Origin of the sequence: Pseudomonas sp. 22490 (genome assembly GCF_052044465.1) — a bacterium.
In the GTDB taxonomy this organism is placed as follows: Bacteria; Pseudomonadota; Gammaproteobacteria; order Pseudomonadales; family Pseudomonadaceae; genus Pseudomonas; species Pseudomonas aeruginosa.
The window spans coordinates 220773-276628 of record NZ_JBQENS010000005.1 but is presented as its reverse complement, the minus strand read 5'-3'; the positions used below and the strand labels follow the sequence as shown (position 1 = coordinate 276628).

General features: G+C 64.5%; 51 protein-coding genes and 4 tRNA genes (2 of these 55 cut by a window edge). 29 read left to right on the top strand and 26 right to left on the bottom strand.

Translation table 11 applies throughout. From position 1 onward, the window contains the following. Together proB and ACTJJX_RS08160 are read left to right on the top strand one after the other, a co-directional pair. On the top strand, positions 1-346 hold the 3' portion of the coding sequence (gene proB, locus ACTJJX_RS08165; protein WP_003094756.1) for a glutamate 5-kinase. 773 nt of this gene lie to the left of the window's left edge; 346 of the gene's 1119 nt are visible here — the last part of the coding sequence; its start codon lies beyond the left edge, outside the window; its stop codon occupies positions 344-346. An 11-nt stretch (positions 347-357) separates the two neighbouring features. Further along, on the top strand, positions 358-822 hold the full coding sequence (locus ACTJJX_RS08160) for a CreA family protein (RefSeq protein WP_003094746.1): 465 nt from the start codon (positions 358-360) through the stop codon (positions 820-822). Between the two features lie 66 nt (positions 823-888). On the opposite strand, the gene rpsT is transcribed toward ACTJJX_RS08160, so the two are convergent. Then, positions 889-1164 (bottom strand): 30S ribosomal protein S20, encoded by a 276-nt coding sequence (rpsT, locus tag ACTJJX_RS08155; protein ID WP_003094744.1) that lies wholly within the window; start codon positions 1162-1164, stop codon positions 889-891. 283 nt (positions 1165-1447) lie between these two features. On the opposite strand from rpsT, the gene murJ reads away from it, so the two are divergent. From murJ to ispH, 6 genes are all read left to right on the top strand, one after another. Further along, entirely contained in the window at positions 1448-2986 is a 1539-nt protein-coding gene (gene murJ / locus ACTJJX_RS08150; RefSeq protein ID WP_003102622.1) for a murein biosynthesis integral membrane protein MurJ, read from the top strand. A 96-nt stretch (positions 2987-3082) separates the two neighbouring features. Next, entirely contained in the window at positions 3083-4021 is a 939-nt protein-coding gene (gene ribF, locus ACTJJX_RS08145) for a bifunctional riboflavin kinase/FAD synthetase (RefSeq protein ID WP_003102619.1), read from the top strand. Between the two features lie 23 nt (positions 4022-4044). Beyond that, the gene (gene ileS, locus ACTJJX_RS08140; RefSeq protein ID WP_003102617.1) at positions 4045-6876 is read left to right on the top strand and encodes an isoleucine--tRNA ligase; all 2832 of its coding nucleotides are present in this window, start codon (positions 4045-4047) and stop codon (positions 6874-6876) included. After that, positions 6869-7378 carry a signal peptidase II gene (gene lspA / locus ACTJJX_RS08135; protein WP_003094728.1) on the top strand — a complete coding sequence of 170 codons (510 nt, stop codon included), beginning with the start codon at positions 6869-6871 and terminating at the stop codon, positions 7376-7378. The genes ileS and lspA overlap by 8 nt, the downstream gene beginning before the upstream one ends. Further along, a complete protein-coding gene (gene fkpB, locus ACTJJX_RS08130) occupies positions 7371-7811 on the top strand; it encodes an FKBP-type peptidyl-prolyl cis-trans isomerase (protein ID WP_003102613.1) in 441 nt (146 codons plus the stop codon). Before lspA ends, fkpB begins: the two co-directional genes overlap by 8 nt. An 85-nt stretch (positions 7812-7896) precedes the next feature. Then, positions 7897-8841: a 4-hydroxy-3-methylbut-2-enyl diphosphate reductase gene (gene ispH, locus ACTJJX_RS08125; protein ID WP_003094724.1), complete on the top strand. Its 945-nt coding sequence runs from the start codon at positions 7897-7899 to the stop codon at positions 8839-8841. Between the two features lie 46 nt (positions 8842-8887). On the opposite strand, the gene pilE is transcribed toward ispH, so the two are convergent. The 8 genes from pilE to ACTJJX_RS08085 form a co-directional block, all read right to left on the bottom strand. Further along, on the bottom strand, positions 8888-9313 hold the full coding sequence (gene pilE / locus ACTJJX_RS08120) for a type 4a pilus minor pilin PilE (protein WP_003094721.1): 426 nt from the start codon (positions 9311-9313) through the stop codon (positions 8888-8890). Beyond that, positions 9310-9657 carry a type 4a fimbrial biogenesis protein PilY2 gene (gene pilY2, locus ACTJJX_RS08115; protein ID WP_003102609.1) on the bottom strand — a complete coding sequence of 116 codons (348 nt, stop codon included), beginning with the start codon at positions 9655-9657 and terminating at the stop codon, positions 9310-9312. The genes pilE and pilY2 overlap by 4 nt, the downstream gene beginning before the upstream one ends. A gap of 1 nt (position 9658) precedes the next feature. Beyond that, positions 9659-13150: a type 4a pilus biogenesis protein PilY1 gene (pilY1, locus tag ACTJJX_RS08110; protein WP_003102607.1), complete on the bottom strand. Its 3492-nt coding sequence runs from the start codon at positions 13148-13150 to the stop codon at positions 9659-9661. Positions 13151-13161: 11 nt separating this feature from the next. Then, positions 13162-13749 (bottom strand): type 4a pilus minor pilin PilX, encoded by a 588-nt coding sequence (gene pilX, locus ACTJJX_RS08105; protein WP_003112826.1) that lies wholly within the window; start codon positions 13747-13749, stop codon positions 13162-13164. After that, positions 13746-14570 carry a type 4a pilus minor pilin PilW gene (gene pilW / locus ACTJJX_RS08100; RefSeq protein WP_003119422.1) on the bottom strand — a complete coding sequence of 275 codons (825 nt, stop codon included), beginning with the start codon at positions 14568-14570 and terminating at the stop codon, positions 13746-13748. Before pilW ends, pilX begins: the two co-directional genes overlap by 4 nt. Next, entirely contained in the window at positions 14567-15124 is a 558-nt protein-coding gene (pilV, locus tag ACTJJX_RS08095) for a type 4a pilus minor pilin PilV (RefSeq protein WP_003119423.1), read from the bottom strand. The genes pilW and pilV overlap by 4 nt, the downstream gene beginning before the upstream one ends. Next, on the bottom strand, positions 15115-15621 hold the full coding sequence (locus tag ACTJJX_RS08090) for a GspH/FimT family pseudopilin (protein ID WP_003102598.1): 507 nt from the start codon (positions 15619-15621) through the stop codon (positions 15115-15117). The genes pilV and ACTJJX_RS08090 overlap by 10 nt, the downstream gene beginning before the upstream one ends. 105 nt (positions 15622-15726) lie before the next feature. Continuing rightward, positions 15727-16236, bottom strand: coding sequence for a GspH/FimT family pseudopilin (locus tag ACTJJX_RS08085; protein ID WP_003102595.1), 510 nt, complete (start codon positions 16234-16236; stop codon positions 15727-15729). A gap of 134 nt (positions 16237-16370) precedes the next feature. Here ACTJJX_RS08085 and thiO point away from each other — a divergent pair, with 134 nt between their 5' ends. Beyond that, entirely contained in the window at positions 16371-17465 is a 1095-nt protein-coding gene (gene thiO / locus ACTJJX_RS08080; protein WP_020750388.1) for a glycine oxidase ThiO, read from the top strand. Positions 17466-17510: 45 nt separating this feature from the next. Here the strand turns inward: thiO and pilR are convergent, their stop codons facing one another. From pilR to ACTJJX_RS08060, 4 genes are all read right to left on the bottom strand, one after another. Then, positions 17511-18848, bottom strand: a complete 1338-nt coding sequence (pilR, locus tag ACTJJX_RS08075; RefSeq protein WP_003094694.1) for a two-component system response regulator PilR — start codon at positions 18846-18848, stop codon at positions 17511-17513. Between the two features lie 14 nt (positions 18849-18862). Next, a complete protein-coding gene (gene pilS, locus ACTJJX_RS08070; RefSeq protein ID WP_003123394.1) occupies positions 18863-20455 on the bottom strand; it encodes a two-component system sensor histidine kinase PilS in 1593 nt (530 codons plus the stop codon). Beyond that, complete coding sequence (locus tag ACTJJX_RS08065; protein ID WP_003102591.1) at positions 20445-20690, bottom strand: PP0621 family protein; 246 nt, start codon at positions 20688-20690, stop codon at positions 20445-20447. The genes pilS and ACTJJX_RS08065 overlap by 11 nt, the downstream gene beginning before the upstream one ends. 156 nt (positions 20691-20846) lie before the next feature. After that, positions 20847-21872, bottom strand: a complete 1026-nt coding sequence (locus ACTJJX_RS08060; protein ID WP_003102590.1) for an outer membrane protein assembly factor BamD — start codon at positions 21870-21872, stop codon at positions 20847-20849. Between the two features lie 145 nt (positions 21873-22017). On the opposite strand from ACTJJX_RS08060, the gene rluD reads away from it, so the two are divergent. The 6 genes from rluD (at position 22018) to ACTJJX_RS08030 (ending at position 26907) form a co-directional block, all read left to right on the top strand. After that, positions 22018-22980, top strand: a complete 963-nt coding sequence (rluD, locus tag ACTJJX_RS08055; protein ID WP_003094686.1) for a 23S rRNA pseudouridine(1911/1915/1917) synthase RluD — start codon at positions 22018-22020, stop codon at positions 22978-22980. After that, positions 22977-23705, top strand: a complete 729-nt coding sequence (gene pgeF, locus ACTJJX_RS08050) for a peptidoglycan editing factor PgeF (RefSeq protein WP_003102588.1) — start codon at positions 22977-22979, stop codon at positions 23703-23705. Before rluD ends, pgeF begins: the two co-directional genes overlap by 4 nt. A gap of 155 nt (positions 23706-23860) precedes the next feature. Beyond that, entirely contained in the window at positions 23861-26425 is a 2565-nt protein-coding gene (clpB, locus tag ACTJJX_RS08045) for an ATP-dependent chaperone ClpB (RefSeq protein WP_003145976.1), read from the top strand. Positions 26426-26659: 234 nt separating this feature from the next. Then, a tRNA-Asn gene (locus tag ACTJJX_RS08040) sits at positions 26660-26735 on the top strand. Positions 26736-26744: 9 nt separating this feature from the next. After that, a tRNA-Pro gene (locus tag ACTJJX_RS08035) sits at positions 26745-26821 on the top strand. Positions 26822-26831: 10 nt separating this feature from the next. After that, positions 26832-26907: transfer RNA gene (locus tag ACTJJX_RS08030), tRNA-Lys, on the top strand. A 229-nt stretch (positions 26908-27136) separates the two neighbouring features. Here the strand turns inward: ACTJJX_RS08030 and tpsA4 are convergent. Next, on the bottom strand, positions 27137-31336 hold the full coding sequence (gene tpsA4, locus ACTJJX_RS08025) for a two-partner secretion system exoprotein TpsA4 (protein WP_016852119.1): 4200 nt from the start codon (positions 31334-31336) through the stop codon (positions 27137-27139). A gap of 48 nt (positions 31337-31384) precedes the next feature. Further along, the gene (locus tag ACTJJX_RS08020; RefSeq protein WP_016562343.1) at positions 31385-33022 is read right to left on the bottom strand and encodes a ShlB/FhaC/HecB family hemolysin secretion/activation protein; all 1638 of its coding nucleotides are present in this window, start codon (positions 33020-33022) and stop codon (positions 31385-31387) included. 547 nt (positions 33023-33569) lie between these two features. On the opposite strand from ACTJJX_RS08020, the gene zapE reads away from it, so the two are divergent. After that, complete coding sequence (zapE, locus tag ACTJJX_RS08015; protein ID WP_049284759.1) at positions 33570-34661, top strand: cell division protein ZapE; 1092 nt, start codon at positions 33570-33572, stop codon at positions 34659-34661. A 39-nt stretch (positions 34662-34700) separates the two neighbouring features. On the opposite strand, the gene ACTJJX_RS08010 is transcribed toward zapE, so the two are convergent. The 4 genes from ACTJJX_RS08010 to ACTJJX_RS07995 form a co-directional block, all read right to left on the bottom strand. Next, positions 34701-36008, bottom strand: coding sequence for an NAD(P)/FAD-dependent oxidoreductase (locus ACTJJX_RS08010; RefSeq protein WP_003112837.1), 1308 nt, complete (start codon positions 36006-36008; stop codon positions 34701-34703). Between the two features lie 63 nt (positions 36009-36071). After that, positions 36072-36242, bottom strand: coding sequence for a DUF3094 family protein (locus tag ACTJJX_RS08005; protein ID WP_003094672.1), 171 nt, complete (start codon positions 36240-36242; stop codon positions 36072-36074). A 25-nt stretch (positions 36243-36267) separates the two neighbouring features. Then, entirely contained in the window at positions 36268-36717 is a 450-nt protein-coding gene (locus ACTJJX_RS08000) for an MOSC domain-containing protein (RefSeq protein WP_003094670.1), read from the bottom strand. After that, a complete protein-coding gene (locus ACTJJX_RS07995) occupies positions 36714-37343 on the bottom strand; it encodes a DUF1780 domain-containing protein (protein ID WP_003094668.1) in 630 nt (209 codons plus the stop codon). Before ACTJJX_RS07995 ends, ACTJJX_RS08000 begins: the two co-directional genes overlap by 4 nt. 132 nt (positions 37344-37475) lie before the next feature. On the opposite strand from ACTJJX_RS07995, the gene ACTJJX_RS07990 reads away from it, so the two are divergent. From ACTJJX_RS07990 to ACTJJX_RS07975, 4 genes are all read left to right on the top strand, one after another. Continuing rightward, on the top strand, positions 37476-37901 hold the full coding sequence (locus ACTJJX_RS07990; RefSeq protein WP_003116252.1) for a GNAT family N-acetyltransferase: 426 nt from the start codon (positions 37476-37478) through the stop codon (positions 37899-37901). Beyond that, positions 37898-38368 carry a hypothetical protein gene (locus ACTJJX_RS07985; protein ID WP_003094664.1) on the top strand — a complete coding sequence of 157 codons (471 nt, stop codon included), beginning with the start codon at positions 37898-37900 and terminating at the stop codon, positions 38366-38368. Before ACTJJX_RS07990 ends, ACTJJX_RS07985 begins: the two co-directional genes overlap by 4 nt. Further along, positions 38365-39054 carry an energy-coupling factor ABC transporter permease gene (locus ACTJJX_RS07980; protein WP_003103868.1) on the top strand — a complete coding sequence of 230 codons (690 nt, stop codon included), beginning with the start codon at positions 38365-38367 and terminating at the stop codon, positions 39052-39054. The genes ACTJJX_RS07985 and ACTJJX_RS07980 overlap by 4 nt, the downstream gene beginning before the upstream one ends. A gap of 105 nt (positions 39055-39159) precedes the next feature. Further along, complete coding sequence (locus tag ACTJJX_RS07975) at positions 39160-39369, top strand: hypothetical protein (RefSeq protein WP_003094660.1); 210 nt, start codon at positions 39160-39162, stop codon at positions 39367-39369. A 36-nt stretch (positions 39370-39405) separates the two neighbouring features. Here ACTJJX_RS07975 and yacG read toward each other — a convergent pair whose 3' ends face one another. The 5 genes from yacG to pilB are packed head-to-tail and all read right to left on the bottom strand — an operon-like array spanning position 39406 to position 44005. After that, positions 39406-39606: a DNA gyrase inhibitor YacG gene (gene yacG, locus ACTJJX_RS07970; protein ID WP_003094656.1), complete on the bottom strand. Its 201-nt coding sequence runs from the start codon at positions 39604-39606 to the stop codon at positions 39406-39408. Then, complete coding sequence (coaE, locus tag ACTJJX_RS07965; RefSeq protein ID WP_003112838.1) at positions 39603-40214, bottom strand: dephospho-CoA kinase; 612 nt, start codon at positions 40212-40214, stop codon at positions 39603-39605. The genes yacG and coaE overlap by 4 nt, the downstream gene beginning before the upstream one ends. After that, entirely contained in the window at positions 40211-41083 is an 873-nt protein-coding gene (gene pilD / locus ACTJJX_RS07960) for a type IV prepilin peptidase/methyltransferase PilD (protein ID WP_016852118.1), read from the bottom strand. The genes coaE and pilD overlap by 4 nt, the downstream gene beginning before the upstream one ends. After that, positions 41084-42301 carry a type II secretion system F family protein gene (locus tag ACTJJX_RS07955; protein ID WP_003107299.1) on the bottom strand — a complete coding sequence of 406 codons (1218 nt, stop codon included), beginning with the start codon at positions 42299-42301 and terminating at the stop codon, positions 41084-41086. A gap of 3 nt (positions 42302-42304) precedes the next feature. Further along, a complete protein-coding gene (gene pilB / locus ACTJJX_RS07950; RefSeq protein WP_003122078.1) occupies positions 42305-44005 on the bottom strand; it encodes a type IV-A pilus assembly ATPase PilB in 1701 nt (566 codons plus the stop codon). Positions 44006-44235: 230 nt separating this feature from the next. Here pilB and ACTJJX_RS07945 point away from each other — a divergent pair, with 230 nt between their 5' ends. The 3 genes from ACTJJX_RS07945 (at position 44236) to ACTJJX_RS07935 (ending at position 46289) form a co-directional block, all read left to right on the top strand. Then, positions 44236-44700 carry a pilin gene (locus ACTJJX_RS07945; RefSeq protein ID WP_003122079.1) on the top strand — a complete coding sequence of 155 codons (465 nt, stop codon included), beginning with the start codon at positions 44236-44238 and terminating at the stop codon, positions 44698-44700. A gap of 75 nt (positions 44701-44775) precedes the next feature. After that, positions 44776-46161, top strand: coding sequence for an O-antigen ligase family protein (locus tag ACTJJX_RS07940; RefSeq protein WP_003122080.1), 1386 nt, complete (start codon positions 44776-44778; stop codon positions 46159-46161). A gap of 52 nt (positions 46162-46213) precedes the next feature. Beyond that, positions 46214-46289: transfer RNA gene (locus tag ACTJJX_RS07935), tRNA-Thr, on the top strand. Between the two features lie 52 nt (positions 46290-46341). Here ACTJJX_RS07935 and nadC read toward each other — a convergent pair. Further along, complete coding sequence (gene nadC, locus ACTJJX_RS07930) at positions 46342-47190, bottom strand: carboxylating nicotinate-nucleotide diphosphorylase (protein WP_003122081.1); 849 nt, start codon at positions 47188-47190, stop codon at positions 46342-46344. Between the two features lie 285 nt (positions 47191-47475). On the opposite strand from nadC, the gene ACTJJX_RS07925 reads away from it, so the two are divergent. From ACTJJX_RS07925 to ACTJJX_RS07900, 6 genes are all read left to right on the top strand, one after another. Next, positions 47476-49731 (top strand): DUF1631 domain-containing protein, encoded by a 2256-nt coding sequence (locus ACTJJX_RS07925; RefSeq protein WP_003104913.1) that lies wholly within the window; start codon positions 47476-47478, stop codon positions 49729-49731. Between the two features lie 150 nt (positions 49732-49881). Beyond that, positions 49882-50448 carry a 1,6-anhydro-N-acetylmuramyl-L-alanine amidase AmpD gene (gene ampD / locus ACTJJX_RS07920; protein ID WP_016562336.1) on the top strand — a complete coding sequence of 189 codons (567 nt, stop codon included), beginning with the start codon at positions 49882-49884 and terminating at the stop codon, positions 50446-50448. Beyond that, a complete protein-coding gene (ampE, locus tag ACTJJX_RS07915) occupies positions 50445-51281 on the top strand; it encodes a regulatory signaling modulator protein AmpE (protein ID WP_003104909.1) in 837 nt (278 codons plus the stop codon). Before ampD ends, ampE begins: the two co-directional genes overlap by 4 nt. 189 nt (positions 51282-51470) lie before the next feature. Continuing rightward, positions 51471-53492: a methyl-accepting chemotaxis protein gene (locus tag ACTJJX_RS07910; RefSeq protein ID WP_004352859.1), complete on the top strand. Its 2022-nt coding sequence runs from the start codon at positions 51471-51473 to the stop codon at positions 53490-53492. A gap of 451 nt (positions 53493-53943) precedes the next feature. Beyond that, positions 53944-55107, top strand: a complete 1164-nt coding sequence (locus ACTJJX_RS07905) for a type III PLP-dependent enzyme (RefSeq protein ID WP_003094617.1) — start codon at positions 53944-53946, stop codon at positions 55105-55107. Between the two features lie 115 nt (positions 55108-55222). Further along, positions 55223-55648 (top strand): VOC family protein, encoded by a 426-nt coding sequence (locus tag ACTJJX_RS07900; protein ID WP_003094613.1) that lies wholly within the window; start codon positions 55223-55225, stop codon positions 55646-55648. Positions 55649-55703: 55 nt separating this feature from the next. On the opposite strand, the gene ACTJJX_RS07895 is transcribed toward ACTJJX_RS07900, so the two are convergent. Next, on the bottom strand, positions 55704-55856 hold the final stretch of the coding sequence (locus tag ACTJJX_RS07895) for a phosphoethanolamine transferase CptA (RefSeq protein ID WP_003104902.1). Its footprint extends 1650 nt past the window's final position; the window shows 153 of its 1803 coding nt (coding positions 1651-1803); its start codon lies beyond the right edge, outside the window; it ends in the stop codon at positions 55704-55706.

Below are 55856 nucleotides of genomic sequence, written 5' to 3'. Positions count from 1 at the left end.
GTTGACCCCTGATCGCAGTCGCAAGGCGGCGCGCAAGCAATGGCTGGCCGGCCACTTGCAGATGCGCGGCACCCTGGTGCTGGACGATGGGGCGGTGAAGGCGGTGAGCCAGGATCACAAGAGCCTGTTGCCGGTTGGGGTCAAGGCGGTCCAGGGCAGCTTCCGTCGCGGCGAGATGGTGGTCTGTGTGGACCAGGGCGGGCGCGAAGTGGCACGCGGCCTGGTTAACTACAGTGCGCTGGAGGCGCAGAAGATCCTCGGTCAGCCGACGGATGCCATCGAGGCCTTGCTCGGCTACGTGGATGGGCCGGAGCTGGTGCATCGCGACAATCTGGTTCTGGTCTGAGGAGAGGGCGAATGCGCAAGCTCGCGGGGTTGCTGGGTGGTCTGCTGCTGTTGCCGGCGCTTGCCGGGGCGGAGGAGATCGGCGAGGTTTCCACGGTGTTCAAGTGGGTCGGGCCGAACGACAAGATTGTCGTCGAGGCTTTCGACGATCCCAAGGTGCAGGGCGTGACCTGCTATCTGTCGCGCGCCAAGACCGGTGGGGTCAAGGGCGGCCTGGGGCTGGCGGAGGATCGCGCCGAGGCGTCGATCGCCTGTCGCCAGGTGGGGCCGATCCAGTTCAGTGGCGAACTCAAGGATGGCGAAGAGGTGTTCAAGCAGCGCACTTCGCTGGTGTTCAAAAGCATGCAGGTGGTGCGCTTCTTCGATCGCAAGCGCAATGCCTTGGTCTATCTGGTCTACAGCGACCGGGTGATCGAAGGTAGTCCGCAGAACGCGGTGACGGCGATTCCCCTCATGCCATGGCCGACCGCTCGCTGAAGCGAGCGAGTCGCGGGCAATAAAAAACCGGCCATTGGCCGGTTTTTTATTCGAGCAAGGCGTGCCTTAGGCGGCAGCGGTGCTGAGGGCCTTGATGTGGCCGCTCAGACGGCTCTTATGACGAGCAGCCTTGTTCTTGTGGATGATGCCTTTGTCAGCCATGCGGTCGATCACCGGTACAGCGGCGGTGAAGGCGGCCTGGGCTTTTTCCAGGTCCTTGGCGTCGATGGCTTTCACGACGTTCTTGATGTAGGTGCGCACCATGGAGCGCAGGCTGGCGTTGTGGCTGCGACGCTTCTCAGCCTGTTTGGCGCGTTTTTTGGCGGAAGGTGTGTTGGCCACCGTCGAGCTCCTCGAAAAAAACTGGGTAAATAGCGAACAAATTAAGGCCGCGAATAATGCCGTCGCCTCCAGGGGTTGTCAAGGGGCTGCACATGCGGCCGGAAAGATCGGCGACGGATGTCGCCTGCTTTCTTGCGGGTGATTTATTCCGGCGCGCATTCTACACTCGGCGCGCCCTTGCGGACCGCCGTTCGGCGGCGAGGGCGTACTCGCGCGATGAACCGGCCCGGCCGGTCGCGGTCTTGGACAGGATCAATTTCGACATGCCGGCAGCCCGACATCCATGAATCTTCTCAAATCATTGGCGGCGGTGAGTTCCATCACCATGCTGTCGCGGGTCCTCGGCTTCGTCCGCGATACCATCCTGGCGCGGATCTTCGGTGCCGGCCTCGCCACCGACGCCTTTTTCGTCGCCTTCAAGCTGCCCAACCTGTTGCGGCGGATCTTCGCCGAGGGGGCGTTTTCCCAGGCTTTCGTGCCGATCCTGGCAGAGTACAAGAACCAGCAGGGCGAGGAGGCGACGCGGACCTTCATCGCCTACGTTTCCGGCTTGCTCACGCTGGTGCTGGCGCTGGTCACGGCGCTCGGCATCCTCGCCGCGCCCTGGGTTATCTGGGTCACCGCGCCGGGCTTCGCCGATACCCCGGAAAAGTTCGCCCTGACCACCGACCTGCTGCGGGTGACCTTTCCTTATATATTGCTGATCTCGCTGTCGTCCCTGGCCGGCGCGATCCTCAACACCTGGAACCGCTTCTCGGTGCCGGCCTTCGTGCCGACCCTGCTGAACGTCGCAATGATCGGCTTCGCGCTGTTCCTCACGCCTTATTTCGATCCGCCGGTCATGGTGCTGGGCTGGGCGGTGCTGGCCGGCGGCCTGTTGCAGCTCCTCTATCAACTGCCGCACCTGAGGAAGATCGGCATGCTCGTGCTGCCGCGCCTGAACCTCAGGGACAGCGGCGTCTGGCGGGTGATGAAGCTGATGCTGCCGGCGATCCTGGGGGTCTCGGTGAGCCAGATCTCGCTGATCATCAACACCATCTTCGCCTCGTTCCTGGCAGCCGGTTCGGTGTCCTGGATGTACTACGCCGACCGCCTCATGGAGCTGCCTTCCGGCGTATTGGGCGTGGCGCTGGGGACGATCCTCCTGCCGATGCTGGCGAAGACCTATTCGAACAAGGATCGCCATGAGTACTCGCGCCTGCTCGACTGGGGCCTGCGCCTGTGCTTCCTGCTGGTGCTGCCGTGTTCGCTGGCCCTGGCGATCCTCGCCGAACCTCTGACCGTCTCGCTGTTCCAGTACGGCAAGTTCACCACGGTGGACGCGGCGATGACCCAGCGCGCGCTGGTCGCCTACTCCGTCGGCCTGCTCGGCATCATCCTGGTCAAGGTTCTGGCGCCGGGCTTCTATGCCCAGCAGAACATCCGTACGCCAGTGAAGATCGCGCTCTTCACCCTGGTTTCCACCCAACTGATGAACCTGGCCTTCATCGGCCCGCTTCAGCATGCCGGCCTGGCCCTGTCCATCGGCCTGGCCGCCTGCCTGAATGCCGGCCTGCTCTACTGGCAACTGCGCAAGCAGCGTCTGTACCTGCCGCAACCGGGCTGGGCGAAGTTCCTGGTCAAGCTGGTGGTCGCGGTGCTGGCGATGTCGGCGGTGCTGCTGGCCACGATGCACTGGCTGCCGGCCTGGGAGCAGGGCGCCATGCTGGAGCGATTCCTGCGCCTCGGCCTGCTGGTGGTTGCCGGTCTCCTGGCCTATTTCGGTATGCTCGCGCTGCTGGGTTTCCGCCTGCGCGACTTTTCCCGCCGGGCGGTGCTGTGAAGCGCGTCCGGGCTGGCGGCGGGATCATGCCGTTTTGCCTGTTGTCCGGCGCCCGGTACGCGTATAATCGACCACTTTCTGAGCAATAAGCGTGCTATGCAGCTGCTTCGCGGACTACACAACCTGCAGCCCCTGGCCGGGGGCTGCGTCGCCACCATCGGTAACTTCGACGGCGTCCACCTCGGGCACCAGGCTATCCTGGCGCGTCTGCGCGAGCGCTCGCTGGAGCTGGGCGTACCCAGCTGCGTGGTGATTTTCGAGCCGCAGCCGCGCGAGTTCTTCTCCCCCGATTCGGCGCCGGTGCGCCTGACCCGCCTGCGCGAGAAACTCGAGTTGCTGCGTGGGCAGGGCGTCGACGTGGTGCTCTGCCTGGCCTTCAACCGCCGCTTGCGCGAGCTGTCGGCAGCCGAGTTCGTCCGCCAGGTCCTGGTCGATGGACTGGCGGTGCGGCATCTTGAAGTGGGCGACGATTTCCGTTTCGGCTGCGACCGCTCCGGTGACTTCGCCTTCCTGGTGAACGCCAGTCGCGAGCAGGGGTTCACCGTCGAGGCGGCCACCACCGTCGAACTGGACGGTGTGCGGGTGAGCAGCACGCGGGTCCGCCAGGCCCTGGCCGAGGGCGACCTGCATCTCGCCGAGCGCCTTCTGGGGCGTCCCTTCAGCCTGAGCGGACGGGTCCTGCATGGACAGAAACTCGGCCGGCAACTGGGCTCGCCCACGGCCAACATTCAACTGAAACGGCGCAAGGCGCCGTTGAACGGGGTCTACCTGGTCAGTACGCTGGTCGATGGCCAGCGTTGCCAGGGGGTGGCGAACATCGGCACCCGCCCTTCGGTGAACGGCGACGGCCGTCCCCATCTGGAAGTGCACCTGCTCGATTTCGCCGGCGATCTATACGGCCGGCATCTGCAGGTGACCTTCCACCAGAAGCTGCGCGACGAGCAGCGTTTTGCCTCCCTGGAGGCACTCAAGGCGGCGATTCTCGCGGATATCGCCGCCGCCCGGGCCTACTGGCTGGGCCAACCGCTTGATTGAAGAGATCCTGAACAGGCCCTGAGATGACCGACTACAAAGCGACGCTAAACCTTCCGGAAACCGCCTTCCCAATGAAAGCCGGCCTGCCCCAGCGCGAGCCGGAAACCCTGAAGTTCTGGAACGACATCGGTCTGTACCAGAAGCTGCGGGCCATTGGCGGCGACCGTCCGAAGTTCGTCCTGCACGATGGCCCTCCGTACGCCAACGGCAGCATTCACATCGGTCACGCGGTCAACAAGATTCTCAAGGACATCATTGTCCGCTCCAAGACCCTGGCGGGCTACGACGCGCCCTATGTGCCGGGCTGGGATTGCCACGGCCTGCCCATCGAGCACAAGGTCGAGACCACCCACGGCAAGAATCTTCCGGCGGACAAGACCCGCGAACTGTGCCGCGAATACGCGGCCGAGCAGATCGAAGGGCAGAAGGCCGACTTCATCCGCCTGGGCGTGCTCGGCGAGTGGGACAACCCCTACAAGACCATGAATTTCGCCAACGAGGCGAACGAAATCCGCGCCCTCGCGGAAATGGTCAAGCAGGACTTCGTGTTCAAGGGCCTGAAGCCGGTCAACTGGTGCTTCGACTGTGGTTCGGCGCTGGCCGAGGCCGAGGTCGAGTACGCCGACAAGAAGTCGCCGACCATCGACGTCGGCTTCCCGGTGGCGGATGCCGACAAGCTGGCCGCGGCCTTCGGCCTGGCGGCCCTGGACAAGCCGGCGCAGATCGTCATCTGGACCACCACGCCCTGGACCATCCCCGCCAACCAGGCGCTGAACGTGCATCCGGAGATCGACTACGCGCTGGTCGATGCCGGCGATCGCTACCTGGTGCTGGCCGAGGCCCTGGTCGAGTCCTGCCTGGCGCGCTACCAGCGCGAGGGCAAGGTGGTCGCCACCGCCAAGGGCGAGGCGCTGGAACTGATCAACTTCCGCCATCCGTTCTACGAGCGCCTGTCGCCGGTCTACCTGGCCGACTACGTGGCCCTCGATGCCGGCACCGGTATCGTCCACTCGTCGCCGGCCTACGGCGAAGACGACTTCTATACCTGCAAGCGCTACGGGATGAGCAACGACGACATCCTCAGCCCGGTGCAGAGCAACGGCGTCTACGTCGACTCGTTGCCGTTCTTCGGCGGCCAGTTCATCTGGAAGGCCAACCCCAACGTGGTGGCCAAGCTGGAAGAGGTCGGCAGCCTGCTGGCCCACGAAACCATCAATCACAGCTACATGCACTGCTGGCGGCACAAGACGCCGCTGATCTATCGCGCCACCGCGCAGTGGTTCGTCGGCATGGACAAGCAGCCCAGGCAGGGTGCTTCCCTGCGCGAGCGAGCGCTGGAAGCCATCACCCAGACCGAATTCGTCCCGGGCTGGGGCCAGGCGCGCCTGCACGGAATGATCGCCGGGCGTCCCGACTGGTGCATCTCGCGCCAGCGCAACTGGGGCGTACCGATCCCGTTCTTCCTGCACAAGGCCAGTGGCGAACTGCATCCACGCACCGTGGAGCTGATGGAAGAGGTCGCGCAGCGAGTCGAGAAGGAAGGCATCGAAGCCTGGTTCAAGCTCGACGCCGCCGAGCTGCTCGGCGAGGAGGCCGCGCAGTACGAGAAGATCAACGACACCCTGGACGTCTGGTTCGACTCCGGCACCACCCATTGGCACGTGCTGCGTGGTTCCCACCGGATCGGCCATGCCAGCGGCCCGGTCGCCGATCTCTACCTGGAAGGTTCCGACCAGCACCGTGGCTGGTTCCACTCCTCGCTGCTGACCGGCTGCGCGATCGACAACCATGCGCCGTACCGCCAGTTGCTGACCCACGGTTTCACCGTCGACGAGTCCGGCCGCAAGATGTCCAAGTCGCTGGGCAACACCGTGGTGCCGCAGACCGTCATCGATACCCTGGGCGCCGACATCCTGCGCCTGTGGGTGGCTTCGACCGATTACTCGGGCGAGATCGCGGTATCCCAGCAGATTCTCCAGCGTAGCGCCGATGCCTACCGGCGGATCCGCAATACCACGCGCTTCCTGCTGTCCAACCTGAACGGTTTCGATCCGGCCACGGATCTGCTGCCGCCCCAGGAAATGCTGGCCCTGGATCGCTGGGCGGTCGACCGCGCCCTGCTCTTGCAGCGCGAGATCGAAGAGGCGTACCGCGAGTACCGCTTCTGGAACGTCTATTCCAAGGTGCACAACTTCTGCGTACAGGAGCTGGGCGGGTTCTACCTGGACATCATCAAGGACCGCCAGTACACCACCGGCGCCAACAGCGTCGCCCGGCGCTCCTGCCAGACCGCACTGTTCCACATCGCCGAGGCCCTCGTGCGCTGGATCGCCCCGATCCTGGCGTTCACCGCCGAGGAAGTCTGGAAGTTCCTGCCCGGCGAGCGCGCCGAGTCGGTAATGCTCGCCACCTGGTACGACGGCCTCAGCGAACTGCCGGCCGACGTGACGCTGAATCGCCAGTACTGGGAACAGGTCATGGCGGTGAAGGCCGCGGTCAACAAGGAGCTGGAGAACCAGCGCGCGGCCAAGGCCGTGGGCGGCAACCTGCAGGCTGAGGTCACCCTGTATGCGGAAGACGCGCTGCAGGCCCAATTGGCCAAGCTGGGCAACGAGCTACGCTTCGTCCTGATCACCTCGACCGCGACCCTGGCGCCGCTGTCGGCGGCTCCGGCCGACGCGGTGGACAGCGAAGTCGCCGGCCTCAAGCTGAAAGTGGTCAAGTCGACCCACGCCAAGTGCGGTCGTTGCTGGCACCATCGCGAGGACGTCGGTCAGCACGCTGCGCATCCTGACCTGTGTGGTCGCTGCATCGAGAACATCGAAGGCAGCGGCGAGGTTCGCCACTATGCCTGAGGTCGATCGTTTCGGGCGCTTGCCCTGGTTGTGGATCACCGTGCTGGTGTTCGTCCTCGACCAGCTCAGCAAGGCGTTCTTCCAGGCCGAACTGAGCATGTACCAGCAGATCGTGGTGATCCCCGATCTGTTCAGCTGGACCCTGGCCTACAACACCGGTGCCGCCTTCAGCTTCCTGGCCGACAGCTCGGGCTGGCAGCGCTGGCTGTTCGCCCTGATCGCCATCGTCGTCAGCGCGATCCTGGTGGTCTGGCTGAAACGCCTGAAGAAAGGCGAGACCTGGTTGGCCATCGCCCTGGCGCTGGTGCTCGGCGGCGCCCTGGGCAACCTCTACGACCGCATGGTCCTTGGCCACGTGGTGGACTTCATCCTGGTGCACTGGCAGAACCGCTGGTACTTCCCGGCGTTCAACCTGGCCGATAGCGCCATCACCGTCGGCGCCGTCATGCTGGCGCTCGACATGTTCAGATCGAAGAAATCCGGAGAAGCCGCCCATGGCTGAGTCGACCCGCATTGGCCAGGAGAGCCGCGTCACCCTGCATTTCGCCCTCAAGCTGGAGGACGGCAACGTCGTCGACAGCACCTTCGACAAGCAGCCGGCCTCGTTCAAGGTCGGCGACGGCAACCTGCTGCCGGGCTTCGAACAGGCGCTGTTCGGCTTGAAGGCTGGCGACAAGCGGACCCTGAGCATTCTTCCCGAACAGGGCTTCGGCCAGCCGAATCCGCAGAACGTGCAGATCATGCCGCGCGACCAGTTCCAGGACATGGAGCTGGCCGAGGGCCTGCTGGTGATCTTCAACGACGCGGCCAAGACCGAACTGCCGGGCGTGGTCAAGGCGTTCGATGAGCAGCAGGTGACCGTCGACTTCAATCATCCGCTGGCCGGCAAGACCCTGGCCTTCGAAGTCGAGATCATCGACGTCCAGCCGGCCTGAACCGTCGGTCGCTGCGCCCTTCCCAAGCGGGGAGGGCGGTAGCAAGGTTCATTCGTCCAATCACCGCGTCGCCCACGAGACCGCCATGCAAATCAAACTCGCCAATCCCCGCGGCTTCTGCGCCGGCGTGGATCGCGCCATCGAGATCGTCAACCGTGCCCTCGATGTCTTCGGCCCGCCGATCTACGTGCGTCACGAGGTGGTGCACAACAAGTTCGTCGTGGACAACCTGCGCCAGCGCGGCGCCATCTTCGTCGAGGAACTCGATCAGGTGCCGGACAACGTCATCGTCATCTTCAGCGCCCACGGCGTTTCCCAGGCGGTCCGCAAGGAAGCCGAGGGGCGCGGCCTGAAGGTTTTCGACGCGACCTGTCCGCTGGTGACCAAGGTGCACATGGAAGTGGTGCGCTACAGCCGCGACGGCCACGAATGCGTGCTGATCGGGCATGAAGGGCACCCCGAGGTGGAAGGCACCATGGGCCAGTACGATGCCAGCAACGGTGGTGCCATCTACCTGGTGGAGGACGAGGCCGACGTCGCCGCGCTGGAGGTGCGCAAGCCCGAAGCCCTGCACTACGTGACCCAGACGACCCTGTCGATGGACGACACCTCGAAGGTCATCGATGCCCTGCGCGCCAAGTTCCCGCAGATCCAGGGACCGCGCAAGAACGACATCTGCTATGCCACCCAGAACCGCCAGGATGCCGTGAAGGAACTGGCCGACCAGTGCGACATGGTCCTGGTGGTGGGCAGCCCCAACAGTTCCAACTCCAACCGCCTGCGCGAACTCGCCGAGCGGATGGGCACGCCGGCCTACCTGATCGACGGCGCCGAGGACATGCAACGCGGCTGGTTCGACGGTGTGCGTCGCATCGGAATCACCGCAGGCGCTTCCGCGCCGGAAGTGCTGGTGCGCGGCGTGATCGCCCAGCTACGCGAGTGGGGGGCGTCGGAGGAGCAGGAACTGGAGGGGCGGGAGGAGAACATTACCTTCTCGATGCCCAAGGAACTGCGGGTCAAGGCTTTGTGAACCGTGCGCAATGAAAGAGCCCCTCTTGTAGAGGGGCTCTTTCGTTTCAGCGCCAGCAGTCGTTGACGGTGCTGTTGTTGCCGGTCTTGCCGGCTGCGCCGCGTTCGCCGAGCTGATTGAGGGTCAGCTTGCCGCAGGTCTTGTCGCGGGTCTGCGAGTTGATCGGCGTGGCGGTCAGGGTATAGGTGGTGCTGGTGGGCGTCGCTATGGTGAGATTGTACAGGTTGTTCGGCGAGTTGGCCGAACTCATGCCCAGCTTGGCCACGTCCTTGGTGTAGCCGACCCCGGGGTTCTGCGAGTAGTAGCGTTCCTGGCGCGCGGCCGCGTCCGAGAGCAGGGCCTGGCCCTCGGTGCGGTTGGAGCGGATCACGTAGTTCTGGTAACTGGGAATGGCGATGCCGAGGAGGATGCCGATCACCGCCACTACCACCACCATTTCCAGCAACGTGAAGCCCTTCTGTCTTGTCCTCATCGGGGCTGCTCCTCCCCGTCCTGGCGGGGCTGTTCTTTCTCGATCATCTCGGCCAGCTCCTGTTCGCTCATCTGTTTGTGAATGTAGATATCGGTGATGGTGGACCACGGCTGGCTGACGGTGCCAGAGTAGGACACCACGGAGCCCGGCTTGACCTGAAACAGGCTGGGCATGCCGTTCCTGACGGTGCTGTTGGGCAGGCGGTAGAGCCGGTGGTCGATGTCCACCAGGTTCTTCTCGACCTGGACTTCGAAGACCACGCCAGCGCCTTCGAAGGTCTGGGGATCTTCGGCCCAGCAGAGGCCGGGAACGGCCAGGGCCAGCAGCATAGGCAGCACTTTCATATCAGTTCTTTCCTTCGATGGGGCGCCAGTTCTGGCGGCCACGGGTGTTCGGACCGGGGTTCACGGTCAGGCATTCGCCCGAGGAGCAGACTTCCGGATTGCCCTGTTCGTTGGTGCTCAGCGTCAAGCCTCCCAGGCCTTTCTGCTCGGTACCGGATACCGCGACGTTCTGCTTGTTGTAGCTGTAGTCGGATTTCGAGTCCACGACGCCCTGGCGTGCCAGGTCGAACACGGTGAAGCTGGTGCGACCGCCGGTATAGGGATCGAGGCCATAGGTCCAGTTGCTGGCGCCGTCGGCACAGGGGTCATCGTTCGGGGTGATGGTTTGCAGCAGCACCACCTGGCCGATGGCGATCATGTCCTCGATCAGCATCTCGCCCTTCAGGGTGCCGTTGACCATGAAGTCCAGATACCAGCCGGACTGCTTGGTGCTGCCGTCATTGTTCAGCCAGTTGACCGGGTTCTGACTGGCGATGCGAATGGTGCGAGCGGTCGAGGCGAAGGTCGAGTCGGCCTGGAGGTCCAGGGTCTGCTGCTGCAGGTTGCCGCGCGTCAGTCGGGGTGTGCTGCCCGCGGCTTCGCCCTTGGTTTGCTGGTCCCAGATGCCGTAGAGCGTCTGGGCGCGGCTGGTATCGGCCCGGGCGTCGCTGTTCTCGAAGTACTTGCCGGTACCGAAGATCACGATGTAGCCCTTGCGTGTCGGATGGCGAACCAGCGAGGGCGCGGCGGTGATCGCTTGCGCCGCGCCGGCGGAGTCGACCGCCGAATAGAGCGGCTGGCCACCGAAAGACACCCTGAAGCTCGAGGCCACCGCCGGGCCGTCGTTGGCTCGGCTGAACGGATCGTCCTGGTTGACCTTGCCGGCGATCAGGTCGAAGCGCCAGAGGTTGCCTTGCAGGTCGCCGGCGTAGGCGTAGTCGGCTACGCCGTCGCTGTTGTTGTCTGCCAGGCGAGGGCTGGATAGACCGTTGGGTACGCCGGTCCTGCCGGTGACTTCCAGTTTGCGGGTGATGGCCCCGGTCTCCAGGTCGATGATCAGCAGCGCGGCCTTGTCGTTCAGGCTGGAATAACCGTTTCCGGTGACCACGGCCCACTTGCCGTTGTGCAGCCGGGCGACCGTGGGTTTGGGGAAGCTGTAGCCAAGGTCGGGCTCCTGGTCCACGCCGATTTCCCAGAGCAGCTTGATGTTGGCGGGGTCGGTCACGTCGAGGGCGAACAGACCCTTGCCGCCGGCGCGCAGGCTGCCGATCAGCACGGTATGCCAGGCGCCGCCGAAGAAGGCGTCGGCGACCACCGGCGAGCCGTCGACGTAGAACTGGTGGGCGCCGCCCTGGTAGCCGCGGGCGGTCAACTTGTGGAGCTTCTCGAAGACCGCGCTTGGGATGAAGGCGAAGGTCTCGTTACCGTCGGTATCGAAACCGTGCAGCATGCCGTCGTTGGCGCCGACGTATACCCGCGGGGCACGGGTTTTCTGTGCTTCTGCGAACGTGGAGTAGTTGCCGCTGGGCTCGATCGGCTGGGCCAGGTAGGTCAGGTACTGGGCCTTGCCGACCGTCGCCGGCGAGGAGTTGATGATATCGCCGAGGATCGAGTTGCGGGTGCGGAAGTTGTCGCTGTTCTCCTTGCTGCGATCGCCACGCAGGAAGGCCACTCGGTCCTGGCCCTTGGTGTCGGCGACATCGTTGCGGTCCGGATCGCGGTTCAACTGCCGCTGCTGGTCGGCGCTGAGGCTGCCCCAGGTGAACTCCTTGAGGCCCGAGGTACCGGATCCGGCCATCATGATCTTGCGGCCAGCTCCACCGTTGGGCATCGCGTCGAGGATACTCTGCGCGCTCCACAGCTTGGTCTGCACGGTGGCCTTGTCCTGGGTGGTCAGGCTGTAGCGGGTCAGGTCGCCAGCCCAGTTCTTGTCGCTGGCGAAGCTGGTCTGGTAGGCGAAGCGGGTCAGCTTGTCGCCAGTGTCGTCTTCCTGCAGGGACGAGCTGATGGCGGGGCGGGATGCCGGCAGGTCCTTGCCCGAAATTCGGTTGAGGATGTCCTGGAAGGCCGCGACCAGTTGGTCCGGCGAGTCGGCGCTGAAGAACTCGCCCCGGGAATTCACTGCGGCGTGCCACAGGTCATAGACGTTGTTGCTATGGTTATTCGAAGCGTTCGGCCAGCTGAGGCGCCCGGCGGCGATTTCGTCATAGCCGCCGGAGTAGGTGGAACCCTCCCACTTCGGGCTGGTGAGGCTGGTGGTCAGGCCCAGGCCCAGGGTATAGGTCACCATGTGCTGCCAGGTCGCCGGATCGTTGCGCGGATTCCAGTACTCCGCCGAGGGATTGGCCTGGTCCGGGTAGGGAATGTACGGCTTGATATTGTCGTCGATATCCGGCCGGGCATCGGTGGCCCAGTAATGGAAGGCCTGGTCGGCCAGGGTATTGGACGCAGCATCCCTGTAAGGCGTCTGGCTGCTGTAGCTCTTGCCATCGGGGAGGCTACGACTCGTGCTGTCGGCATTGCCTACGCTGGCCGAGTCGTTGTTCCAAAGACCATCGGTCATCAGAATGTGATAGCTGCCACGGCAGCTGTATTCCGGCGAGGTCTGGGTACCAGGTCGATAGGCATAGGGGCCGTTGACGCCGGTCTTCTTGAGAAACTCCCCTGCTCGAGTCATGGCCTGACGCAGCGGAGTACCACCTCCGACCGACAGGTTCTCCAGCCAGTTGAAGAAGTTCACCCGATGTTGCCCGGTGAAGTCTCTCAGGTAGTTGTTGTAACAGTTACTGGAGCCACTGCCGATCAGGCACGAGGAACTGTTCAGTAGTTGCCAACTGATCCGGGCGTTTTCAGGCAGGCTGTAGAACGCCAGGTTAGCGGCGGTCTGGGTGGCCAGGGCGCGGGTACGATAGAAGGAGTACCAGTTGGCGAAGTTCTGCTGCTGGGCCGCGCCGCTGATTTCCACACGGGTGTAGCAACTCGAAGTGGTGAGGCTGCAACCGCGGCCCCCGCTGTATTGGTAGTAGAAGGCAGGAGCCCCGTACCAGTCGATGCTGGACTCGGTGCCTGCTCCCGATCCGCCCTGGTACTGCACCGTTGGCCTGTAGTCACGGGAAAGGTTTACCCGGCCTTCCTGAGTGAAACCGTTGCGCCATGCCGCGGTGAAGCTGGGCTTGGAATAGTCCTGCACCTGGATCTGGCCATTGGAAAGGGTCACCTTTTTCGGCAGCTTGTACTGGGTATTCGGGTCGAAGTACATCGGGTTGTAGCTGTTCGACGCGAAATAGACGTTGTTGCGGCTGTTGACCAGGCTATCCGGTGCATAGGCATAAGCCATACTGCCCGAGTCGTCGAGAGTCACCAGCATGTTCGGGGCGACGCCCTGGATCAGCATCAGCGGCTGCTGGCTGACCGACAGGGCGGCGGCGTGGGTGGTCTGGGCGGAGAGCAGGACGGCGCCGCTGAGCGCGGCTGCCAGCGAGGTCTTGCCGATCTGGTGGAGTACCGATTTCATGCGAGGCTCGATCAGTTGGTATAGAGACGGGCGAGAACGGTCTGCAGGACGGTTTCGCTGTTGGTCTGGTTGCGCGCGACGCTATTGGTCTCGTAGTAGAAGGTGCCGATGCCGCGCATCAGGTTGCCGTATTCGGGGCTTTCCGCTTCGTTGACCTGGCCGCCCGAGGGAATGGGCAGGTTGTTCCACTGCACGCTGTAGAGCGTGCCCGCGGTGGTCGCGCTGCTGATGTCGCTGCCGCGGTAACTCATCCAGGTATTGGCGATGCCCTTCAGCACGCCGACCGGATTCTGGTGGGTGTCCGCCAGCTTCAGGTTCAGCGCGGCGAGGTCCAGCAGGCAGGGGCGGGCCACGTTGTCGGCCGTACAACCGGTGCCGGGCTCCGGCGGACGCAGGGTGTTGACGAAGCGCCGCTCGCCTTCGCGGAGTCCGGACTCGGCGGCGTTCTGCAAGCGAGTCTGTTCGATGACGTTGCCGGTGATGCGGCTTTCCAGTACCACTTCGCGCATGCTCGAGACCGCCAGCAGGGTGACGATCACCAGGATCGCCAGGGCGATGACCAGCGTGGCGCCGCGCTGTTGTGCAGGGAAGTTGTTCATGGCACGAGATTCCTGAGTGTCTGGCTGCCCTTGGCGATCTGGTAGAGGCGGTCCTTGTCGTTGCCTTGCAGGCTGGTCTTGGACGAGGGGTAGAGCGTGATCCAATCGTCCAGGGTCTTGCTGTCGCCCTGGCGCAGGTTCTTGTCGCTGGCCATCAGCGCGGAGTAGCGCAGGGCACGCACCGGACGGTCGGCGATGTTGGCCTGTTCGACGAAGCTTTCCACCTCGCGTTTGCCGGCCATGGTCGGGCCGACGCCGTACTCGAGCTTGAAGTCGACCAGGCCGCTGACGATCTCCTGGCCTTTTTCCTTGATTGTCTGCGCGGAGCAGGCGAGGCTGCCGGGGACATCGGCGGTCGCGGGAACGAACAGAACGCGTGCGGTGATGGCCTGGGCGGTAGCGAAGGGATCGCTAGGGGTGGTGATCGAGTTGCCTTCGCAGTCGTAGGCTTCGCCTGGCGCCGGTTGATAGCGGTAGCAGAATCCGCTCTGGCCGGCCTTGACCACGGCGGGCACCAGGGTCGAGCCGGCTTTGAATGCCTCGCAATAGGCGGTTTTCTGCTGCGCCGGGAAGGCAAACTCGTTGGGGTCGTCCGCACGCCTACGGAAACCCACCTTGGCCAGTTGCTGGTCCAGGAACATCATGGCGAAGCGTCCGTTTTCCTGGTTGCCTGCCTGGCCTTGCTGGAACAGGTAGTTGCGCTTGTTGTCCAGGTAGATCTGGGTAATCCCGAGAATCAGGAAGCTGCTGATGGCGAGGGCCACCAGTAGTTCGATCATGGACAGGCCCGATTGCCGTCGGGAGCGGTTGTTCATGCTCATGGCTCGACCCTGAGGGTGTAGTAGCAGAGGGAGGTGTCGGCGCTGCTGTCGGCGGCGTTGACGCAGGCGCCTTGCTTGCCGCGCCAGGCAAGGCGGATTTCCAGCATGGAGCCCTTGCCGTCGCAGTCGCCCGGCTTTGAGCTGCGGCAGATGTAGTAGTCGCTCTTCAGCAGGTCGCCAGCGCCTGGCAGTTCGTTCTTCACCTGTTCCGCCCAGCATCCCAGGCGGTCCTTGATCGCGTCGGGCAATGGCGTGCAGGAGGACGGCGCGGTGGGGAACGCCGACCCCTTGGCCTTGAAGAAGTCGGATTGCGTGGCCATCTGGTCCTTGACGTCGTACAGCGCCTTCGGGCTCGCCCGCATGCTTTCCAGCAGGTTGCTGCCGAGCATGGCTGCCTTGTTGCGCTCGACCGAGTCGGCGGTGTACTGGATGGTCTTGCCCTGCATGGCGATCATGCCCAGCACGCCGATGCTGATCAGCAGCAGGGCGACCAGCACTTCGATCATGCTGAAGCCGGATTGGTGCAGCGACCTGTGTCGCGATTTCAATAGCATGACTGGGGCGCCTTGGAGGAAGGTTCGAGTTGGATCCGGCCGGCCTGGCTGATGCTCAGCACGCGGCCCCCGTCGGTCTTGCCGTTCTGGCAGATGGCGAAGGTTCGTTCCGTTGGCGGTACGAGGGTACCGTTGGCCGTGAAGGTCAGATGTTCCACGGCGCTCTTTTCCTTCGCTGTCAGCGTGGCGGCACGGAAGCCGTCGTGTTTGCGCAGGGGCGCGGCGATCGAGCCGGAGGCCAGGACACCTATGCTCAGGCCCTTGCCCCAGTCCTTGTCTTTCAGCGCCTGGATGCTGATCGCGCGCCTCTGGGACACGGCTTCGCTGCGAGCGTACTGCAGCATCGCATTGAGTTCCTCGGCGGCGCTCTGCAGTTCGTTGCGTTCTGTCAGCTGCTTGAAGTTCGGAATGGCGAAGCTCGCCATGATGGCCAGCAGGACGACGATGATCAGCAACTCGATCAGGGTGAAGCCGGTCGAGTTGGAACGATATGACATGCGGTTGCTCCAGGGGGTCTACGCCTGGAAAGCATGCCAAACGGGCCTGGGAGCGTCTTGCGGTCGTTGACGGTCGGCCCGTGGGGCAGGACAACTGGTCCATGATCATCCGGAAGTGCTGCATAGCTCACGTTTCTCCCGGTTCTCCCTGGCGCTCGCGGTACGGAGCCGGCCCTGCCGGTTGAGGATCAGTTGCCAGGCAACGGTATGCCTTCCGCAGAGCAGAAACCGCCCGTTGTGAATGTTGAGCTGGCCGCTGGGGAGGAACCTGAGGCGGTTCGAACGGTTCCAGCGGAGCCTTTCCTTCTTTGCAAGCGCGCGTCCCACGAGAAGCCGTTCCCCACCGTCTTCCGCAAGCAGCCAGCCCTCTCCCCAGTCGCTGCCGCAGTGACGGCCATCGGTCGACGGACAGAGCGTCACCGGGCGCTGGTAGGCGACGGCATGGGTTCTGCCCAGCTGGATGCTCGCGCTCAGCTCGTGCAACACACTTCGCTCGCGATTGCCGTCCAGCCAGGCTGCCATCCCGGGCAGCGCCAGGCTTCCCAGTATTCCCAGCAGAACCAGCGCAAACAGCAGCTCGGTGAGCGTCAACGCTCTCTGCGACCTTTCGACCATGGCAGGCGGTCCTTTTGCTCGTATCATTCCGCGACGGTCGTATCTCGCCGGATTTTCCCCGTTGCCTCAATCAGCTGCGGGATGAGGCGTATGACCGACTTTTCTGCAACCCCTGTGTGATCGTGGAGGCCCTGGTGTCGGAAAGAGTTGTGGTAGTGGGCGCTGGCGTCATCGGCCTGTTGACCGCCCGGGAGCTGGCGCTCGCCGGACTGCGGGTGACCCTGGTGGAGCGGGGCGAGAGTGGGCGTGAGGCATCCTGGGCGGGAGGCGGGATCGTCTCGCCGCTCTATCCGTGGCGCTACAGCCCGGCGGTGACCGCCCTGGCGCACTGGTCGCAGGACTTCTACCCGGCCCTGGGGCAGCGTTTGCTCGACGAGACCGGGCTCGATCCCGAGGTCCATACCGTTGGCCTGTACTGGCTGGACCTGGACGACCAGACCGAGGCACTGCAGTGGGCACGCAAGCACACCCGGCCGTTGAAGGAAGTGCCGATCGAGGAGGCCTACGCGGCGGTGCCCGGGCTGGGCGCCGGCTTCCAGCGGGCGGTCTACATGTCGGGCGTGGCCAATGTGCGCAATCCTCGCCTGGCGCGCTCATTGCGGGCATCCCTGCAACAATTCGCCAATATCGAACTGCATGAGCAGACGGAGGTGCGCGGCTGGTTGCGCGACGGCGATCGAGTGGTCGGCGTGGCGACCTCGCGTGGCGAGATCCGTGGCGACAAGGTGCTGCTGGCGGCAGGCGCCTGGAGCGGCGAGTTGTTGAAGCCGCTTGGCCTGGAACTGCCCGTGGTACCGGTGAAAGGGCAGATGATCCTCTACAAGTGCGCGGCGGATTTCCTGCCGCGCATGGTGCTGGCCAAGGGGCGCTACGCGATTCCGCGGCGCGACGGCCACATCCTGATCGGCAGCACCTTGGAACATTCGGGCTTCGACAAGACGCCGACCGACGAGGCGCTGGAAAGCCTCAGGGCGTCTGCGGCAGAACTGTTGCCGGAACTGGCGGACATGCAGCCGGTGGCCCACTGGGCAGGGTTGCGCCCGGGCTCTCCCGAAGGTATCCCCTATATCGGTCCGGTGCCTGGCTTCGACGGGCTCTGGCTGAATACCGGGCACTACCGCAACGGGCTGGTCCTGGCGCCGGCGTCGTGCCGTCTGCTGGCGGATCTCATGAGCGGGCGGGAACCGATCATCGACCCGGTCCCCTACGCCCCGGCTGGTCGCCTCTGAGGAGCGAAAACCAAAAGGCCTGTCTTCGGACAGGCCTTTTCACTTTCAGTCGATGCCCAGCTTTTTCAGGCGGTAGCGCATCGAGCGGAACGTCAGGCCCAGACGCTGAGCCGCGGCGGTGCGGTTCCAGCGGGTCTCCTCGAGCGCCTGCATGATCAGCTTGCGCTCGATGTCTTCCAGGTAGTCCTCGAGGTTGTCTATTTCGCTCAGGCTCGCGGCGCCTTCCTGGCTGGCACCCGGCGCATCGGCCAGGCGCAGGTCGTGAGGCTGGATCTGGTCGTCTTCGCACAGGGTGTAGGCGCGCTCCAGCATGTTTTCCAGCTCGCGGACGTTGCCCGGGAAGCGGTAGTTCTTCAGCTTCTCCTGTGCGTCGCCGGTCAGCCTGGCGGCCGGCAGGCCGGTGTCGCCGGCCAGGCGCTTGAGGATGCGTTCGGCGAGCAGCGGGATGTCCTCGCGGCGTTCGCGCAGCGGCGGTACGCGCAGCTCGATGACGTTGAGGCGGTAGTAGAGGTCCTGGCGGAAGCGCCCGGCGCCGACTTCGGCGGCGAGGTCCTTGTGGGTGGCGCAGAGGATGCGCACGTCGACGGCGACCTCCTGCTGGCCGCCGACCGCGCGCACGGCCTTTTCCTGGATCGCCCGGAGCAGTTTGACCTGCATGGCCATCGGCAGGTCGGCGACTTCGTCGAGGAACAGGGTGCCGCCGCTGGCGGCCTGGAACAGGCCCTGCTTGTCTTCGATAGCGCCAGTGAAGCTGCCTTTCTTGTGGCCGAAGAACTCGCTTTCCATCAGTTCGGAGGGAATCGCGCCGCAGTTCACCGGCACGAACGGCCGCTCGATACGTGGCCCCTGCTCGTGGATCAGGCGCGCCACCAGCTCCTTGCCGCTACCGGACTCGCCACTGATGTAGACCGGCGCCTGGCTGCGCGCCAGCTTGCCGATCTGGTTGCGCAGGGCGCGCATCGGCGGCGACTCGCCGAGCAGGCGGTTGTCCACCGGCGCTTCCTCGGCTTCCGGGTTGCGCAAGCGCAGGGCGGTTGCCACCAGCTCCCGCAAGCGACCGAGGTCGACCGGTTTGGTGAGGAAGTCGAAGGCACCGGCCTTGAGCGCCTGGATCGCGGTGTCCAGGCTGCCGTACGCGGTGATCATGGCCACCGGGGTTTGTGGATGGCGCTGCTGGATGTACTGGACCAGATCGAGGCCGCTGCCGTCCGGCAGGCGCATGTCGGTGAGGCACAGGTCGAACGGCTCGCGGGCCAGCAACTCGCGGGCTTCCTTGACGTTGCGGGCGCTGCGGGTGTCCAGCTTCATGCGGCCGAGAGTGATTTCCAGCAGTTCGCGGATATCCGGTTCATCGTCGACGATCAGGGCTTTTTGTCGGCTCATGCGTGCGGCTTCCGTCAGCTGAGTTTGCGCGGGTGGGCGAAGGTGATGCGGAAGCAGCCGCCGCCTTCCTCGCGATTGCGGTAGTCGATCCGTGCCTGGTTGCTCTCGCAGAGCTCGCGGGAGAGATAGAGGCCCAGGCCGGTGCCTTTGCTTTCTGTAGTAAAGAAGGGTTCGAACAGGTTGTTCAGTTTGTCCGCCGGTACGCCGGGACCGTCGTCGATGATTTCCAGCACCGGCAGGTCGCTCTCCGGGTCGCGCGCGAGGCTCAGCCAGACCTGGCCGCGCCCGTGCGCCTGGGCGCTGTAGCGAAGACCGTTCTGCACCAGGTTGCTCAGCACCTGGTTCAACTGATGTGGGTCCATGCGGGTCTGGATGTCGCCGGCACCGAGCTGCAGGTGCAGTTGGCTGTCGTTGCGCAGCCTGCCGGGGTATTCGTCGACGAACCGCTGAAGCCACTCCTTCAGGTCGAGCTGCTGCGGTTCGGCCTGGCGGCGACGGGAGAGCTGCAGGACGTTCTCGATGACCAGGTTCATCCGCTTCGACTGGTCCTGGATGATCTGCGTCAGGCGTCGGTCCGGGGCATCCAGTTCCTCTGACTCCTGCAGCAGTTGGGCGGCGTGGCTGATCGCGCCCAGCGGGTTGCGGATCTCATGGGCGATGCCGGCGGTCAGGCGGCCGAGACCGGCCAGCTTCATCTGCTGCGCCTGCTGGGCGATCTGCGAAATGTCTTCGAGGAAGATCAGCACGTGCTGGTCGTCTTCGCGGTTGAGGCTGATAAAGCTGGGTTGCACCGTCGGGCCATCCGGCACCACCTTGAGCGTCGGCGGACGGAGGCTGGGATTCAGGCGCCATTGCTTCATGCAGTGCATCAGCATCGGGCTGTGGCGGCCCAGGCTGGCGCCCTGCACGTCGTCCTGCCTGAGCAGGCCGAGGGCGGCCTGGTTGGCGAGGAGGATGGCCTGACGGCTATCGACCACGAGGATGCCGGTGCGCATGCGCTGCAGGATCAATGCGTTGAGTTCCTCCAGGTTGGCGACCGTCTCGGCGCGTTCTTCGGCCAGCGTTTCGGTCTGCTCCTGGCGCCGCACCAGAGCCTGGATCACCAGCGCGGCGGCGAAGCACAGGGTGCCGAGGCCGCCGGCCTGGACGTAGTGGTTGGTGGCGTCCGGACTGCTCAGGCTGAGGAAGAAGGTCAGGTAGAGCAGGCCGAGGCTGGCCGCCGCCGCGATGACCAGGCCGATGCGCCCGCGCAGCAGGATGTTGGCAATGGCCACCGCCACCACCAGCAGGCTGCCGATGCCGCTGGGCACGCCGCCACCTGCGTAGAACAGGCCGCAAAGCATCAGCACGTCGGTGAGCGCGAGGATGAAGATCGGCAGCAATTGCCGCGACGGCGGCAGGAACAGCGCGACCAGGATGTTGAAGACCAGGTAGCACCAACTGCCGACATGGAACAGTTCAGGGTGGACGAGCTTGAGGACCTGATCTTCCAGTTCGCTGGAGATCAGCAGGACCAGTACCAGGCCGATGGTCAGGCGGTACAGGTGGTACAGACGGAGGATGCGTTGCCCCTGCTCCTCGCTCAGCCGTAGCCGTTCAGCGCGCACGGTCGCCCTGGTCCTGGCGCAGGTGCGCCTGGCTGCAATACCAGCGTTGTTCGTGGGCGAGGGCGTTGGCCTGCGGCACGTGGACGCCGCAATGGGCGCAGCGGACCATCGGCGATGCGCTCGGCTCGTCCTGCGGACGTTGCTGCTGGCGCGGAGTGGGACGGGTAAAGCGACGCCAGAGCCAGAACGCGATGGCGATCAGGGCGATCCAGAACAGGAGGCGGAAAAGGCCCATGGTGATCTCGGAGGCTGGAGAAAGCTGCAGTTTAGCCAAGCCGCCGGCTCGATCCCAGCCGGGAAGGTCCAGGCTGTGCGGCGTTTGGCGCTGGGAGAGGCATGGCGGCGGGCAAAAAGAAGGGAGGCCTGCGCCTCCCTTCGGTGTTTCGTGCGATCAGTCGAAGAGACCGAAGGTCATGTAGCTCCACCAGGAGCGGCCGGAGTCTTCGTCGTCATCGCTCTCCGGCTTCTCGTCGTCGGCGCTGTGATCCTGGTTTTCCGGCTTCAGTTCGGCGGGGATCTCCCGCTCGGCATCCTCGTACTGCTTGATCACGTCCTTGGCGGCCTGGGTTTCCATGTGCGGCGGCGGCTCGCCGCCTTCGATCAGGCCCAGGGTGGCCTTGGCCAGCCAGGAGCGGGTGTCGGCCTCGCTTTCGCGGGCGACGAACTCGCCATCCTTGAGGCTGGCGTTATCCGGATAGTTGAGCTTGAGGGTTTCCAGGCTGGTGCTGGCCAGGTCGTCGAGACCCAGGCGACGGTAGGCTTCGACCATGATCGCCAGGCCATCGCCGACGGCCGGGGTTTCCTGGAAGTTCTCCACCACGTAGCGACCGCGGTTGGCGGCGGCGACATAGGCCTGGCGCTTCAGGTAGTAGTGGCCGACGTGCACTTCGTAGGCCGCCAGCAGGTTGCGCAGGTACACCATGCGCGCCTTGGCGTCCGGGGCGTAGCGGCTGTTGGGGAAGCGGCTGGTGAGCTGGGCGAACTCGTTGAAGGAGTCGCGGGCGGCGCCCGGGTCGCGCTTGGTCATGTCCAGCGGCAGGAAGCGCGCCAGCAGGCCGCGGTCCTGGTCGAAGGAGGACAGGCCCTTGAGGTAGTAGGCGTAGTCGACGTTGGGGTGCTGCGGATGCAGGCGGATGAAGCGTTCGGCGGCGGCGCGGGCGGCTTCGGGCTCCATGTTCTTGTAGTTGGCGTAGATCAGCTCGAGCTGGGCCTGCTCGGCGTAGCGGCCAAAGGGATAGCGCGATTCGAGGGCTTTCAGCTTGGTGACGGCGCTGTTGTAGCTCTTGTTGTTGAGGTCGTCCTGCGCCTGCTGGTACAGCTGGCTCTCGCTCAGGTTCTCGTCGACAGTCTCCTTGTTCGAGGAGCAGGCTGCGGTGAGGGCGAGGATGGCGATCAGCAGCAGGTGTTTCACTTGCATGGCGGCTTGCGTCCCTGGGACGGTCGGCTTGGCCTCAACCGTCTGTTATGATTGGCGCCCCAGGCACCCCCTGGGACAAAGACCCCGTATTTAACCACAGCGCGTAGCCGATTCCAAAAGCCGCGCTGAGCATCGTCTCCTACTCATGTCCGATATGATTCAACGCGCGGCCGAGGTGCCGTTCGAGCTGGGTGGCCAGCGTCTCGACCAGATCGCCGCCCAGCTTTTTCCCGAACACTCCCGCTCCCGTCTGGCCGGCTGGATCAAGGACGGACGCCTGACCGTCGACGGCGCCGTGCTGCGCCCGCGCGACATCGTCCACAGCGGCGCGCAACTGGTCCTGGAGGCCGAGCAGGAAGCCCAGGGCGAGTGGCTCGCACAGGACATCGAGCTGGAAATCGTCTACGAGGACGAGCACATCCTGGTGATCGACAAGCCCGCCGGCCTGGTGGTCCATCCGGCTGCCGGCCATCAGGACGGCACCCTGCTGAATGCCTTGCTCTACCATGTCCCGGACATCGCCAATGTGCCGCGCGCCGGGATCGTCCACCGCCTGGACAAGGACACGACCGGCCTGATGGTGGTGGCCAAGACGCTGGAGGCCCACACCAAGCTGGTGGCGCAACTGCAGGCACGGTCGGTCAGCCGCATCTACGAGGCGATCGTGATCGGCGTGATCACCTCCGGCGGCACCATCGATGCGCCGATCGGACGGCATGGCGTGCAGCGGCAGAAGATGGCGGTGGTCGACGCCGGCAAGGTGGCGGTCAGCCATTACCGCGTGCTGGAACGCTTCCGTGCGCACACCCATACCCGGGTCAAGCTGGAGACCGGGCGTACCCACCAGATCCGCGTGCACATGAGCCATATCGGCTATCCCCTGGTCGGCGATCCGGTCTACGGTGGGCGCTTCAGGATTCCCCCGGTGGCCAGCCAGACCCTGGTCCAGACTCTTCGCGAGTTCCCCCGGCAGGCGCTGCACGCGCGCTTCCTCGAACTGGATCACCCGGCCACCGGCGTGCGCATGAAGTGGGAGTCGCCGCTGCCGGAAGACTTCCTCTGGCTGCTCAGCCTGTTGCGCCAGGATCGCGAGGCGTTCGTCGGATGAACGCCTGGCTGACCCCCGACTGGCCGGCGCCGGCCCGTGTGCGGGCCTGCGTGACCACGCGCAGTGGCGGGGTCAGCCAGGCACCCTTCGACAGTCTGAACCTTGGCGCCCACGTCGACGACGATCCGCGCGCCGTGGAAGAAAACCGCCGACGCCTGACCGAGCGTCTGGAATGCCGGCCGAGCTGGTTGGACCAGGTGCACGGAGTGACGGTGGTGGAGGCCGACCCGAGCCGGGTGCTCAGGGCCGACGCCAGCTGGAGCGCGATGCCGGGCGTCGCCTGTACGATCATGACCGCCGACTGCCTGCCGGCGTTGTTCTGCGACCGCTCGGGCACCCGCGTGGCGGCGGCCCATGCCGGCTGGCGCGGGCTGGCGGCGGGCGTGCTGGAGGCGACGGTGGACAGCCTGGGCGTGCCCGGCGACGAACTGCTGGTCTGGCTGGGGCCGGCGATCGGCCCGCAGGCCTTCGAGGTCGGCGGCGAGGTCCGCGATGCATTCGTCGCTGCGCACGCCGAGGCGCGCTCGGCTTTCGTACCTAGCGCCAATCCGGGCCGCTTCATGGCCGACATCTACCGACTCGCGCGGATCCGCCTGGGCGCCCATGGCGTCACCGCCGTGCATGGCGGTGGCTTCTGCACCTTCAGCGATACCGCGCGCTTCTATTCCTACCGCCGCTCGTCGCGTACCGGCCGTTTTGCCAGCCTGGTCTGGCTCCAGGACTAGGCCCGCGCAGGTTATCCGGCGGCAACTGACCGATGTCACGGTCCGGTCGCTTGAACCGCGGAAAATCGCCCTTATCTACTGAGTCATCTCGGCGGGCTTTTCTTCATCAGGGACACCCATCGTTCCGGCCCGCTCTATAGAAGGAAGGACGACCCATGCGAATAGACCGTTTGACCAGCAAGCTGCAACTGGCGCTCTCCGACGCCCAGTCCCTGGCCGTTGGCCATGACCATCCGGCCATCGAGCCGGTGCACCTGCTTTCCGCCCTGCTCGAGCAGCAAGGCGGTTCGATCAAGCCCCTGCTGATGCAGGTCGGCTTCGATATCGCCGCCCTGCGCAGCGGCCTCAACAAAGAACTCGACGCGCTGCCGAAGATCCAGAGCCCGACCGGCGACGTGAACCTGTCCCAGGATCTCGCACGCCTGCTCAACCAGGCTGACCGCCTGGCCCAGCAGAAGGGCGACCAGTTCATCTCCAGCGAGCTGGTATTGCTGGCCGCGATGGACGAGAACACCAGGCTCGGCAAGCTGCTGCTCGGCCAGGGCGTGTCGCGCAAGGCGCTGGAGAATGCCGTGGCCAACCTGCGTGGCGGCGAAGCGGTGAACGACCCGAACGTCGAGGAGTCGCGCCAGGCGCTGGACAAGTACACCGTCGACATGACCAAGCGCGCCGAGGAAGGCAAGCTCGACCCGGTGATCGGTCGCGACGACGAGATCCGCCGGACCATCCAGGTCCTGCAGCGGCGGACCAAGAACAACCCGGTGCTGATCGGCGAACCCGGCGTCGGCAAGACCGCCATCGTCGAGGGCCTGGCCCAGCGCATCATCAACGGCGAAGTGCCGGACGGCCTCAAGGACAAGCGCCTGCTGGCCCTGGACATGGGGGCGCTGATCGCCGGTGCCAAGTTCCGCGGCGAGTTCGAGGAACGCCTGAAGGCGGTCCTCAACGAACTGGGCAAGCAGGAAGGCCGGGTCATCCTGTTCATCGACGAACTGCACACCATGGTCGGCGCCGGCAAGGCGGAAGGCGCCATGGACGCCGGCAACATGCTCAAGCCGGCTCTGGCGCGCGGCGAGCTGCACTGCGTCGGTGCTACTACCCTCGACGAGTATCGCCAGTACATCGAGAAGGATGCCGCGCTGGAGCGCCGCTTCCAGAAGGTGCTGGTGGACGAACCGAGCGAGGAAGACACCATCGCCATCCTCCGTGGCCTCAAGGAACGCTATGAAGTGCACCACGGGGTGAGCATCACCGACGGCGCGATCATCGCCGCGGCCAAGCTGTCGCACCGCTACATCACCGATCGGCAACTGCCGGACAAGGCCATCGACCTGATCGACGAGGCCGCCAGCCGCATCCGCATGGAGATCGACTCCAAGCCGGAGGAACTGGATCGTCTCGACCGTCGCCTGATCCAGCTGAAGATCGAGCGTGAGGCGCTGAAGAAGGAAGACGACGAAGCCACCAGGAAGCGCCTGGCCAAGCTGGAGGAGGATATCGTCAAGCTCGAGCGCGAATACGCCGACCTCGAGGAGATCTGGAAGTCCGAGAAGGCCGAGGTGCAGGGCTCGGCGCAGATCCAGCAGAAGATCGAGCAGGCCAAGCAGGAGATGGAGGCGGCGCGGCGCAAGGGCGACCTCGAGAGCATGGCGCGCATCCAGTACCAGACCATCCCGGACCTGGAACGCAGCCTGCAGATGGTCGACCAGCACGGCAAGACCGAGAACCAGTTGCTGCGCAACAAGGTGACCGACGAGGAAATCGCCGAAGTGGTTTCCAAGTGGACCGGTATCCCGGTGTCGAAGATGCTCGAGGGCGAGCGCGAGAAGCTGCTGCGCATGGAGCAGGAGCTGCATCGGCGAGTGATCGGCCAGGACGAGGCGGTAGTCGCCGTGTCCAACGCCGTGCGCCGTTCGCGCGCCGGCCTCGCCGATCCGAACCGGCCGAGCGGCTCGTTCCTCTTCCTCGGCCCGACCGGGGTGGGCAAGACCGAGTTGTGCAAGGCGCTGGCCGAGTTCCTCTTCGATACCGAGGAGGCGCTGGTGCGGATCGATATGTCCGAGTTCATGGAGAAACACTCGGTGGCCCGCCTGATCGGCGCGCCTCCGGGCTACGTCGGCTTTGAGGAAGGCGGCTACCTGACCGAGGCGATCCGCCGCAAGCCCTACTCGGTGGTGCTGCTGGACGAGGTGGAGAAGGCCCATCCGGATGTATTCAACATTCTCCTCCAGGTGCTCGAGGACGGACGCCTGACCGACAGTCACGGGCGTACGGTGGACTTCCGCAACACCGTGGTGGTGATGACCTCCAACCTCGGTTCGGCACAGATCCAGGAGCTGGCCGGCGACCGCGAGGCGCAACGTGCCGCAGTGATGGACGCGGTCAATGCACACTTCCGTCCGGAATTCATCAACCGGATCGACGAAGTGGTGGTATTCGAGCCGCTGGCTCGCGAGCAGATCGCCGGCATCGCCGAGATCCAGCTCGGTCGCCTGCGCAAGCGCCTGGCCGAGCGCGAGCTGAGCCTGGAACTGAGCCAGGAGGCGCTGGACAAGCTGATCGCCGTCGGCTTCGATCCGGTCTATGGCGCACGCCCGCTGAAGCGGGCCATCCAGCGCTGGATCGAGAACCCGCTGGCGCAACTGATCCTGGCCGGCAAATTCGCGCCGGGTGCCAGTATCTCGGCGAAGTTGGAAGGAGACGAGATCGTCTTCGCCTGACCTCTTCGTGGACGGACAGGGAAAGCCCCGCTTCGGCGGGGCTTTTTCATGGGCGTCCGGTGGGAGTGAGAGCGCTGCCGCATGCAGTGGAAGGGCCGTTTTGCCGCTCGTGGAAAAAGAAGAAAAACTTTTTGGATCAGAGGGTTGACATGCCCGCGTGCATCCGTAAAATGGCGCGCCTCTGAGACGCGAATCCAGCAACACCGGAAGCGTCCAGGGTTGGAAGAAAGACGTTCCGCGATAGCTCAGTCGGTAGAGCAAATGACTGTTAATCATTGGGTCCCTGGTTCGAGTCCAGGTCGCGGAGCCAACTTCCAATCGGGGTATAGCGCAGTCCGGTAGCGCGCCTGCTTTGGGAGCAGGATGTCGGGAGTTCGAATCTCTCTACCCCGACCACCTCATACTTGGGTCGTTAGCTCAGTCGGTAGAGCAGTTGGCTTTTAACCAATTGGTCGTAGGTTCGAATCCTACACGACCCACCATATTCAAGACGAAAAAGCCCACCTGCGAAGGTGGGCTTTTTCGTTTCTGTACCCTTATTTTCCGAATGCTGGCCTGTGGGAAGGAGGAGGGGCCGCTCTTCCAGCCCTGTTTCTCCGACGCCTGGCCTTCCCGCATGGCATTCATCGAGCGTCTGGAGGCGGCGGGCCCTGAGGCCCGGCCGCTCCATCGAACAGGAAGCCTCCCGGTACGGGTACCGGGAGAATCGATTCACAGGTTGTAGTGGCGACCTATCATTGGAACGGTCGCCGCAGCCCCGTATACCGAGTTCCAGGACTGCCAGCCAAAATTGATGCCGATCAGTCCGCCATGGATCTGGTTGGGGATTTGTGGCTCCAGCCTGCCGCTGGCCGAAGAACCCATGACATTCCCCTGGTTCCAGGCGACCAGGCCGCCCAGCAGACCCGAGCCTCCGACCTTGCCGGAAGCGGAAGCGCCGCTGATGGTGGCGGTGCTGAAGCCCACCAGCCCGCCAATATAGCTGTCGTAGCCCGCCGTCACATCGCCGCCGGCCGAGGCCCCCAGGATGAGAGCCTGCCAGCCCTCCAGGGAGCCGACCAGTCCGCCGGCCCTGATCCCGGCGCCTCCGCTCACCGCACCGCTGGCCTTGGCGGAGCGGATCGAGGTGTTTTCACCGCGGCCGACCAACCCTCCCAGGTTGTGGCCGGTCTTGTCGTTCACGATTCCATGACTGCTGGCGAGCATCAGCGAACCTCGCAGGTCACTGCCGATCAACCCGCCGATGGCCCTGGAACCACTGGCGCTGACGTTGCCCGAAGCCGAGACGTTCGTCAGCGAGGCGGCATCGTTATAGCCGACGAGTCCGCCGACGCGACTGCCCTTGCCCCCAGTGACATTGCCGGATGCCGCCAGGGTGCTGTGGTTGCCGCCCCGGTTGTGGCCGATCAGCCCTCCCACGTCACTGTTCGCCCCTGCGTTTACCCACCCGGAGGCCTTCAGGTTGGAATGATTGCCGCCGAGGTTGGACCCTATCAGGCCACCCAGGGTTTTGCCGCTGCCGTCGGTGACTTCGCCACTGGCGGAACCGTTGATGACGGAGCCGTACAGGTTTTCTCCGAGCAGACCGCCAACCGCTTCTGCTCCGCGGGTAGCGACATTGCCCTTGGCGGAGGCATTGACCAGCGAGGCATTGGCGTTGAGACCGATCAGGCCGCCGGCCTGGAGCAGCGACCCACCACTCAGGTTGCCGCTGGCACTGACGTTGGCCAGGTTGCCTGCCTGGTTGTGGCCGATCAGGCCTCCCAGGTAGCGACCGGCTTGCAGGCTGACATCGCCATGGGCGCTGGCGTTGTTGATGGCCGCGTTCAGGTTCCGGCCGATCAGCCCGCCCAGTGCTTCCGCGTCTGTGCCCCGGACCTTGCCGCTGGCCGTGGCGTGGGCGATACCACTGTTTACGTTGAGGCCGATGAGCCCTCCGTACAGGCCGTGCTGTCCGTTGCCTGAGACGTCGACGGAGGCGGATACGTCCGCCAGTCCGCCGGCGGAGCTGTATCCGACCAGTCCTCCCAGGTTCATCCCGTGACCGCTCAGCGACAGCGTTCCCTGACTGCCGCTGCTGCGGATGAGGCCGCCGCGGTTCCTGCCTACCAGGCCCCCCGCGCCGTAGTGGCTGGCATGGTCCTTCAACTGGCCGGAGATGGCAAAATCGGCCCGGCTGTTGGAGATGCTGGCCACGCCCCTGGCTGTGCTGATGTTTTCGGCTGCGAGTCCGCCCAGAGCATAGGTGTGGCGGTTGCCGACCAGCGTGCCGCTGGCGCTGGCGTTGTCGATGCTGCCCAGGTTCAGCGCGACCAGCCCGCCGAGGCTGTTCAGCTGCGAGGCCGCGGCGATACGGATGTCGCTGGCGTTCACATTGTCGATGCGACCGAGGTTGACGGCGGCCAGGCTACCGACCTGGACGTTGTAGTGGGTGGCCTGTGCTCCATCGGCGGAAATGCGTTCCAGGTTCAGGTTGCGGAGGGTGCCCCGGTTGACGCTGAACAGGCCGGAGTAGGCGCCGGTGCCGTAGACGGCGAGATTATCGATGGTGTTGCCCAGGCCGTCGAAGGTACCGCCGAAGGCGCTGGCGTTGCCTATCGACAGGAAGCTGGAATGGCCGCCTGCGATTCGATTGCCGAGGACATAGCTGCCGCCCAGGTCCCTATCGATGCCGCGCAACTGCTGCAGGTCCTGGATCACGCTGTAGTCCCGCCCATTGGCGCGGAATCCTGCGTTCTTGCCGGACAGGGTGATCCGGGCGCCTTCGGCCAGGGCATAACCCTTGTCCGAATTGAATTCGACCCGGGCTCCCTGGCCGGTGAGAGAGAGGCTGTCGTCGATACGGAGAGGGCGCTGCCCGGCATTGAGAGTAAGGCTGGCGTTTTCTCCCTGGGCCGTCAGCGCGCCATTGATCCTGAGGTCCCCGCGCTCGGCGGTTAGCGTCAGGCCGTTGCCGCTGTCCCAGGACAGCGGCGCGCCGACATGCGCGTTGCCCCGGGTGGCGACCACTTCGACGTTGCTTGTGGAAAGGTTGCGGGCCAGGGTATCGGCATGCAACGTCGGGCCTTTTCCCGCGCTGCTTGGATTCGCCAGGCCGGAACCGACATTCTCGCTACTCCGGGCCTGAACGGTACGTGACCTGACGTTGGTGGCGGAGTTGCCGAAGACCTTGTTACCGCCGGTCTGGACCTGCACGACATGCACATTGCCGGCGTCGGCGGCGATATCGGGTAGCGTCTGGACCTGGACGATGCTGGAGCCATTGGCGCCTGGGCTCAGGTTGGTGAGAGTCTGGGTCTGGACGACATCGATTCCGCTGACGCCGGGGCCGATGTTGGCACCGCTCTGGCTCTGCACGATTGTGACGCCATTGACGCCCGAGCCGATGCTGGGGCCGCTCTGGCTCTGCACGACGCTGATGCCACTCGCGCCTGAACCGATATTTGCGCCATTCTGGCTTTGCACAACGGTGATGCCACTTGCGCCAGAACCGATATTGGCACCGTTCTGGCTCTGCACGACAGTCACGCCATTGACGCCCGAGCCGATATTGGGGCTGTTCTGGCTCTGCACGACGCTGATGCCACTCGCGCCGGCGCCGATATTGGCGCCATTCTGGCTTTGCACGACGCTGATGCCACTGGCGCCCGAGCCGATGTTGGCGCCGCTCTGGCTCTGCACTGCGGAGGTACCGTTGGCGCCGGCGGCGAGGTCGACGGCCGGCTGCTGCTGAACGATGGTCACGCCGTTGCTATCGGACGCATTGGCCCCGGCTGGGCCCTGCGCTACATGGACCTGGCCGGAACCATCACCGGCAGCGTTTGCCTGGCCGACAGCGGCTACGCTGACCTCGTGCGAGAGAATCCTCCAGGTGCCGGTTGCGCCCTGGTCGGCATGGGTGTCCACCTGCGCGGTTCGCTGTATCTCGACGTTCGCGCCCTGGTTCAGCACCAGGCCGCCATTGCCTCCGCCGATGGCGCTGGCGTCCTGCTTGCCGGCCACCCGCACGGTACCCTGTTCGCCGCCGTCGAGGACGATGCGTCCTTCCGCGCTGCGTAGCGTCCTGGCCTCGAGAGTGCCCTGGTTGTTGACGACGGTCTTGAGCAGGCTGTCGGCGCTGCGGGCGCTCATCAGCACCTGGCCGCCATCGGCGCGGATGAGGCCGCCGTTGTGTGCGAGAGCGTCGACCGAGCCCTTGTCCACCTGCAGGTTGAGCAGGCCGTCGCCGTCGAAATTGAGGTTGATGCCCTGGCCTGCGCCCAGGGCCACGTCGCCGAGTTGCGCCTGGATCACGCCGTCGTTGCTGACCCGGGCGCCCAGCAGGGCGATGCTGCCGCCTTCGCTGGCTTGCAGGCTGCCGGCATTGCTTACGGTTGCGCCGGAGTCGCCGGAGAACTGGTAGTTGCCGGCGAGGAAGTCCCTGTCGGCCAGGTCCAGGGTGGAAGCCACCAGGCCGCCTACGTTGACCTGGGCGGACTTGCCGAAGACCACGCCGTTGGGATTGACCAGGAAGACCTTGCCGTTGGCATCTATCCGCCCCTGGATATCGCTGCCGTTGCGGCCGATCACCCGGTTCAGGGCGACGGCGTCCTGGCCCGGCTGGTGGAAGCTGACCCGCTCATCGGCACGGACGCTGAACTCGTTCCAATTAGTGATCAGCTTGTGGCTCTGCTGGTCGATGACCATATGCCGGCCATCGGTGGATGTCTGGAATCCGGCATCGCCTGAAACGACCGTGGCGCCGCTGGGCAGGGCGAAGGCGGGGGCCTGGCAGAACAGGCCGAGCAGTGACGCTCCGGCGACTACGAGCGCCTTGCCGCGTCCGCTCTTGCTGCGCCGACGGGTACCTTCGCTTGCGACGTTCCAACAGCCTGTGGCCTGGTTCCAGACCAGCGTATAGCTCTTGTTCATGGCTTTTCCTTTCAGTGGGGCCCGCCGGCATGGCGGGCGGGAGCTTGCTCAGAAGTAGCGGGTCGCTTGCAACCACAGCCGGGGAGTGCGCTCGGGCTCGATGTTGTTTTCCTGGCTCAGTGGCCAGGCGGCGGTCAGGCTGACCTGGTGATCCGTTCCGTACCAGGTTGCGCCGCTGCCGACGGCGGCCATGCGGTTGCGATTGCCTTCCGTGGTGTTGGGGTGCTTGAGGAATTTCACCGCGCCCTGGTCGACGAACGAACTCAGCTGCCAGCCCGGAGCCAGGCTGTAGCGCAGCTCCGCACTGGCTTGCCAGCCTTCGTCGCCGTAGCCCTTGTAGCTGCCCAGGGGGAACGCCCGAACGCCGTAGGGGCCGCCCATGTCGAACTGTTCCGCGCTGTCGAGGTTGCCGCCGCTCCATTGGGCGTTGAGTTGGGCGAACAACTGCAGGCGGTCGCCCAGGTGCTGCAGGCGTACGGCGTTGAGCATGATCTTGTCGAAGCTGCCGGCGGTACCGATGGTGTAGCGGTCCAGCAGCCGCTCTTCGCCGGAGTCGATGGCGAGTTGGCCGTGGGCATAGGCCAGCGAGAAGCCGCTCTGTCCACCGCCGAACAAGCGGTCCTGGGCGTTTCCGCTGATGCTGGCGGTCCACAGGCGGATCTCCTTGCGGCTATGCCTCCCGGTACGCTCCTGGTCATCGCGAAGTCGTTTGTTTTCATATTGCAACTGGGTGGACAGGCTTAAGCTGCGGCTACGCAGCAGGGGCTGGCTGACGAACAGACTGTCGGTAATGGCCCGGCCATGGGCGTCCAGGCGCGAGAAATCGCGTACCAGTCGATAGGTCGTCTCGGCGTGGGCCAGTCCGATGCGCGTGCCTCGGGAACCAAGGGGCAGTTGATAGGCTGCACGGTAGTAGCGTTGGTGCCGGTCGCTGCCCAGCAGGCTCAGTCTCGCCTGGTCGCCCAGTCGCAGCGGGCTGTTGAAGTCGAGGGTGGTTCCCAGGCGATATTCCCCCATGTAGCGGCCGCCATAGTTGTCTGCCTCCAGCCTGCCGCCGACCAGCGGGCCGGGGCGGGCCTCGACGCGCAAGTCCGTGGTTCCCTGCGCCTGGCCCGGCAGCAGGGTGCCTTTGGCCTGGAGGCCGGGAATGTCGCTCAGGAGCAGAAGCGCACGCTCCAGCTCCGAGCCCTGGACCGCGGTATCTCGTTCGAGTGCGCTCAAGGGGCGGAGTAGAACGCGGTCCAGCGTTCGGGACGTGTTGTGCAGTTCGATCCTGCCGTAGCGTCCCTCGAGCACTTCGATGCGTACCGTTCCATCCTGGATTTCCTGTGCCGGGAGGTAGGCGCGCGCCAGCACATATCCCTTTTCCTGATAGAAATCGCCGATGCGGGCGGCGGCGGCGTGCAATTGGCTCAGATTGAGTTCCTGGCCCGGCAGGTCGTGCAGGAGCGCCAGCAGGCGTCGATCGTCGAACTGCCTGTTGCCGCTGAGTTGGAAGCGCTTGACCAGCACCGTCGGGCCGCCCTCTTCGGCAGCCCGTGATACGCCGTCCTCGGGGCTGGGGCGCTCGGCGTCCAGTTCCACCGGCGCGGGCAGGTTCAGGCGTCGGCTTTCCACGTCACGCAGCGCCTGCCCCGCATCCGGGGCGGCATTGGCAAGGCAGGACGACAACATGGCCATTCCCATGAGGCCCGTACGGAGCAGCGGTCCGGCCCTGAGGGATGGAACGATCGAAGTGGAACTGCCGGAAGGTTTTGGAGAGGGAGGTGGGAAAGAAAGGCTAGCCTGGTTACGCGGAAAAGCTGGATGCATGGTCAATCGGCCCGGAGCGCGGTTCTTGCAGGGAAAAGAAGCCGATATCCGCAGGCATGTGCAGAACGATCGGTTTCAAGGCGGAGAATCGAGTGGGCGATAGCCTGGGGCGAGGCTGAAACGGCGACAATCGTAGTTTTCTGGCGTTGGCCGGTAGAACTTCTTGGTTTTCGTAGGGGACTGGGAGGACTGCTGTAGGAAAAAACTCCGGTGATAATGGGCTCGGCTGCGGAAGCGGCGGAAACAGTGGGGCGGAGTAGCGGCTGAGCGCGATTCCGTATCGCGACCGTGGCGGTCATGATCAAAGGGCCTGTCCGACTATCGCCCGCCGTTCGGTCTGGCGGCTGGAGCATGGGCAGGACGCAGCGCTAGAATGCCGTTCTCGGTTTAAGGGCCCTCTCAGGCTGAGCATCAACGGAGTGTGTCTTTCGGTTCTTTTTCGTGGCGTTCACCCATGACCGGCACCAAGCCCACAACGCCCGTAGCCCGCTATTTCCACCAAGAGGCGCAACGGCGCGGCTATGTGCTGGACGCAGCCCAGGGCAATGCCATTCTTCATCTCGATCGATTGGCGGAGCGCTTGCGTCGAGGTCCGTCGCTATTCCGGCAAGCGCCGCGCAGCCTCTACCTGTGGGGGCCGGTCGGGCGCGGTAAGAGCTGGCTGATGGATGGCTTCTTTCGCAGCGCCGATTTGCAGGGCCTGCGCCGGACGCATTTCCATGCGTTCTTTCGCCGGCTTCATGACGGCATGTTCCGCCGCCAGGGGCGGCCCGATGCCCTGGGCGGTGCGCTCGACGAACTGCTAGGAGATTGCCGGCTGCTTTGCTTCGACGAATTCCATGTCCACGACATTGGCGACGCGATGCTGATAACACGCCTGTTCAGGGAGCTGTTCCGCAGGAAGATCACCCTGGTCTGCACCTCCAACTACGCGCCGCGGCAACTGCTGCCCAATCCGCTCTACCACGAACGCTTCCTGCCGGCGATCCGGTTGATCGAGACGCGCATGGAAGTGCTGGAAGTAGCCGGCGCCCGGGACTACCGGACGATTTCGCCGCGGCAGGAGATCGCTTCCGGTTATGCCAGCGGCGGGTATTGCTGGCCAGCCTCATGCGCTTGCCTGGACGAGCTGGGCTTGTCCGCGCCCGAGCCCTCGCAACGCGTGACCCTGCAAAGCGGCGCGAGGACGTTGCAGGCGCGCGCGGTGTGCGGCGACCTGGTGTGGTTCGCCTTCGCCGACCTTTGCGAGGCGCCAACCGCGGTGATGGACTACCTTGCCCTCGGCGAACGCTTCTCTACCTGGGTGCTGGAGGGCGTACCGCCGATGGCGCGCTGTTCGGTCGCCGCCCAGCAGCGCTTCATCAATCTCGTCGACGTCCTTTACGACAATGACCGGCGTTTTTTCCTGAGTGCCGAAAAGGCGCTGCCGGACCTGGTCGAGGGCAGCGACCTGCCTGCGGACATGCAGCGTACCGCCAGTCGGCTGGCGCAGTTGCGCCAGCTTCGCTGTTGAAGGAACGCCCCGCGCCGACGGCAAACGGGGCGTAATGGCTCAGTGCAGCTTGAGGCGTGGCTCGGTGCTGCGCAGGCGGCCGCTAAGCATCAGCATCGCAGTGCGCAGCGGACCGTACAACGCCATCTGGTGCATGCGGTATAGCGATACGTAGAACATCCGCGCCAGCCAGCCTTCGAGCATGACGCTACCCATCAGATTGCCCATCAGGTTGCCGACCGCGCTGAAGCGCGACAGCGAGATCAGCGAACCGTAGTCGCGGTAGTGATATTCGCCCAGCGGCTTGCCTTCGAGACGGGCACGCAGCGATTTCACCAGCAGCGAGGCCTGCTGGTGCGCGGCCTGGGCGCGTGGCGGCACGTTGCGCGGTTGCTCTCCCGGTTGCGCCGGCTGGGGACAGGCGGCGCAGTCGCCGAAGGCGAAGATGTCGTCGTCGCGGGTGGTCTGCAGGGTCGGGCGGACCACCAGTTGGTTGATACGGTTGCTTTCCAGGCCGTCGAGTTCCTTGAGGAAGGCCGGAGCCCGGATGCCCGCCGCCCACACCTTGAGCGTCGCCGGGACGAATTCGCCGTCGCCGGTCCAGAGGCCGTCCGCATCTACCTTGCTCACCGCGGAGCCGGTCATCACCCGTACGCCGAGCTTGCTCAGGGTCTGGTGTACCGGCTGGCTGATACGCTCGGGCAGCGCCGGCAGCACCCGCGGGCCGGCTTCGACCAGGCTGATGTGCAGGTCTTCCGGGCGGATCCGGTCGAGCCCGTAGGCGGCCAGCATCTGCGCGGCGTGGTGCAGTTCCGCAGCCAATTCGACGCCGGTGGCGCCGGCGCCGATGATGGCGATACTCACTGCGTTGTTGTTCGCGTCGTGCCCGGTATGCGCACGCAGGTACTGGCCGAGTAGTTGTCGGTGGAAGCGTTCGGCCTGGGCGCGGGTATCGAGGAAAATGCAGTGTTCCGCAGCGCCCTCGGTGCCGAAGTCGTTGGTGGTGCTGCCGACGGCGATCACCAGGGTGTCGTAGGCGATGTCGCGCTCGGGAACCAGTTCAACGCCATTCTCGTCCACCAGTGCGGCCAGGCGGACCCGCTTGCCGGCGCGATCCAGGCCCTGCATGCGGCCGAGCTGGAATTCGAAGTGGTTCCACTTCGCCTGGGCGACGTAGTTCAGCTCGTCCTCGGAGGAGTTGAGCGAGCCGGCAGCGACTTCGTGCAGCAGGGGTTTCCAGATGTGGGTGAGGTTGGCGTCGACCAGGGTGACCTGGGCCTTGCCGCGTTTACCCAGGGTGCGGCCGAGACGGGTGGCGAGCTCCAGCCCGCCGGCGCCGCCGCCGACGATCACGATGCGATGGGACATGTGGATATCTCATAGTGGGAATTCCGTGAGGCGGTCGTCGGGAGCGTGGCTCGACCGGACGACTCAGGCCAGGTAGCTGAGGAGGCGGCTGAGCAGGCCCAGGCCGATGACCACGGCGAGCAGGACGAACATCAGGAACCACGGGCGGAACGGCGCACGCTCGACCTGGTGCAGCGGCGAGGCGAGGTACTGCTCGACCTTCTGCTGGTCTTCGGGGCTCAGTCGGCTGGACATGGCAGGCCTCCGTTTTCGATGTCGGTCATTCTAGACAGACAGGGGGCTCGATCACCAGCGGATCGTCGAGGCGGATCACTCCGCTGCCGATCACCCGCGCGGTGATGCCGCCCTGTTCGCGCACGCTCTTCAGTGTGCGGTGGTCGATGTGCTTTTCCAGGCGTCCGCAGGGTTGGTACCAGCCAGTGGTTTCCAGCAGCGCGCCGCCGAGGCGGAAGCGACGGTCCTTCAGGCTGAGCAGGTTGATGCCGGCGACGGCGATGTTGCGGCGCATCTCGTTGGGCAACAGCGGCCTGCCCAGCAGGGTACCGAGGGCCTCGATGTGTTCCCACTGCACCAGGGTGACCTGGCGCGGCGGGTGCGGGTGGTCGCCTGTCAGTCCCAGGCCGCGCCGTGCCTCCACCGCCTCCAGTTCCTGGATCGGCGCGCGGCTGCCGGAGCGCACGCCGATCCACTTCACCCGCCCTTCGCTCACAGGCCTACCCCGGCGTCGAACAGGATGCTGCGGCCGAGGTTGGCGCGCAGGAATTCGGGGGCGCCGGAGTGAGCGAAGAGCACCCGGGCAAAGGTCGGACCGACCATCGACAGCGAGCGCCAGCCTTGGCGCAGGTATTCGGTGGGCGGCGGGAAGGGCGTATTGAAATCGGGCACCGCGCGCTTCAGGTTGACGAAGGCCAGCAGGTCCAGTTCGCCGTGGTCGATGCCGCGCTCGCTATAGTTGTGCGCCTTCTTGCGCAGGGTTGGCGCCAGCCGTGCCTGCAGCTCGGCGGCGGCGATCCGTTGTGGCCGCTCTTCGCGGCGGATCAGTTGGCGCAGGCTGACGGCCTGGCGGCGACGGGTCAGTTCCTCGCGCCACTCCTCGTTCAGCCGGCGACCTTCATCGAGGACGAAGAACACCTCGAAGCCGGCACCCTTGAACAGGACGTCCGGCGGCTGTTCCCCGGGGGCGGCGAAATCCTCCTGGCGATAGGGCACGTTGAGGGCCTCGAGGAAGCGCTGGCAGACCCAGCGCTCGCGGTCCCATTTACGTGCGTTGGAGAGGAAGTCGTTGGCTTGTTCGGCCTGACGGGTGAGCAGGCGCAGATAATCCGCTTCGTTCATGGGCTCAGCTTAGTCTGCCGGCGGGCCCGCTTTCCAGCCCACAGGCGCTCCGGCCGCGACAATCCGTCCCGGAGCGCGCCAGCGGCGAGGCTCGGTGTACACTGCCGTTTCCCTTGGGCCGGAGCCGTTCCGATGCAACTTCGCAGCGTCATCGCCGCCGATCACCCGGCACTCTTCGCGCTATGGTCGCGAACGCCAGGTATCCGCCTCCGTGCGGAGGACGCCTATCCCTTCTTCCTCGCCTACCTTCAACGCAACCCCGGGCTGAGCCTGCTGGTCGAAACCGAAGGGGAGGTGATCGCCTGCCTGATGGCCGGGCATGACGGTCGCCGTGGTTACCTCCAGCACCTGGTGGTCGATCCCGGTTATCGAGGGCTGGGGCTGGCGCGGCAGATGCTCGACGAGGTGTTGGCGCGTCTGGCGAGGGAGGGGATCGGCAAATCCCATGTCTTCGTCCTGGATGCCGCCGAGGAGGCACAGGCATTCTGGCGAGCCCAGTCGGGCTGGGAGCGGCGCAAGGACATCCAGGTATTTTCCACTCGGGAGGGACACGCGTGAAACGATTGCATTGGGTTCTGCTGGGCATGCTGCTGCCCGGCCTGGCGCTGGCCGTGGAGAAGGGCTCCACCCTGGAGCCCTGGACGTTGCAGGACCAGTTCGAAAAGGCGCACTCGCTGGACGACTCCACCCGGGTCCTGCTGGTGGCGCGGGACATGGACGGCTCGAAGCTGGTCAAGGCGGCGCTGGCGGAACGCCCAAAGGGTTACCTGGAGGCGCGCCACGCGCTGTTCCTGGCGGACATCAGCCGCATGCCGGCGCTGATTTCCCGGCTTTTCGCGGTGCCGGCCATGCGTGACTACAGTTATCCGGTGCTGCTCGATCGCGACGCGGCCATCGCTTCTCGCTATGCCTCGGACGAGGGCAAGGTGCTCTGGGTCAGGCTGGAGCAGCGCCGCGTGTTGGAAACCCGCCAGTTGGATTCGCCGGTGGCCCTGCGCATCGCCCTGGAACAACTGCAGCCGTGATCGCTGCCGAGTTGCTGTCGGCGGAAAGCCTGGAACTGGGCTGGGCCATCTATGCGCCGGTGCTGCTGCTCGCCGCCTGGCGCGCGCCCTGGGTCGAGCTGGTCAGCGATACCCGCCGCCAGCACCTGGTGTTCGGTACCATGCTCGGGCTGTTCCTGCTCTGGCTGGTGCGCCGGGACTTCGAATCGGGGCTGTCCTTCCATTTCATCGGCATGACCGCCGTCACCTTGCTGCTCGACTGGCCGCTGGCGATCGTGGTGGGGTTGGTGGCGCAACTGGGCTTGTGCCTGCTCGGCCGCCAGGATTGGCTGGCGATCGGCGTCAACGGCGTGCTGCTGGTGGCGATCCCCGCGCTGATCGCGGAGCTGGCGGCGTTGTTCGTGGAAAAGCGCCAGCCGCGCAACCTGTTCGTCTACATCTTCTGCTGCGGTTTCTTCCCGGCGGCCCTCACCGCGGTGGTGGTCCTGCTGCTCGGCCTTGGCGTGGTCTGGATCGACGGCCTTTTCCCGATGCCGCCCTGGCTGGAGGACTTCGCCGGTTACCTGTGGCTGATCATGTTCCCCGAGGCCTTCATCAACGGCACGGTGATCACCGGCCTGGTGGTCTACTACCCGGAGTGGCTGGAAACCTTCAATCGCACGCGCTACCTGCAGGCGCCCTGGAAGGACGAAGAGCGCAAGCCCTGATGACCAGTCATTCGCCAGGTTCATGGCGGGCGGCGGCTGACTTGCGTCAGTGTTTCGGACGAAGCCGGCCGCGATCCTGCCGTTTTCCCAGGTGAGGAGCGGAACATGGGTGTCCATGAATGGGCCCGAGAGGGCCTGCGAGAGTTGCTGTCGAAGAGCGACGAGGCGGACCGGGCAATGCGCCTGCGCGCGTTGCTCAGCGCAATCGTCGAACTGAACCGGGCGGAGCGCGATGCTGGCGACCTGGCCAGCGAACTGCAATTTCTTGCGGAGAATCTCGACGACCAGCGCGACTACGCTTTCATGCGTCCCTGAAGGAACGGGCCAGCCGGATTGGCTGGCCCGTTGCGTTCAATGCTCGCGAGGCGGCAGGTCGGCGGAGAAGATGTCGTCTTCCAGGGTGTCGCCGGGGATCGCATGTTCCTCGGCGGCCCAGGCGCCGAGATCGATCAGCTTGCAGCGGTCGGAGCAGAAGGGGCGGTACTTGTTGTCGCTTTTCCATTCGACGGGCGCGCCGCAGGTCGGACACTCCACGGTCAGGGGCTGGCTCATGCTCGGCCTCCTCGCAAGGTCAGGTAGAAGGCGTGCAGTCGTTCGACTTCACGCTGCAGGTGGGACAGGTCGCCGTCGTTGACCAGCACGTCGTCGGCGTGCTTCAAGCGCTCGTCGCGCCGGGCCTGGGCCTGGAGGATCGAGCGCACCTGCTCCTCGGAGACCTTGTCGCGAAGCATGGTGCGCTGTAGTTGCAGATGTTCCGGGGTATCCACCACCAGCACGCGGTGGGTCATCTGGCGCTGGCCGGACTCCACCAGCAGCGGCGAGACCAGGATGGCATAGGGCGATTCGGCCCTGGCCAGGTACTGGACGATCTCCGCGCCGATCAGCGGGTGCAGCAATTGCTCCAGCCAGCGCCGTTCCTCCGGCGCCTGGAAGATCCGCTCGCGCAAGGCGGCGCGGTCGAGCTGGCCATCGGGCAGGAGGATGCCGTCGCCGAAGCGTTCGACGATCTTCGCCAGGGCCGGACGCCCCGGCTCCACCACCCAACGGGCGGCATGGTCGGCGTCCACCAGGTGGACGCCGAGGGAAATGAAATGCTCGGCGGCTGCGCTCTTGCCGCTGCCGATACCGCCCGTGAGGCCTAGTATCCAGGGTTGGGTCATTTGAATCCGGCGAATTGCAGATAGGTCCGGGTTATTTGATCACCCCAGAGCAAAGCAATCCACCCGGCAATCGCCAGATAGGGACCGAAGGGGATCGGCGTGCCGCTTTCGGCGTTGCGCAGGCGCAGCATGATCACCCCGAGGATCGCCCCGACCAGCGACGACAGCAGGATGGTCAGCGGCAGTATCTGCCAGCCGCCCCAGGCACCGAGCATGGCCAGCAGCTTGAAGTCGCCGTAGCCCATGCCCTCCTTGCCGGTCACCAGCTTGAACAGCCAGAACACCGACCACAGGCTCAGGTAGCCGAACACCGCGCCGAACAGCGCATCGTCGAGGCTGGCGAAGAGGCCGAAATGGTTGGCGATCAGGCCCAGCCAGAGCAGCGGCAGCACCAGCACGTCCGGCAGCAGTTGGTGATCGGCATCGATCAGGCTCATCGCCAGCAGGCCCCAGGTCAGCAGGAGCATCGCGCCCGCCTGCCAGGTGAAGCCGAAATGCCAGGCGACGTAGCCGGAAAGCAGCGCGGTGGCCAGTTCCACCAGGGGGTAGCGTTTGCCGATGGCGGCCTTGCAGGACGAACACTTGCCGCCCAGCGCCAGGTAGCTGGCCAGCGGGATGTTTTCCCAGGGGCGGATCTCGTGGCCGCAGCGCGGGCACGCCGAATTCGGCAGCACCAGGTTGTAGGTCGCCTGCTTGGGTTCCGGCTCCAGCCCGAGCGCTTCGCGGGCTTCGGCCTTCCAGTTGCGCTCCATCATCTTCGGCAGGCGATGCACGACGACGTTGAGGAAGCTGCCGACCAGCAGGCCGAGGAGGATGGTGCACAAGACAAAGGCCAGCGGATGGCTGGCCAGGTAGTCGAGGAGGGTCATTTAGACGACGTTGCCCAGCTGGAAGATCGGCAGGTACATGGCGATGATCAGGCCACCGACCAGGACCCCGAGGACCGCCATGATCATCGGTTCCATCAGGGCGGTCAGGTTGTCCACGGCATTATCCACTTCCTGCTCGTAGAAGCCAGCGACCTTGGCCAGCATGTCGTCCAGCGCGCCCGACTCCTCGCCGATGGCGGTCATCTGGATGGCCATGCTGGGGAAGATGTTGGTGGTGCGCATGGAGAAGTTCAGCTGCATGCCGGTGGACACGTCCTGCTTGATCTTGCCCACCGCGTCCCTGAACACCACGTTGCCGGTGGCGCCGGAAACCGAGTCGAGGGCTTCCACCAATGGCACGCCGGCGGCGAAGGTGGTCGACAGCGTCCGCGCGTAGCGTGCCACGGCGGATTTGTAGAGGATGGCGCCGACGATAGGCAGCTTCAGTACCGTGCGGTCGGTGGCGTCGCGGAACTTCTCCGAACGCTTGTAGGCGTGGTTCAGCAGGAAGCCGGCGCCGCCCATCATCAGCAGTACCAGGAGCCACCATTCCTGGAGTACGTTGGAAATGTTGATGACCATCATGGTGAAGGCTGGCAGTTCGGCGCCGAAGCCCTCGAACACCGACTGGAACTGCGGCACCACCTTGATCAGTAGGATCGCCGAAACGATGATGGCGACGACGATCACCGCGATCGGGTAGGTCATGGCCTTCTTGATCTTGGCCTTCAGCGCCTCGGTCTTTTCCTTGTAGGTGGCGACCCGGTCGAGCAGGGTTTCCAGGGCGCCGGATTGTTCGCCGGCGTCCACCAGGTTGCAGTAGAGCGAGTCGAAGTACTGCGGCTTCTTGCGCAGCGAGTTGGCCAGGCTGTTGCCGCCGGCGACTTCCTGCTTGATCTCCTCCACCAGCTTGCGCATGTTCGGATTGTCGAAGCCTTCGCTGATGATGTCGAACGACTGCAGCAGCGGCACGCCGGCGGCCATCATGGTGGACATCTGGCGGGTGAACAGGGCGATGTCCATAGGCTTGATCTTCTTCCCCGCCCCCAGCAGGGAGATGCCTTTCTTGCGGACCTTGACCGGCGTGATGCCCTGCTTGCGCAGTTGCGCCTTGACCAGGGTCGGGTTCTGGCTGGACAGCTCGCCCTTGACCTTGGTGCCTTTCTTGTCAGTGCCTTCCCATACGAAGACACTGGTCTTTAACGCTTTGTCCGCCATGGATTAATCCTTGGTCACGCGGTTGACTTCCTCCAGGCTGGTGATTCCCTGCATGGCTTTCAGCAGGCCTGAGGTGCGCAGATCGTTGAAGCCTTCTTTGCGGGCTTGCTCGGCGATCTCGATGGAGTTGCCTTCTTCCATGATAATCCGCTGCAGGGCGGGGGTGTTTTTAACCACTTCATAAATACCGACGCGACCTTTGTAACCGCCTTTGCAGTTTTCGCAGCCTACAGGCGAATACAGCTTGAAGGTGCCGATCAGCTCTTCCGGGAAACCTTCGTGAAGCAGGGTTTCCTTCGGCACGTCGTGTTCTTTCTTGCAGTGCGAACAGAGTTTTCGCGCAAGGCGCTGGGCGATGATCAGGTTCACCGAGGTCGCCAGGTTGAACGCCGGCACGCCCATGTTCAGCAGGCGGGTCAGGGTCTCGGCGGCGCTGTTGGTGTGCAGGGTGGACATCACCATATGCCCGGTCTGCGCCGCCTTGATGGCGATCTCGGCAGTCTCCAGATCGCGGATCTCGCCGACCATGATCACGTCCGGGTCCTGGCGCAGGAAGGCGCGCAGCGCCTGGGAGAAGTCCATGCCCTGACGCGGGTTGACGTTGACCTGGTTGATGCCTTCCAGGTTGATCTCCACAGGGTCTTCAGCGGTGGAGATGTTGATGTCGGTGGTATTGAGGATGTTCAGACCGGTGTACAGCGAAACCGTCTTGCCCGAGCCGGTGGGGCCGGTGACCAGGATCATGCCCTGTGGCTGCTTGAGCGCGGCCAGGTAGAGTTCCTTCTGGTCCTCTTCGTAGCCCAGTGCGTCGATGCCCATCTGCGCGCTGGAGGAGTCGAGGATCCGCATCACGATCTTCTCGCCCCACAGGGTCGGCAGGGTGTTGACGCGGAAGTCGATCGACTTGGTCTTCGACACGCGCATCTTGATCCGCCCGTCCTGCGGCTTGCGCCGTTCGGAGATATCCAGGCCGGCCATTACCTTGAGTCGCGCGGAAATGCGGCTGGCCAACTGGATCGGCGGCTTGGCCACTTCGTGGAGCATGCCGTCGGTACGGAAGCGCACCCGGTAGGTCTTTTCGTAGGGCTCGAAGTGCAGGTCGGAAGAGCCGCCGCGGATGGCGTCGAGCAGCATCTTGTTGACGAAGCGCACCACCGGGGCATCTTCGGCATCGTCGCCGCCGTCGTCCTGGCTGGCGCTTTCCGCCTTGCCGACATCGACCCCGTCGAGATCGATGTCACCGAGGTCGCCGAGAGCGTCCATAGCGCCCTCGTAGAGCTTCTCGATGGCTACGCCGAGCTTGTCGTCCTCCACCAGCAGGGCTTCGGTGGTGAGACCGGTGCTGAACTGGATATCGGTGACCGCCTGGTGGTTGGTCGGGTCGGAGAGACCGATGAACAGTTTGTTGCCGCGTTTCCACAGCGGCAACACACGGTGCTGGCGGACCAGGCGCTCGCTGATGACATCCTTCGGAATGCTTTCCCGATCCAGGCTGTTCAGGTCGCAATAGGCGATGCCGAACTGCTCGGCGGCCACCTCGACCAACGCCCGGCTCTGCACCAGCTTGGCCTGGACCAGGTGGCTGACCAGCGACTGCTTGTTGCGCGCGGCCTGCACCTGGGCCTGGCGGGCGGTCTTTTCGTCGAGGAGTTCGTTCAGGACCAGTTGCTTGGCAAGGCCGCTGAGAGGCGTGGAATCGTTCATTGGGGAACATCTGAAGAAGGCTTGGAGCGAGACTTATAACGCAGATGCCTGGGGCTGCCAAACCGACGATTCCGAGATGCCAAAAAGTGTCACATATTGCCGGCAGGGGAGAGCGGAACACTTTCGAAGTCCCCGCAAGAGTTGCGAAAGGAGGGCGTTTGAAAGGTTGGCATGCAACCTGCTTTGAAGGGGGAAGGCGTTTGGCCTATACATACCACATGGAGATATTCATGAAAGCTCAGAAGGGTTTTACTCTGATCGAACTGATGATCGTGGTTGCGATCATCGGCATCCTGGCCGCCATTGCCATCCCGCAATACCAGGACTACACCGCCCGTACCCAGGTGACCCGTGCCGTGAGTGAAGTCAGCGCGCTGAAGACCGCTGCGGAGTCGGCGATTCTGGAAGGGAAGGAGATTGTTTCCAGCGCGACTCCTAAAGATACCCAGTATGACATTGGCTTCACCGAGTCTACTTTGCTAGATGGTTCTGGTAAGAGTCAGATCCAGGTAACGGACAATAAAGATGGCACCGTTGAGTTGGTCGCTACCTTGGGTAAATCTTCTGGTTCCGCCATCAAAGGGGCTGTAATCACTGTTTCGCGTAAAAATGACGGAGTCTGGAACTGCAAAATCACCAAAACTCCTACAGCTTGGAAGCCCAACTACGCTCCGGCTAATTGCCCGAAATCCTAATCGGTTTTTTGAGTTGTTTTGAGTGTGAAGGAAGCGCCCCGCATTGCGGGGCGTTTTCATTCTGGAGCCCATGTGATGCGAATTTGGCTAGCCTGGGAAAGGATGGGTAAGGCGTCGCGTACTATTCTATTATTGCTGATAAGTATTCTTCTGCTTTCTCCCGTTGTTTACTGCGGGGTTTCCAAGAACTGGCATGATCAGCAGCGAATACTCCAATTGGTGGTGTTGAGTGGATCGTCACTCCTGCTGCTCTTTTCTTCTCGTCTGTCATTTGCCAGAAGGATGGTTCAGGTAACACTGTTGGTTATCTTGGGTCTAGGCAGCGTTTCCGCATTTCTCTCCGCCAATCCTTCCTGGGCATTCAAGGAATGGTCGGTATTCGCCGGCCTGATGCTGTTTTCCTTCAATATATCCGCCAGCCCAGAGTGGGTTCGCCGTATCGCCCTCTGGGGGGTGGTCGTGTTGGGAGGGTTCTTCTGCTACCAGTTCCTGCTTTCCTATCTCGCGGCCTTCGTCAGCGGGCTCCGTGAGTTGAATCCCAGGGTTCTGCTCAGCGGCTTTTCCAACGTCCGGACCATGGGGCAGTTCCAGGCCATGCTGCTGCCGCTGATGGCTGCGCTGGGGTTGTACCTGCGAGAGACCGGGCGGTTCAGATTGTCCTGGCTTGTCATGCTGCTGCTGGCCATCCAATGGTGCATCTCCTTCGCCTTGGCTGGACGCGGGCTCTGGTTGGGTTTCGCCGTCGCGCATCTCGCGCTTTGCTGGATCGGCCCCGTGGGGCGCCGCTTTTTGATCGTCCAGTTGTCCGCGGCATTCGTCGGGTTGGCGCTCTATTTCCTGTTAATGGTTGCCTTGCCGACCTGGCTAGGTATCGACATGACCCTCATGTCCGGTATGCGCAGTGGTCTGTCTCTGCGCGACGTGTTGTGGCGAGATGCCTGGGGCATGTTCGTAGCCCATCCTTTGCTTGGGGTCGGGCCCATGCATTTCTCGGCGGTGCCGAACAGCGTCGGTGCCCACCCGCACCAGATGCTGCTGCAGTGGTTCGCTGAATGGGGCGGGGTCGCTGGCCTTCTGGTGGTTGGACTGATGACCCTTGGTCTGCTTCGCGGCGCGCGTTACCTGCGTGAACAGGGCGATCCGATGGATGCCGGACTGTGGCTGGCCCTCGTTTCGGTCCTGGTCCTGGCCCAGGTGGACGGCGTGTTCGTCATGCCCTTCACCCAGACCGTATTGGCCTTGCTGGTAGGCATCGCCATGGCACGCTGGTCGAAGCCGGTCGCGCCGTCCCCCGCACAGCGCTGGCTCTGTCGGGGCCTGGCTGTCGTTGTCATTGTCGTGCTGGGGCGCGTGCTGCTGCTCGAGGTGCCGGGGCTGACCGCGGCCGAGGAGCGCTACCTGGAAATCCACGGCGGCGGTGAGGCGCCACGTTTCTGGATTCAGGGTTGGATTCCCATGTGAGGGGGAATATCGGTTGAAATCCGGCTGTGCCGAGTGATACCTTCCCCGCGCCGCCGGATTAGCTCAGTCGGTAGAGCAGCTCATTCGTAATGAGAAGGTCGGGGGTTCGATTCCTCTATCCGGCACCAGTCGCAATAAAAAGCCCCGCTTCGGCGGGGCTTTTTATTACCTGCGATTCGTTCAGAGGGTGAGGCGCATGGACAGGTCGACGGCCCTGACATCCTTGGTCAGGGTGCCGATGGAGATGTAGTCGACGCCGGTCTCGGCGATGTTGCGCAGGGTGCCCTCGTTGATTCCGCCGGAAGCTTCCAGCTTGGCACGGCCGGCGGTGAGGGCGACGGCGGTGCGCATGTCGTCCAGGCTGAGTTCGTCGAGCATGACGATATCGGCGCCGGCCTCCAGCGCCTGGCGCAGTTCATCGAGGTTCTCCACTTCCACTTCCACCGGCTTGCCGGGTGCTATGCGCCGGGCTTCGGCGATTGCCCGATCGATACCGCCGCAGGCGGCGATGTGGTTTTCCTTGATCAGGAAGGCATCGTAGAGGCCGATGCGATGGTTGTGGCAACCGCCGCAGGTGACCGCGTACTTCTGCGCCAGGCGCAGGCCGGGCAGGGTCTTGCGCGTGTCGAGGAGCTTCACCGCGGTGCCGGCGACCAGGTCGGCGTAGTGCTGGCTGCGGGTGGCGGTACCGGAAAGCAGCTGGAGGAAGTTCAGCGCGCTGCGCTCGCCGGTGAGCAGGGCGCGGGCCGGACCTTTTAGCTGGAACAGCATCTGGTTCGGCTCGACTCGCTGGCCGTCCTCCACCTGCCAGGTCACCAGCACTCGGGGATCGACCTGGCGGAAGACCTCGTCGACCCAGGCGCGGCCCGCGATCGTCGCGTGCTCGCGGGTAATCACCCGGGCCTCGGCCTCGCGCTGTGGATCGATCAAATGAGCGGTAAGGTCGCCGCCGCCGACGTCTTCCGCCAGGGCGGTGCGGACGTTGGCCTGGATTTCGCCTTGGAGGTCGGCAAGGGTGAGGTTAGGCATGGCGGGCTCCTGTACGAGATCGGGCGATTATACGGAGCGCAGCGGACGGCGTCTGTGCCTGCCTGGGCGCCGGTCGGGACGGCCGCCATTCATCGGCCTTCGCTTGTGTGAAGAGAGTCATGTCTATAGGAAAACCCTCTATCTAGATTTGAAAGTATCTCTATAATGAATGTAGATACTTGTTTTTGACGCCTGGAAATTGACGTTACGGACGACGCCAATCGATCCTCTGTGCCCGATTTTTGCCATTCCATGCGCGGCCGCGAGGGTGGCAGGAGAGTCCCGATGCAGAACGATGCCAATGTGGTGCACCTGACCAGGGTCGCTTCCGAGCCGTCGCCGAACGCCGGAGCGGGGCGCCTGCCGGTCATCCTCGTGCAGGTGCGCGACAAGGCGGCGTTGCAGCTGAAACAGGCGTTGCAGGCGTTGTTCGACAACGCCGACGACACCCTCTTCGAAATGGCCGACCGAGCCACCAGCAACCTCGAACAGAACGCTTTCTTCGAAGCCATGCGCGACCTGCGCCTCAAGCGCAAGAGTATCGAGCGGGTCTACCTGCAGAAGGTCTTCGAGGAGTTCTCGGCGCTCAACCAGGTACAGTCCGGCAAATCCGTGCCGACCCTGGATACCGTGTCCTTCGATAGCCTCAGCCTGGTACAGAACGAGGAACTGGAGGAGTCCGTCGCGGTGGACGCGATGGTGGCGCGGGTGATGAGCCGCGATGCCACCGCGCTGGCCCACCTGAGCACCCGCCTGAACACCCTGGTCGGGCGGAAGGTCGACGAGAAGAGCAATCCCCTCGCTCCGCGTCCGCTGACCGCGGCTTTCCTCGATGCCTGCCAGGGGCTCGGCGTCGAGATCAAGGTCAAGCTGATCATTCTCAAGCTGTTCGAGAAGTACGTCCTGGCCCATTGCGACCAGTTGTACGCCGAGGCCAACCAGATCCTGGTCGCTGCGGGCGTGCTGCCGGAACTCAAATCCGCACTGCCGCGGCGTCAGCCCGCTGTCCGTCCCGAAGCGGTACGCGATGCCGGGACCCTGCAGGCACAGGCTGCGCTACTCGACGGCGGCCAGCAGGAAGTCTTCGGCGCGCTGCAGGAACTGCTGGCGCAGGTCCGCGACAATCCTTCCTTCTACCGTCGCGAAACGCCTGAGAATGCCGCGCCGATTTCCAGCAACGACCTGATGCGCCTGCTTTCCCACCTGCAACAGCACTTGCCGGGCCCTGGCGCCGCGGAGTTCGACGTCCGCGACGGGGTCGACCAACTGCTCCAGCGGGTCAGCCACAAGAGCGGCCGTTCTCGGGTGGTCGGCCAGGTGGACGATGACGTCATCAACCTGGTGTCGATGCTGTTCGAATTCATTCTCGATGACCGCACCCTGCCTGATTCGCTGAAGGCCCTGATCGGTCGGATGCAGATCCCGATGCTCAAGGTGGCCCTGCTCGACAAGACCTTCTTCAGCCGCGGTAGCCATCCGGCACGTCGCCTGCTCAACGAGATCGCATCCGCGTCGCTGGGCTGGGCCGAACACAATGATGCCCGGCGCGACAGCCTGTACCAGAAGATCGAACAGGTCGTGATGCGGCTGTTGAACGACTTCGTCGACGACCCGGCGATCTTCGCCGAGTTGCTGGAGGACTTCATTGCCTTCACCGGCGACGAGCGCCGCCGCAGCGAGCTCCTCGAGCAGCGCACCCGCGACGCCGAGGAAGGCCGCGCCAAGGCCGAACTGGCCCGGCAGGACGTGGAGCAGGTGCTGAACCAGCGACTGCTCGGCAAGGTCCTGCCGGAGGTGGTGGTGCGCCTGCTGCGGGATGCCTGGAGCAAGGTGATGCTGCTGATCTGCCTCAAGCATGGCAAGGCTTCGGCCGAGTGGCGGGAGGCCCTGGATACCATGGACGAGTTGATCTGGAGCGTCGGCCCGCATGACGATCCGCTGTCCCGCCAACAGTTGCTGGAGCGTGTGCCTGGCCTGCTCAAGGCGCTGCGCGAGGGATTGGCCAGCGCAGCCTTCGATCCGTTTTCCACCGGAGAATTCTTCAGCCAGCTGGAAACCCTGCATGTCCAGGGTCTGCAGCGCGACAAGCGCGGCGAGGCGGCTGTCGCGGACAGCCCCCTGCTCGACGAAGCGAGCCCGGGCACGGCCGCGGAAAAGCCCCGGGCGCCGGTCATGCTGCGGGTGGTCGAGGAAATCGTCCTGACCTCGCCGGACGCCGCCCCGGCGCCTGTCGAGAGCGAAGTGCGCCTGCCGGACAACGACGAGGCACTGCTGCGGGTCGATGCGCTGCGTGTCGGCAGTTGGGTGGAGATCCAGGAGGACGCCGAGCACAAGCTGCGCTGCAAGCTGGCGGCAGTGATCCGGCCCACCGGTCGCTACATCTTCGTCAATCGCACCGGGATGAAGGTTCTGGAAAAGACCCGCATGGGCCTGGCGGTGGAGTTTCGCCGGCAGGCGGTACGCCTGCTGGACGATGCCTTGCTGTTCGACCGGGCCCTGGAGTCGGTGATCGGCAACCTGCGGCGCCTCAAGGGCGCCTAGCCGCTTCTCGAGGACCCGGCGGATGCCGGGTCTTTTCGTTCTTGCGGGTAATACCTTTCCTCGACGCATGTCGAAGCGGCCGATCCAGAGCCCGCCTGATCGTCATTCCGGCGCCGCTGGATTAGAGTGGGGGCTCGTTCAGGAGCCCGTATGCATTTCGATTCCGTTACCGGCTGGGTCCGTGGCGTCCGCCACTGCCCTTCACCGAATTTCAACCTGCGTCCGCAAGGGGACGCGGTGTCGCTGCTGGTCATCCACAATATCAGCCTGCCGCCGGGACACTTCGGCACCGGCAAGGTCCAGGCGTTCTTCCAGAATCGCCTGGACCCGAACGAACATCCCTATTTCGAGGAGATCCGCCACCTGACGGTTTCCGCGCATTTCCTCATCGAACGCGACGGCGCCATCACCCAGTTCGTCTCCTGTCACGACCGCGCCTGGCATGCCGGGGTTTCCTGCTTCGACGGTCGCGAGGCGTGCAACGACTTCTCCCTTGGCATCGAACTGGAGGGGACCGACACGGAACCGTACACGGACGCGCAGTACACTGCCCTGGCCGGGCTGACGCGGCTGTTGCGCGCGGCCTTCCCGGCGATCACCCCGGAACGCATCCAGGGCCACTGCGATATCGCCCCGGAGCGCAAGACCGATCCCGGCGAGGCTTTCGACTGGTCGCGCTACCGCGCCGGATTGACCTATTCCAAGGAGGAAACATGACGTTCCTGGTGTTGCTGCTGGCCCTTGCGCTGGAGAAGTTCTCCGGCTGGCGCCGGCGTATCCAGCGCGATGGCGCCTGGCTCGCCTGGCTGGGCCTGGTCGAGGACCTGCCCTCGGTGTCCCGCCGCTCCTGGCTGGGGCTGCTGCTCGCGGTGGTCCTGCCGTTGCTGCCGCTGGCCCTGCTGCTGACATTGCTGCAGCCGCTGGCCTATGGCTGGCTGAGCCTCCCGCTGCATCTTCTGGTGGTGGTCTACAGTCTCGGCCGCGGCGACGTCATGGCCGACCTCGGGCCGTTCCGCGACGCCTGGCGGCGCGAGGAGGCCCAGGCTGCCTTCCATGTCGCCGAACGCGATCTGGGGATCCTGGGCGGCAGCGAGAGCGAACTGATCGGCCGGGTGCACGGCCATCTGCTCTGGCAGGGCTACCAGAGCTTCTTCGCGGTGATCTTCTGGTATGCCTTGCTCGGCCCGGTGGCGGCCCTGGCCTATCGCCTGCTGGCACTGGCGCTGGAGCACGCCCGCCAGCCGGCGTTGCGCGAACAGGCGGCGCGCGTCCGGCATATCCTCGACTGGTTGCCGGTGCGTGCGCTGGTGCTGAGCTTCGCCCTGGTCGGCAACTTCCTCGCGGTTATCCGCGTGCTGCTGCACTGGCTGCTGGCCTGGGACATCTCGGCGGCCGCGCTGCTGGGCAAGGCCGGACGGGTCGCCAGCGATGTCGAAGCGGTCGAACTGGGTGCCGCCGGCGTCGCCAGCCTGGATGCGCTCTGGCAATTGCTGGTGCGCGCGGCCGTGCTCTGGTACGCCGTGTTCGCCTTCTGCGCGCTGTTCCTCTGAGCGCAGCGACGGGGAATCCGCCTGCGATTCCCCGTTAACCTTAAGTTACAGAACACCAGGCCGATATCGGGTACACAGGTGAACGTGTCCGCATGATTTCGAAAGGCCATTACCGAGCGGACTCCGTGCGTCAATGTCGCCACGCGGCGGCATCTCTCAGAACGATAAGAACAATCAGGAGACGTCTGGGTGAAGACCGTACTCTATCCCGCCATCGCGCTGATGAACCGGCTCAGCTTCGGCATGAAGTTCGGCCTGATCAGCGTGCTGTTCTTCCTGCCGCTGCTGATCACCAGCTTCTATCTGGTGCGCGATGCCTATCGCCAGTTCAGCGACACCCGGATCGAACTGCAGAGCTTGACGCTGCTGGGTAGCGGACTTCAGATCCGGCGTGGCCTGGAGTCCCTCAACGATCTGTTGCAGATCAATGCGGTCATCGGCCAGTCCGGCAAGGCCGGCGATCTGGAAGCGCGCATCGCGGACGTCCAGAAGGGGCTGCGCGGGCGGCTCGAGGCGCTGGCGCCGCTCAGCGAGGATGGTGCGGCGGTAGCCGAATTCGAGGCCCAGCGCGACCGGTTGCTCAACGGCTTGCAGGCCGTGGAGGCCGAAGGGTCCCTGCAGGGCAAGGGCGCACGGGCGGAGAAGCTGCTCGGTAGCGCACAGGTATTCATCAAGTTGCTCATCGCCCAGGCCGGGCTCAGCCAGGACAGCCAGCGCCAGGTGCGCCAGCTCAGCGAGCTGGTCGGTTCGATAACGCCGGAGGTGACGGCGGCCATCAGCAAGGGGCGCGCCATCGGCGCCTACTCCCTGGGCCAGGGTTTCCTCAATTCGTCCTCCAGCGCGCGGCTCGACGAACTGCTGCTGGAGTTCGAGAAACTGCATGGCGAGTATGGCCTGAAGCTGCAGGAGTCCCTGGCCGGCAGCCCACAGCTGCTCGAGGAGGCCGCCCAGGCCAGTCGCGAGACCCTGAAGAGCCTGGGGCAGTTGTTCGAGGACCGGGTGATCGTGGCCGAGACGCTGGATACCCCGTGGACGCAGTTCTACGATCAGGTCAGCGCGGCGATGGACAAGACCTACCAGCTCGACGACGCCGTTCTCGGCTATCTCGATACCCAGTTGCAAAAGCGCCTGCAACAGGTGCGCACGCAGATGCTGTTGCTAGTCGCCGCGCTGGCCGTGGTTTTCGCCGCGATCCTATACCTCTACGGCGGTTTCTACGTTTCCACCCGCGCCACCCTGAAGGATCTCGGGCGAATGATGGAGCGCGTCGCCGGCGGCGACATGACGGTCAGCTTCCAGGCCCGCAGCCGTGACGAGCTGGGCGAGCTGGGACAATCGTTCAACGAATCGGTGGCGAAGATCCACGACCTGATCGAGCGGGTCAGCCAGACCGTCGGCGAGGTCGAGCGGCAGACCCTGCGCGTCGAGTCGGTGTCGGCCGAAAGCAACCAGGCGGTAGCCGGGCAACGCAGCCAGATCGAGCAGGTGGCCACGGCGATGAACCAGATGGCCGCTACCGCCCAGGAAGTGGCGCGCAGCGCGGCGATGGCGGTGAGCAGCGCGAACAGCGTGAACCAGGAAACCCTCAGCGGGCGCAGCCTGGTCGAGTCGCAGGTGGGTAGCATCCAGCGCCTGGCCGGCGAGATCGACCAGTCGGTGGCGGCGATCAATCGCCTGGCCAGTGACAGCGCCTCGATCAGCCAGGTGCTGGATGTGATCAAGGGCATCGCCGAACAGACCAACCTGCTGGCGCTCAATGCGGCGATCGAGGCCGCTCGTGCCGGGGAGCAGGGGCGCGGTTTCGCGGTGGTGGCCGACGAGGTGCGCACGCTGGCCAAGCGCACCCAGCAGTCCACCGCCGAGATCGAACAGATGATCCTGCGCCTGCAGGGCGGCGTCGATGCGGCGGTGAAGGCGATGGGCAGCAGCCACCATACCGCCGATGGCACGGTCAACGAGTCGGCGCAGGTGCAGCAGGCACTGGAGAATATCCTCGGCGCGGTGGGCATGATCGTCGACCAGAACCAGCAGATCGCCGCCGCCGCCGAGCAACAGACCGCCGTGGCCCACGATATCGACCAGAACATCGTCGAGATCAACCAGGCCGGCGAGCGCACCGCGGAAGGCGCCAGCCAGACCGAACGGGCCAGCCGCGAACTGGGCGCCCAGGTGACCCAGCTGAAACGCCTGATCGGCGCGTTCCGGGTGTAGGCGCAAGGCCTGCGCGGGACGTTTTTCGTCCATCCGATTGAACGCCGGGCGGACGGGGACATTCCACTGTCATGCACATGGGGTAAAGGCTGAGCAGGTCAATCCGGCGGTGCGACAGGCGGAGGCGAAATCGCGGCATTTTTTTATTGATCTCGCGTCCCCTTGGTCCTAAAGTTCGCGCCCGAACGTCCATGCTGGAAACGATCCATCCGGCTCAAGTACTGACGACGAGAGATCGCCTTGTGGCAAGGCGACGTCCGCTGCTCAAGCGGCCAGGTCGTCGCGCGGGACACGCGCGCGACCTACCAGGATGAACAGGCGGTGGCTGCCGGCAGGCAGGTGATACTCGGCGACATGCCTTGGGAAGTAGGCGAACCAAAGTGGGGAAACGGATTAGACGTTCAGCTTCACCCCTACGAATCCATGTGTTTTGCCATTGGGAGTCCCAACCATGTCCATCAAGGTCGAGGATTATTTCGCCCCTGAAACCTTCCAGCGCATGAAGGCCTTCGCCGACAAGCAGGAAACCCCCTTTGTAGTCATCGACAAGCAGACCATCGCCGATGCCTACGACCAACTGACCGACTGCTTCCCCTTCGCCAGGATCTACTACGCGGTGAAGGCCAATCCCGCTACCGAAATCACCGAGCTGCTGCGCGACAAGGGTTCGAACTTCGATATCGCCTCGATCTACGAACTGGACAAGGTGATGAAGACCGGCGTCGGTCCGGAGCGCATCAGCTACGGCAACACCATCAAGAAATCCAAGGACATCCGCTACTTCTACGAGAAGGGCGTGCGCCTGTTCGCCACCGACTCCGAAGCCGACCTGCGCAACATCGCCAAGGCCGCTCCCGGCGCCAAGGTCTACGTGCGTATCCTCACCGAGGGCTCGACTACCGCAGACTGGCCGTTGTCGCGCAAGTTCGGCTGCCAGACCGACATGGCCATGGACCTGCTGATCCTGGCCCGCCAGCTGGGCCTGGAGCCCTACGGCATTTCCTTCCACGTCGGTTCGCAGCAGCGCGACATCTCGGTGTGGGACGCGGCGATCGCCAAGGTCAAGGTGATCTTCGAGCGCCTGAAGGAAGAAGACGGCATCGTCCTGAAGATGATCAACATGGGCGGCGGCTTCCCGGCCAACTACATCACCAAGACCAACGACCTGGAAACCTATGCGGAGGAGATCATCCGCTTCCTCAAGGAGGACTTCGGCGACGACCTGCCGGAAATCATCCTCGAGCCGGGCCGTTCGCTGATCGCCAATGCCGGCATCCTGGTCAGCGAAGTGGTGCTGGTCGCCCGCAAGTCGCGGACCGCCGTGGAGCGCTGGGTCTATGCCGACGTCGGCAAGTTCTCCGGACTGATCGAAACCATGGACGAGTCGATCAAGTTCCCGATCTGGACCGAGAAGCAGGGCGAGATGGAAGAGGTGGTGATCGCCGGCCCGACCTGCGACAGCGCCGACATCATGTACGAGCACTACAAGTATGGCCTGCCGCTGAACCTGGCGAGCGGCGACCGCCTTTACTGGCTGTCTACCGGCGCCTACACCACCAGCTACAGTGCGGTGGAGTTCAACGGCTTCCCGCCGCTGAAGGCGTTCTACCTCTAGCGCAGTCGCCTCTGCTACGAAGAGCCCCGCCTCGGCGGGGCTTTTTCATGTCGCTCTGGAAGCCTCGCGGCGCTCGTGTCAGCCTTGTTCGACAACCCATGACAAGGACGCCGACATGACAGGCAATGGTGTTTCCCTGGTGACCCTCGGGGTCGCCGATCTGGCCCGCTCCTCTCTCTACTACCAGGCGCTGGGCTGGCAGCCCTCTTCGGACGGCAACGAGCAGGTGGTATTTCTCAAGGGCCGCAACCTGGTCCTCGGCCTCTACGGACGCAGCGCCCTCGCCGAGGATGCGCAGGTGGAAGATCGCCCGACCGGCTTCGCGGCTATCACCCTGGCCTGCAACTGCGCCTCGCGGGACGAGGTGGACCGTCTGTTCTCCGCAGCTACGGCGGCCGGCGGGCAGGCGACCAAGATGCCGCAGGAAGTGTTCTGGGGTGGCTACTCCGGATATGTCGCCGACCCGGATGGACACCTTTGGGAAATTGCCTACAACCCGTTCTGGCCGTTCGACGAGCAGGGCAACCTGGTCTTGCCCTGAGGGCGCTACGGATGGAAAAACGCCCCGCTCGGCGGGGCGCATTCCTTGGCGGCGGTCAGCCTTCGTTCGGCTGGCGGGACGGTGCGCGCGGCGTCGTTGGCGCGGGTCGTCCGGCCTGGGCTACCTGCTGCCCGGCGTCGGCCTTGTCCAGCGGCAGCTTGTCGAAGTCGCGCAAGCCATTGTGGGCATAGGGGTTGCCGATCCAGCG

What these genes read in the sequence shown, in the direction of transcription:
- ampE (WP_003104909.1), top strand. Translation starts at nt 50,445, where the DNA reads ATGACGTTCCTGGTGTTGCTGCTGGCCCTTGCGCTGGAGAAGTTCTCC.
- pilY1 (WP_003102607.1), bottom strand. Translation starts at nt 13,150, where the DNA reads ATGAAATCGGTACTCCACCAGATCGGCAAGACCTCGCTGGCAGCCGCG.
- ACTJJX_RS08160 (WP_003094746.1), top strand. Translation starts at nt 358, where the DNA reads ATGCGCAAGCTCGCGGGGTTGCTGGGTGGTCTGCTGCTGTTGCCGGCG.
- pilW (WP_003119422.1), bottom strand. Translation starts at nt 14,570, where the DNA reads ATGAGCATGAACAACCGCTCCCGACGGCAATCGGGCCTGTCCATGATC.
- yacG (WP_003094656.1), bottom strand. Translation starts at nt 39,606, where the DNA reads ATGAGCCAGCCCCTGACCGTGGAGTGTCCGACCTGCGGCGCGCCCGTC.
- tpsA4 (WP_016852119.1), bottom strand. Translation starts at nt 31,336, where the DNA reads ATGAACAAGAGCTATACGCTGGTCTGGAACCAGGCCACAGGCTGTTGG.
- rluD (WP_003094686.1), top strand. Translation starts at nt 22,018, where the DNA reads ATGTCCGATATGATTCAACGCGCGGCCGAGGTGCCGTTCGAGCTGGGT.
- nadC (WP_003122081.1), bottom strand. Translation starts at nt 47,190, where the DNA reads ATGCCTAACCTCACCCTTGCCGACCTCCAAGGCGAAATCCAGGCCAAC.
- ampD (WP_016562336.1), top strand. Translation starts at nt 49,882, where the DNA reads ATGCATTTCGATTCCGTTACCGGCTGGGTCCGTGGCGTCCGCCACTGC.
- ACTJJX_RS07940 (WP_003122080.1), top strand. Translation starts at nt 44,776, where the DNA reads ATGCGAATTTGGCTAGCCTGGGAAAGGATGGGTAAGGCGTCGCGTACT.
- ACTJJX_RS07905 (WP_003094617.1), top strand. Translation starts at nt 53,944, where the DNA reads ATGTCCATCAAGGTCGAGGATTATTTCGCCCCTGAAACCTTCCAGCGC.
- ileS (WP_003102617.1), top strand. Translation starts at nt 4,045, where the DNA reads ATGACCGACTACAAAGCGACGCTAAACCTTCCGGAAACCGCCTTCCCA.
- pilY2 (WP_003102609.1), bottom strand. Translation starts at nt 9,657, where the DNA reads ATGAAAGTGCTGCCTATGCTGCTGGCCCTGGCCGTTCCCGGCCTCTGC.
- ACTJJX_RS07945 (WP_003122079.1), top strand. Translation starts at nt 44,236, where the DNA reads ATGAAAGCTCAGAAGGGTTTTACTCTGATCGAACTGATGATCGTGGTT.
- ACTJJX_RS08065 (WP_003102591.1), bottom strand. Translation starts at nt 20,690, where the DNA reads ATGGGCCTTTTCCGCCTCCTGTTCTGGATCGCCCTGATCGCCATCGCG.
- pilE (WP_003094721.1), bottom strand. Translation starts at nt 9,313, where the DNA reads ATGAGGACAAGACAGAAGGGCTTCACGTTGCTGGAAATGGTGGTGGTA.
- ACTJJX_RS08090 (WP_003102598.1), bottom strand. Translation starts at nt 15,621, where the DNA reads ATGTCATATCGTTCCAACTCGACCGGCTTCACCCTGATCGAGTTGCTG.
- ribF (WP_003102619.1), top strand. Translation starts at nt 3,083, where the DNA reads ATGCAGCTGCTTCGCGGACTACACAACCTGCAGCCCCTGGCCGGGGGC.
- ispH (WP_003094724.1), top strand. Translation starts at nt 7,897, where the DNA reads ATGCAAATCAAACTCGCCAATCCCCGCGGCTTCTGCGCCGGCGTGGAT.
- pilB (WP_003122078.1), bottom strand. Translation starts at nt 44,005, where the DNA reads ATGAACGATTCCACGCCTCTCAGCGGCCTTGCCAAGCAACTGGTCCTG.
- ACTJJX_RS07990 (WP_003116252.1), top strand. Translation starts at nt 37,476, where the DNA reads ATGCAACTTCGCAGCGTCATCGCCGCCGATCACCCGGCACTCTTCGCG.
- ACTJJX_RS07925 (WP_003104913.1), top strand. Translation starts at nt 47,476, where the DNA reads ATGCAGAACGATGCCAATGTGGTGCACCTGACCAGGGTCGCTTCCGAG.
- ACTJJX_RS07995 (WP_003094668.1), bottom strand. Translation starts at nt 37,343, where the DNA reads ATGAACGAAGCGGATTATCTGCGCCTGCTCACCCGTCAGGCCGAACAA.
- pilV (WP_003119423.1), bottom strand. Translation starts at nt 15,124, where the DNA reads ATGCTATTGAAATCGCGACACAGGTCGCTGCACCAATCCGGCTTCAGC.
- fkpB (WP_003102613.1), top strand. Translation starts at nt 7,371, where the DNA reads ATGGCTGAGTCGACCCGCATTGGCCAGGAGAGCCGCGTCACCCTGCAT.
- pilD (WP_016852118.1), bottom strand. Translation starts at nt 41,083, where the DNA reads ATGACCCTCCTCGACTACCTGGCCAGCCATCCGCTGGCCTTTGTCTTG.
- ACTJJX_RS07975 (WP_003094660.1), top strand. Translation starts at nt 39,160, where the DNA reads ATGGGTGTCCATGAATGGGCCCGAGAGGGCCTGCGAGAGTTGCTGTCG.
- pgeF (WP_003102588.1), top strand. Translation starts at nt 22,977, where the DNA reads ATGAACGCCTGGCTGACCCCCGACTGGCCGGCGCCGGCCCGTGTGCGG.
- murJ (WP_003102622.1), top strand. Translation starts at nt 1,448, where the DNA reads ATGAATCTTCTCAAATCATTGGCGGCGGTGAGTTCCATCACCATGCTG.
- clpB (WP_003145976.1), top strand. Translation starts at nt 23,861, where the DNA reads ATGCGAATAGACCGTTTGACCAGCAAGCTGCAACTGGCGCTCTCCGAC.
- coaE (WP_003112838.1), bottom strand. Translation starts at nt 40,214, where the DNA reads ATGACCCAACCCTGGATACTAGGCCTCACGGGCGGTATCGGCAGCGGC.
- pilR (WP_003094694.1), bottom strand. Translation starts at nt 18,848, where the DNA reads ATGAGCCGACAAAAAGCCCTGATCGTCGACGATGAACCGGATATCCGC.
- ACTJJX_RS08020 (WP_016562343.1), bottom strand. Translation starts at nt 33,022, where the DNA reads ATGGGAATGGCCATGTTGTCGTCCTGCCTTGCCAATGCCGCCCCGGAT.
- ACTJJX_RS08085 (WP_003102595.1), bottom strand. Translation starts at nt 16,236, where the DNA reads ATGGTCGAAAGGTCGCAGAGAGCGTTGACGCTCACCGAGCTGCTGTTT.
- ACTJJX_RS07900 (WP_003094613.1), top strand. Translation starts at nt 55,223, where the DNA reads ATGACAGGCAATGGTGTTTCCCTGGTGACCCTCGGGGTCGCCGATCTG.
- lspA (WP_003094728.1), top strand. Translation starts at nt 6,869, where the DNA reads ATGCCTGAGGTCGATCGTTTCGGGCGCTTGCCCTGGTTGTGGATCACC.
- ACTJJX_RS08010 (WP_003112837.1), bottom strand. Translation starts at nt 36,008, where the DNA reads ATGTCCCATCGCATCGTGATCGTCGGCGGCGGCGCCGGCGGGCTGGAG.
- ACTJJX_RS08005 (WP_003094672.1), bottom strand. Translation starts at nt 36,242, where the DNA reads ATGTCCAGCCGACTGAGCCCCGAAGACCAGCAGAAGGTCGAGCAGTAC.
- ACTJJX_RS07955 (WP_003107299.1), bottom strand. Translation starts at nt 42,301, where the DNA reads ATGGCGGACAAAGCGTTAAAGACCAGTGTCTTCGTATGGGAAGGCACT.
- ACTJJX_RS08060 (WP_003102590.1), bottom strand. Translation starts at nt 21,872, where the DNA reads ATGCAAGTGAAACACCTGCTGCTGATCGCCATCCTCGCCCTCACCGCA.
- pilX (WP_003112826.1), bottom strand. Translation starts at nt 13,749, where the DNA reads ATGAACAACTTCCCTGCACAACAGCGCGGCGCCACGCTGGTCATCGCC.